Here is a 51148-nt window from a genome sequence, read left to right as displayed (position 1 = left end):
CGCGTCGTCGTAGTGGCGGCTGATCGCCTTGAATGAGGCGACCGCCAGCGGGATGAGCGCCAGCACAATCCAGGCGCCGTGCAGGAATTTGGTGGCGATGATGACGAGGGCGACCACCGCGGTGGCGGACAGGCCGATCGCGTTGAGCGCCATCTTCCACCGCCATCCGCGTGTCTTGCGGACCATCCAGTGACGCACCATCCCCGCCTGCGACAACGAGAAGGAGATAAAGACGCCGACCGCATACAACGGGATGAGGGCATGGGTGGTGCCGCCGAAGGCGACGATCAGCGCGCCGGCCAGAATCGCCAGCGTGAGGATGCCATTGGTGAAGACCAGACGGTCGCCGCGGTTGGCCAGTTGGCGCGGCAGATAGCGGTCGCGCGCGAGGAAGAATCCGAGGCGCGGGAAATCGGCGAAGGCGGTGTTGCCGGCCAAAAGCAGGATCATCGCGGTGGCGGCCTGAAGGATGTAGTAGAGCGCGCCGGTGCCGAAGACCGCGCGTCCGATCTGCGATACAACCGTCTCGTGCGGATCAATGACGATGCCGAAATCGCGCGCCAGAAACGTAATCCCCAGGAACATCACCACCAGCAGCGCCGCCATCGCCACCAGCGTGCGTCCGGCGTTGCGCGACTCCGGCGGTTTGAACGCCGGGATGCCGTCGGAGATCGCCTCGATCCCGGTGAGCGCGGTGCAGCCGGAGGCGAAGGCGCGCAGGATGAGAAAGAGCGTGAGCGCCTGCGTTCCGCCCCCGTCGAGGTGGGCCGGCGGCGGCACGGCGCCGGTCGCCGCGACCTTGAGGAAGCCGGCGACGATGAGCGTCAGGGTGATGGCGATGAACGCGTACGTGGGAATGGCGAAGATCGTGCCCGACTCGCGCACGCCGCGCAAATTCGCCCAGGCGATCAGCGCGACCGCCGCCAGGCAGAGCTCGATGCGCAGCGGGATGAGCGCCGGCACTGCCGAGGTGATCGCCTCCATGCCGGCGGTCACGCTCACCGCCACCGTCAGCGTGTAGTCGATCAGCAACGACGAGGCCGCCACCAGCCCCGGCAGCTCGCCGAGGTTTTCGTGGGCGACGATGTAGGAACCGCCGCCGCGCGGATAGGCATGGATCGTCTGGAAGTAGGACATCGCCACCAGCACCAGCACCACGGCGATTGAGATGGCGATCGGCACCGAGAGCGCCAGCGCGGCGGTTCCCGCCAGCACCAGCACGCGCAGAATCTCCTCGGTCGCGTAGGCCACCGACGAGAGCGCATCCGACGAGAACACCGCCAGCCCCTTGACCTTCGAGAGGCGCTCTTGCGACTCGCGTGCGGTGGGGATCGGATTTCCCAGCAGGACACGGCGGAGAGTGGCAAACGGCATGGGGCGGACTCGGTGTTCAGCCTCTGGATTGATGTCAGGGGTCAGGCCCGGCGATGAGGCCGCCCACGGGCGACGGAAGCCGGGTGTGTGGGCGCGGAGAATAGTCAGTTTCGGCGGGAGCGTCAAGTCGAGTTAATGGCGATTAATCCGAGACGCACGGACCGCGAAGATCAGTCAGATTCCCTATCGGCTTGAACGACAACATCATCATCTTCGCCGCCGAACGTGATGAGCAACCGGTTGGGGTGGCAGCAGACCTGGCAGTCTTCGACGTATTCCTGACGTGTTCCCGCTGTCGGATCAACAGCAAGATCATTTTCCTCGCCGCAGTAGGCACAGAAGTAGGTGGTCTCCATCGCGGAGCGCAAATACCGTAGAATCAGTCCAGAATGTCAAAACCAAAGGGGCGCTGTCAATTCGATCCCCCCGGCCATTGGGTTGACTCCCGTCAATCCGTATAGTTTCAGTGGAGTTCGTCGCCGGTGACGGCCTCCAATGCGGGAGAGACAACATGGCAGTCGATGCCAAGCCGAGAGCAACAGGTCCCAAAGGGAAAGTGGTCATCAACATCGAGCGCTGCAAGGGGTGCGGATTCTGCGCCGAATACTGCCCGACCGGCGTGCTCGAAATGGGCACTGCGTTCAACCGCAAGGGGTACCACCCACCGGTGGCCGCGCATCCGGAGAAGTGCTCCGGCTGCGACCTTTGCGGCATGTACTGTCCCGACTTCGCCATTTATGGCGTCAAGTTGGTCAAGAAGTAGGATACAAGAATGAAAGCCAATCCACGCAGCGTGCTGGAAGGCATGCATTTTCTTGACGGAGACCATGCGGCGGCCGAAGGCGCGCTGGCCGCGGGCGCCGATTTCTCCGCCGGCTATCCGATCACGCCGTCGACCGAAGTGGTCGAACGGCTGGCGCAGCGCTTCCCGCGCACCGGCGGCACATTCATCCAAATGGAGGATGAACTGGCCGCATCGATCGCGATTCAGGGCGCGGTCTGGGGCGGCGCCAAGGCGATCACCGTGACCTCCGGTCCCGGCTTTTCGCTCATGATGGAGCATCTCGGTTACGGCATTATGACCGAGACGCCGTTTGTGCTGGTCGATGTCCAGCGCGGCGGACCTTCGACCGGGCTGCCGACTTTGCCGGCGCAGTCGGACATGATGCAGGCGCGCTGGGGCAGCCACGGCGACTACGAGATCATCGCGCTGGCCCCCTCCTCACCGCAGGAATGCTTCGATCTGACCATCCGCGCCTTCAATCTCTCGGAGAAATACCGCACGCCGGTGCTGTTGATGATGGATGAGTGCGTCGGGCATATGCTCGAGCGCGTGGTCATCCCGCCGGCCGATCAGATCGAACTCGAGCCACGGCGCATGACGAGCAAGAAGCCGGGCGAGGAATTCTGGGCGTATGAGTTGGACGAGTCCAGCAACGGTTCGCTGGTGCCACCGATGACCAAAGTCGGGTTGGGGCACTTCCCGCATGTGACCGGACTCACCCACGACGAGCGCGGCTATCCGGCGATGAACGCCGCCGCGCAGACCAAACTGGTCGAGCGGCTGATCGCCAAGATCCGCGACCACCGCGATGAGATCATCGAGTTGGAAGAGGATGGCGTCGAAGACGCCGACATCATCGTCGTCTCCTATGGCATCACCGCGCGCGTCTGCCATCCGGCGATCGCTCGGGCGCGGCGCGAGGGACGCAGGGTCGGTCTTCTGCGTCTGATCACCGTCTGGCCCTTCGCCGGCAAGCGCATCGCCGAACTGGCGGCGCGGGTGAAGGGGTTTGTCGTGCCGGAAATGAACATGGGGCAGATGGTGCGTGAGGTGGAGCGGGCGGTGGCGGGCCGGGCGCCGGTCCGGCTGGTGCCCAACGCCGGCGGCGAAGTCCACGATCCCGAAGTCATCTACCGCGCGATCATCGAGGTGGCGAAATGAGCGATCTGCCGGAAATGGAATCCGTGCTGGCCGGGTTGGAGTCGCCCGTCGCTTGCGCGGTCGAAGACGATCCGCACCCGATCGGCGAATGGCTGCGTGAAGAACGCATGCCGCACATCTGGTGCCCCGGCTGCGGCATCGGCACCACGGTCAACTGCTTCACCCGCGCGGTCGATGACCTGGCGATCCCGAAGGAGGAGATCGCGATCGTTTCGGGAATCGGCTGCACCGGACGGGTGGCGGGCTATCTGCGGCTGGACACCTTCCACACCACCCACGGCCGCGCGATTCCCTTCGCCACCGGACTGAAACTGGCGCACCCGAGAACCAAAGTGGTGGTCTACTCCGGCGACGGCGACCTGTTTGCCATTGGCGGCAACCACTTCATTCACGCGGCGCGTCGGAATGTCGATCTGACGGTCCTCTGCGTCAACAATTTCAACTACGGCATGACCGGCGGCCAGATGGCGCCGACCACACCGGAAGAGGGCATCGTCTCCACCGCGCCCTATGGATCGGTCGAAAAGCCGTTCAATCTGCCCTATCTGGCGCAGTCGTGCGGCGCGGTCTTTGTGGCGCGCTGGACTGTCTACCATGTCAAGCAACTGGCCAACGCGATCAAAACGGCGCTGACCAAGCCGGGCTTCACCTTTGTTGAGATGATCGCCCCCTGTCCCACGTTGTTCGGGCGGCGCAACAAACAGGGCGATGGTCTGGCGATGCTGGAGGCCTACCGCGAACGCAGCGTGATCAAAAACGGCGCCGACACGCGCGAGGTCGATCTGCACATGGAGGGACCGATCGTGTGCGGCAACTTCGTCAACATTGAGCGGCCGTCGTATCTGACGACGCAAGTGGATCGGATGGAGAAAGTCCTGGGCGAGCGGTACGTGATGCCCGATACCTGGCGCGGGGTGGTGCGATGAACCGGGCGGAAATCAAGATTGCGGGCTTCGGCGGGCAGGGCGTGATTCTCGCCGGCATCATCCTCGGCAAGGCGGCATCGATCTACGACCGCTTCCATGCCACGCTGATCCAGTCGTTCGGGCCCGAGGCGCGCGGCTCGGCCTGCGCCGCGCAGGTGATGATCGACGTCGATGAGATCGCCTATCCCTACATCAAGCATCCCACGATCCTGGTGGCGTTCAACCAGGATGCCTACAATCTGTTTGCGCATCAATTGGCGCCAAACTCAATCCTGATCTACGAGCAGGACATTGTCCGTCTGGGCCATCTGCATCCCCCGACCGCGAAGACCTATGGCATTCCCGCCACCCGCATCGCCGAGGAGATCGGCCGCAAGCTGGTGCAGAACATCGTGATGGTTGGCGCCTTCGCCGGCATTGTTGACCTGATGTCCTTCGACGCGGTCGAGAAGGCCGTGCGCGACTCGATCCCCCGCGGCACCGAGGAACTCAATATGAAGGCGCTTCAGCGCGGCTACACTTTCGCGCGGGAGCTGGTCGACGCCGTACCCGTTCGCTGATTCCGAAGTCACTCGTTTTGTCGACAAGGGGCTTAGGCCCCTTGTTTGTGTTGGGTGAGCTGGGTCCGGTCCTGGGACCCGTCGAACGATGCGATAGTCACGACAGGGCTGCCCTCCCGTGTGATGCCGTCCCCGATCGCGGGGCCAAGAGCGCCCCGCTATCGGGGACGGCAGGTCAGACAGGAATGTCCGACCTCCTGAAATACTTCGTTCGTCCGCGTTGGCCTCCCGAGGAACGACGCCGCCACAGCAATGCTATTGCATTACAATAGGTTATGCGAAATCGTGCCACGCCCGCAGTTTTTCTGCAACAGCACTGACTTTTCGTCGTATTATGAAATCTAAGTGATATCACTTCGATACCACACAAGGCTGTGGGCAAAGGAGGCGGAATGTATCGCGAGAATCATCGCAAGGTCATGTCGGGTTGGCTGCCCCTGGTGGTCGGGCTGGCCGTCATGGCTTACTGCATCTATCTGATCATTACCGGTCCGGTGTCGCTGAAGATCACCGGGGCGGTGGTCGCCCTGTTGGACTTCATCTTCCTGACCGGTCTGTTCATGGTCAATCCCAATGAGGGCCGGGTAATGCAGTTGTTCGGCAAGTATGTCGGCACCGCCAAAGAGGAGGGGCTGCGCTGGGCGAATCCGTTCTACACCAAAAGGCGGATCAGTCTGCGCGTGCGCAACTTCGAGACCGCGCGGATGAAGGTCAACGACACCGACGGCAATCCGGTTGAGATCGCCGCGATTGTGGTCTGGAAGGTGGTCGACACCGCCGAGGCGAGTTTCCATGTCGACAACTACGAGCGCTTTGTCGAGGTGCAAAGCGAGTCGGCGGTGCGTAACATGGCGACCAATTACCCCTACGACTCGCACGAGGACGGGGTGGTCTCGCTGCGCGGCAACACCGCGCAGATCTCCGAGCATCTGAAAAAGGAGATCCAGGACCGACTGGCGCAGGCGGGGGTCGAAGTGATCGAGGCGCGCATCAGCCACCTGGCCTATGCCCCCGAGATTGCCGAAGTGATGCTGCGCCGTCAGCAGGCGGGCGCGATCGTCGCGGCGCGCCAGAAGATCGTCGAAGGCGCGGTCGGCATGGTCGAGATGGCGCTCAAGCGTCTGTCGGAGCATGCGATCGTCAATCTCGACGAGGAACGCAAGGCGCAGATGGTCTCGAACATGCTGGTGGTGCTCTGCGGCGACCGCGGCGCGCAGCCGGTGGTCAACGCCGGGTCGATTTATCAATAGCGGCAAATGGACACGGGCCTTCGGGCCCGTGTCCACTTGTGTGCGGTGTCCCATGAAACCGGACTGTCACTTGGAGCAGCACGGTCATTCCGAGCGCAGCGAGGAATCTGCTTTTGCCCGCAGCCACCGAAAAGCAGATCCCTCGCTGCGCTCGGGATGACAGATGCTCGAGGCGAATTGAGTGAGCGAACGCAAACCATTCCTTCTGCGCATCGACCCCCAGGTTCTGGAGGCGGTGCAGCGCTGGGCCAACGATGATCTGCGCAGTCTCAATGCGCAGATCGAGTTTCTGCTGCGCCGGGCGTTGAAGGAGGCGAAGCGGGCGAAGCTCAAGCCGGATGACTCAAGTCGAGAGACAACCTGATCTGCAGGTTCTTGTGGAAGGCGACGCTTCCGCCGAACATGCGTTTGGCCGGCGGCGTTTGAAAAAAGCGGGCTCGGCGCCTTCGGACCTCGCCCTCCCCCAAACGTCAAACCTTCATTCGCTTGACCAGCTCCCCGATCAACGCCGACAGCTTCGGTTCGGCGCGGCCGGCGACGCCGACGATGATCTCATGGTTCATCGGGTGCAGGTTGTCGGGCAGGCCCATGTCGGTAATGATGGAGAAGCCGGAGACACGGGTTCCCTGCTGGCGCGCCGCGATCACCTCCGGCACCGTGGACATGCCGACCACGTCGGCGCCCATGATGCGCAGCATGCGGTACTCGGCGGCGGTCTCGAGGTTTGGGCCGGCGACGCCGACGTAGACGCCCTTCTTCAGCGGGATTTTCAGGTCCAGCGCGCATTCCTCGGCCAGCGCGATCAGTTCGGGATCGTAGCATTGATACATGTCGGGGAACCGCGCGCCGAAATCATCGAGGTTGGGGCCGATGAGCGGATTGCCGCCGAGCATGTTGATGTGGTCGGTGATCGCCATGATGTCGCCGGCGGTGAACAGGGGGTTCATCCCGCCGCAGGCGTTGGAAACGATCAGCACCTTCACGCCCAGCAGCTTCATCACCCGCACCGGCAGCGTGATCTGCTGAAAGGTGTAGCCCTCGTAGTAGTGGAAGCGTCCCTGCATCGCGACCACCGACTTGCCACCCAGCTGCCCGAACAGCAGCTGGCCGGCGTGCGACTCGACGGTTGAATGCGGGAAGTGGGTGATCCTCTTGTAGTCGACCTCGGTTTCGACGTGGATGCCCTTGCCCAGCTGGCCCAACCCGGTGCCAAGGATGATGCCCACCGACGGCGTCGCCTTGGTGAACTGGCGGATGGCGGCGGTGGCTTCGTTGATCTGCGTGCGGTAGTCGGTCATGGAGTCTCCAATCCTGGGCGAATAGTGTAGCAATTGCAGGGGCGTATTGCAATACGCCCCTACGCGCGCTCCCCAAAAATCGCGCGGCCGATCCGCAGCATATTCGACCCTTCGGCCAGCGCGATTGTCCAGTCGTCGGTCATCCCCATTGAGCAGTAGCGCATTTGCCCGCCGCGCAGATCGGCCGCGCGCAGACGATCGAAGATGCCGCGCAGATCGCGGAAAGCCGCCGCGATTTCCTCTTCGTCATCGGTGAGCGGTCCGATGGTCATCACGCCCAGCAGGCGGAGACTTTCGAGCGCGGCCACATCGCCGACCAATTCATCGACATCCCACGGATCGCATCCCGATTTCTGCTCTTCGCCGGACGTGTTGACCTGGATCAGGACATCCTGCCGCTTGCCGAAGGCGGCGGCGCGGCGGTTAAGTTCATCGGCCAGATGCCAGCTATCGACCGATTGGATGAGATCGAAGAGCGCGACGGCGTCCTTGGCCTTGTTGGATTGCAGATGGCCAATCATGTGCCAGGTCGGTTTTGGCGCGAGGGCGATGGCCGGAATCTTTTCTTTGGCTTCCTGCACCTTGTTTTCGCCGAAGTTCGTGAAGCCCGCGGCGAAGGCGGCGGCAATCGCCTCGGCCGTGAATGTCTTGGAGACGGCGACGATGGTGATGTCGTTGGGGTTGAGTCCCAGACGGGCGCATTCGCTCTCGAAGTCGTCGCGAAAGCGGCGGGCGTTGTCGGCGATGGCAGACGCGGAGGTCACGGCGCCAGTATACGCGCACGGCTGGAGCAAAAAAAGATTCCAAACCCCGCCCAAGAGCGGCGGGGTTTGGAATGACGATCGCAGGATGACAGCGGCGGTGGAACGGCGATCGGACGATGTCTGCGGCGGGGCTTGGAATGACGATCCGCGGACCCGCTTCAAGATGCTATTCGACGCGGCCGCCGAGGTACTTGTTCAGGAACTTCTCGGACTTGCCGTAGAAGTCCAGCCGGTTCTCCGGACGGGCGAACCCGTGGCCCTCGTCGGGATAGACGACATACTCGACATACTGCTCGTTGGCCTTGAGCGCCGCCACGATCTGCTCCGACTCGGCCTGCTTGACCCGCGGATCATTGGCGCCCTGGCCGATCAGCAACGGGATGCGGATTTTGTCGGCGGAAAACAGCGGCGACTGCGCCGCCAGACGCGCCGAATCAACCGCCGGATCGCCCACGCGGTAGTGGAATAACTTCACCAACGGCTCCCAGTAGGGCGGGATCGAGGCGATCAAGGTCATGATGTTTGACGGTCCAACGATATCGACGCCGCAGGCATAGAGGTCGGGCGTGAAGGCCGCGCCGGCGAGGGTGGCGTAGCCGCCATACGAGCCGCCATAGATGGCCACCTTGGCCGGATCGGCATACCCCTGCTTCACCGCCCACTGCACCGCCTCGGTGAGGTCATTCTGCATTTTGCCGCCCCACTCGTTGTTGCCGGCGTTGACGAAGGCCTTGCCGAAGCCGGTCGAGCCGCGGAAGTTGACCTGCAGGACCGCCCAGCCGCGGTTGGCCATCCACTGCACTTCGGGATTGAAGCCCCACTCGTCGCGCGCCCACGGCCCGCCGTGCACATTCAGCACCAGCGGCAGGTTCTTCGGCTCGACGCCGGCCGGGAGCGTGAGATAGCAAGGAAGCGTGAGGCCGTCGGAGGTCTTGATTTCGACGAACTTCATCGGCGCAAACTGGTAGTTCTCCAATGCCGGCTGAATCGAGAACATGAACTCGGCCTTGCGGGTGTCGCGCTTGTAGGTGTAGTACTTGGTCGGCGCGATGTCGGACTCGTAGGCGATGAGCCAGGTGTTGTCGGCGCGGTCGCGGGCGACCAGCGAGAATTCGCCGTCGCCGAGCGCTTCCAGCGCCTGGATGTCGGCTTCGATCTCCTTGTCGATCACCTGCCAGCGGCTGCGGTCGTAGTTGAAGGAGACCGCCTGCACATGGTACTTGGTCGGGTGGGCGATGATGCCGCCCAGATCGACGCGCGGGTCCTCGGCGATCACCTGTTCGGCACCGGTGGCGATGTCGACGATCTTCAGCCGGGTCACGTTCGACTCACGCGAGTCGCCGACATAGAGCGCCTTGTTGTCGGGGGTGAAGCCATACGGCTGGCCATCTTCCTCGGGGCCCCAGGTGATCAGGGTGCGGAAGGGCTCGGTGTCGCTGTCGCGGACCAGCAGGTCGAAGCCGCCGTCGGGCCGCGCCGCCTGGGCCGCGCGCGCCTTGAATTCGTTGTCGGGGAGCCAGCCGACGATGTTGCCGGGGTTCTCGCCGATTAAGACCGCGTCGCCGGTGGCGATGTTGACGCGGTAGAGATCCATCAGACGCGGGTCGCGCTTGTTCATCTGCACGAGAATCTCATTGGGGAACTTCGGGTCGGTGGCGGCCGGCTGGGCCTGGACGCCCGGATAGGGCGTGAGGTCCTTGATGGCGCCGGAGGCCAGATCGACCGAGTAGATGTGCCAGTTTTCGTCGCCGCCGCTGTCCTGCAGGAACATGATGTGCTGATTGTCCTCGGCCCACATGTGCATGCGGATGCCGCGCAGGGAGTCGGCGGTCACGACCCGGTCGTCGTTTTGGCCGATTGTCTTGACCCAGACATTGAGGACGCCGTTGTGCGGCGCCAGGTACGACATACGGGTGGCATCCGGGGAGATGCGCGCCTGCGCCCGTTCGGGGTTGCCGAACAGCAGATCCTTCGGGATGAGCGGTGGAAGCGCGGCCATGGCGTTAGCGGTCACTCCCAATGTGAGGGCCACGGCCCACACGCCCGTCCAACGCCGGCCGAGGCAGAATTGTCTCATGAACTCCTCCTTGATGGTTGGCTGACTCTGACATGCGAACTCTCCATTTAACGCAGTCGGCGCCGAAAGGTTGTCACAATCTGCCCGATTCTTCCGGCTTGAGCCGCCGATGATAGACCAATCGCCGCGTGCATTCAACCCGCAAATCGAAAGCGCGCACAGGGCAAAAACGCCGAAGGCGGGTCACAGGACCCGCCTTCGGCGACAGCCCGGTGTTCGGGCGAACTAATCGATCTTCTTTTTCACCGCGATCTTGAGGGTTTGCTTGAACCCGCCTTCGCCCCCCGCCTCGACGTAGCAGAAGTAGACGCCATCGGCGACTTCATCACCGTCCTCCGATTTGCCGTCCCAGATGAGCACGGTGTTACCGGCGCTGACGGCACCGAAGTCGTGAACGAGGCGCCCGCCCAGATCATAGATGGCCGCGGTGGTCTTGCCGGTGGCCGGTTTGGCCAGGGTCAGCGTGACCGAGCCGTTGGCCGCCGGGCTGAAGGGATTCGGGTTGACGCTGACACCGCCGCTGCCGACGCTGAGGGTAACCTGGATGCGCACGAGGGGCAGCAGTGGATCGGAGGTGGTGATGGCCAGTGTGTCGCGATAGACGCCGGCGGTACGGTCGCCGACGCTGGGACGCACGGTCAACTGGACATCCTCGCCGGCGGCGATTTCGCCGACGCTGGGATCGACGATGGCAAAAGCGGGCACTTCCAAAACTCCGAAGGTCACGGACTGGTCGGTGTTGTTGGTGATCGTCACCGTCTGGGGATTGGGGTCGGGCCCGCCGACCGGCGCGCTGAATTGCAGAACGACCGGCGAGACCGAGACGGTGCCGGCGCTGTAGCCATCCTTGGCCGCCTGAGCGGAGGCCAGAAGCGCCTGCTCGCTGGTGGCGCCGATGACGGCAAAGGCCACACGCACCGCGGAATCGGCGGGAATGGTGAACGGACCGGCGGCGATCAGATGCGAGCCATCGCCCTCAGCCGGCGGCACTGTCTGGCCAAATCCACCCGACATGGCCAGCCATTTGTCGTTCTCCGAGAGGCCGTCGAAGTCGAATATCTCGGTCAGGTTGTCGAAGTAGTGGTATGAGGATGTCCCGGTCGGACTGATGACACACAGGCCGCGGAAACGGTTTTCATCGCGGTGGCGCATCCATCCCAGTCCCAGTTGCGCGTTGAAGCCGCCGCCGTCGCGGGTGGCCACCGTCTGTCCGCTGAAGGGGAAATCCCAGTCAAAATACAGGCCGGCGCGGAGGTTGTTGAGCGTCTGCCCGGACCGGTTCCAGATCGTGTACTCGCACACGATGTAGTCGTCTTCATCCGGATTGTCGGATGCCCAGGTGCGCTGCTCGACGAACACGCCGATCGGGTTTTCGGCGTAGGCATCGGAGAACCCGGCACGGGTTTCCTCCGCATATGTTTCGCCGGGCTCGCTGACCGCTACGCGTCCGCCCGGATCGACCATGAAGTCGATGTCCGGTGAGCCGGAGGAGTTGCGGACCGCGTCGGAGACTTTGGTGGGGCCGGTGGCAACGAGGAATCCGCCCTCAAACAACGACTGGGTCGCATCGCCGCCGTAGAGGAATCCAACGCCGTAGTCGGTTTCGCCCTTCCGCGGATTGAGATTGTCGGCCTGCAGACCGAAGCCGCCGAACGAGGAGATGGTCATCTGCACGTTGCCGGCGTCGTGCGTGTAGAGATCCAGCGCCCGCACCGGTCCGGTCTGGATGGCGGCCTGATAGGTCCGCGCATAACCGCCGGCGGCGGTGATGTTGACGGTGATGGGCAGACGTTCGCCCGAGACGACATCGGCCAGCGACACGGTCACATCGAACGGATCGTCGTGGTTGGCGGCGGTGTCGCCGGCATTCGGCATGTTGGCGAAGGCGGCGGCGCGATCCTGGATGGTCAGGCGCGAATCGTTGCTGGTGATCGTCACATTGACGCCGGTGGCGGCGGCGCCGGCATTCTTCAGCCGCAGGACGACCTGCGCGCTCTGTCCGGCGGCGGGACGAATGTAGTAGTCCTTCTGCACCGAGATGTTCGGTTGCGCGTTGGCCGGCAAGGCGCGCAACGCGGCGGCGATGTCCAGCAGCCCGTTGCCGTAGGAATTGTCCGGACCGGCCGGTCCGAGATCCTTGGCGCCGGCCAACAGCGCCTGCTTGATCTGCTCGGCGGTGGCATTGGGATTGTATTCACGCAACAGCGCGACCGCGCCGGCGACCAGCGGCGTGGAGAATGAAGTTCCATAAGCGGCGGTGTTGGAGAAATTGCCGCCGGGTGTGGTGCTGCGCAGCGAGACGCCCGGGGCAACCAGCTCCGGCTTGATCGTCGAGTTGTCGCAATCGGACGGCCCCTTCGAGGAGAGCGGGTCGACGGGCGGGTTGATGATGTCGGTGCGCGAGTCCACCATGCCGACGGAGAACGAGTTTGTCGATGAGGTGTTGCGGTTTCCGGGATTGCGGATGGTCGAGGCGCCGCACGATCCCTCGTTGCCGGCGGCGAAGACCATGACCGGGCCCGCCGCCTCGATGTTGTCGATGGCGTTCCAGAAGATGTTGGAGCACCCGATGCCGGTGGGCACGCAGCCATCGCCGGGGTCCTTGGTGAAGGCGCCCCAGGGATTGGCCACGGCATCGGGAACATCATCGGTGGTCAGGGGATTGCCGTCGGGGTCGGCCAGCCATTGCATCGCCTCGAAGAGGTTGCCGCAGCCGATGTTGATGTTGGTCGGGCAGGGGATGTCGATGGCCGCCGCGGAAATCCACTGACAATCGGGGCAAACGCCGATCGTGTCGTTGATCTGCGAGATGACGCCCACCAGCAACCCCATTACCAGCGTCCCATGCGTGAGGCCGGAACCGGAATAGACACGCGGCTTCGGGTCGTTGTAGACCGGATCGAACCAGCTTTCACGCACACTGTAGCCGTTGTTGCCGCGCCATTTGGACGCGAGCACAAAGTGGTCGCCGTCGACGCCGGTGTCCATCGACGCGATCAGCCGCCCCGACCCGGTGTAACCCATGGCCCAGACCGAGTCGGCCTTGATCGCCCGCAACCCATGGGTGACCGATTGATTGTCGGTGACATCGGTGGCGTCGGCCGGCACGGGAGTGACGAGCCGAACAAGCGGCATTTCCACCACTTCCTCGATGTCGGGTCGTTGCGCCAGTTCGGCGATTGCCGAAGCGGTCATGCGGGCGGTAATGACGTTGTCAATCCAGAATCCCTGCGCGTCGTAGACGCGTCCGTCGAACTCGGGCGCGTTCATCGCGCGCAGGATCGCCGGCTGGACCGCGTCGGCGGTGGCGCGCAGGGCGTTGACCGCGGCGGCGTGTTGTTCGGCCAACGTGGCATACTGCGAGGCGACCTGCTTTTTCAGCGCCGCGCCCGAAAGCGTCCCGACGGGCCGGATGACGACCTGGATTAATTCGTCGGCGCCGGCGGCGTTCATGCGCGCCTGCAGGCCCGGATCGATCTGTCCGGCGCACGCCGATGCGGCCGGCCACAGCGCGGCCAGCGCCCCCAGTGCCAGTGTCCAGCGAACGATCGTGCGATTGAACATTGTTGGTCTCCCCATGAAGGCGTGCGTCTTCGGTGTCCCCCCCGCGCCCGGGTTCACCCCAGCGGCGGAGCGATCATGATCATCTTATCGGCGGAATGCGCCGGTCTCTTGCGACGGCATTTGGTGTGATGATTCTTGTCCGGGATCCCACATCGGCGTGTGGCGGCATCCTGCTCGTTGCTTGCTGACGCGCCTGTGAGGCAGGCGCCGGCTCTCCGTGGCCGAGCCGCTAACATACCCTCCAACACGCCGCCATCCAAGCGGTTCCAGCGAATTCGCGGACGGGGGCGTCCGTTTTTGGGCTGTTGTCGACCGGGCTGGGACGCTATGATAGCGGTCCTTGCCAACCCGCGATGCCTGGTGATGGCTATCACTCCGCTAACGTCCGACCCTGGAGGGAACTGTGCCACCGAAACGCCCCCGTCGACGGTTGATCGACGATCTGGATATCACGCGGCTTCATTTTGTCCGCTCGCCCGCCCTGTCTCCCGATGAAGAGACCGTGGTCTTCGTCGTTGAGACAGTGCGCGAGGACAAAAAGAAGTATCACACCCATCTGTGGCGGTGTCGCGCCGACGGCTCCGATCTGCGCCAATTGACGTTCGGCGAGCGCAATGACACCGCGCCGGTGTTTTCGCCGGATGGCCGCTGGCTGGTCTTCACCGCCAAGCGCGGCGATCTGCCCGGACTGCACATCATGCCGACCGACGGCGGCGAGGCGCGTTCGCTGGTGGAGAAGGATGGCTCCTTCGGTTCGGTGCAGTTCACGCCGGATGGGAAGACGATTGTCTGCACATTCCGCGCCAGCGATCCGCCGCAGACACTGGACGGCAAGCCGAAGCCCGAGGCGGCCGCTGGGGACAAGACGCCGCCCAAGAAGGAAGCGCCGATCTATCGGCACATCACCCGGCTGTGGTACCGCTACGACGGCGAGGGCTTCCTGCCGGAGGACCGCTGGCATGTCTGGGCCTTCGATGTGGCCACCGGCAAGGGGACGCAACTGACCAAGGGGAAGTACGACGAACTCTGCCCGACGATCTCGCCCGACGGGAAGTGGGTGGCCTATGTGACGAACGTGCGTCCCGATCCCGACCATGACCCGATGCGTCAGGATCTGTTTGTGGTGTCCATCCGGGGCGGCAAGCCGCGCCGCGTGCCGACTCCCGAGGGGCCGGTCGATCTGCCGTCGTTTTCGCCCGACGGCACGAAGATCGCCTACTATGGCCACACCGATCCGGACGGCCCTTGGGGCGTGACTCCGTCGCATCTGTGGGTGGTGGGAGTCAACGGACGTCCGGCCGCGCGCGATGTCACCCCGAAGTATGACCGCGAGATGTACGACATGACCATCGCCGACACCGGCGAGGGATTCAACGCCATCCGTCCGCATTGGTCGGCCGACGGGCGCTCGTTTACGCACCTGATCAGCGACACCGGCGCGACCCTGATCGGTCGTGTCGCGATCCGCGACGGCCGTCCGACGCCGATCATCCGCGGCCAGTACCATGTGCAGAACGTCGCCTTCGGCCGCCAGGGCAAACGCGCCGCGGCCTTGGTCTCAACGCCGACGGCGCCGGGCGAAATCGCCATCATCGATTTGACGAAAAAGACCGCCACGCCGCGGTTCATCACGCGGATGAACGGCGACTGGCTGCGTTCGGTGCAGGTGAGCCGTCCGCAGGAGGTCTGGTTCCCATCGACGAACAAGGTCAGGGTGCAGGGGTGGATGCTCAAGCCGCCGGGGTTCAGTCCAAGACGCCGCTATCCGGCGATTGTCCAGGTCCATGGCGGGCCGCGCACGCAGTACGGCTACTCGTTCTTCCATGAATTCCAGATGCTGGCGGCCAGGGGATATGTGGTCTTCTACACCAATCCGCGCGGCTCGCAGGGGCGCGGCGCCGATTGGTCGGCCGCGATCGTCAACGGCTGGGGCACGGTCGACTACGAGGATGTCATGGCCGGCGCCGACTGGCTGGTCAAGCAATCCTACATCGACCCCAAACGGCTGGGCGTGACCGGCGGCTCCTACGGCGGTTACATGACCAACTGGATTGTCGGCCACACCAACCGCTTCCGCGCCGCGGTGACCGGACGCTCGGTCGTCGAGTTGAAATCGTTTTTCGGGACCACCGATGTCGGCTGGGACTTCAATCGCGAGTTCGGCGGGTACCCCTGGCAGAACGAGAAGGGATACGAATGGATGTCGCCCTTGACCTACGCCAAGAACATCCGCACGCCGCTTCTGATCATCCACAACGAGTTCGACATGCGCTGCAGCATCGAGCAGGCCGAGCAGTTGTTCACGCGGCTGAAGGTGCTGCGCAAGACCGTTGAGTTTGTGCGCTTCCCCGAGGAGCCGCATGGCCTGTCGCGACATGGCCGTCCCGACCGCCGGGTGGCGCGTTTGCGGCACATCGCCCGCTGGTTCGATAAGTACCTGAAGGGACGCTGAGGATGGCGTTCATTTCGCTGCGCGACGCCGACGGACTGGCCTGGCATCAGGCCAGTCTGCTGGCGCGCGCCATTGAACTCACCGGCGCCGGGGGGCTGGCCGGCATCCTTCGCTTCCATGGGATGGGGCGTCAGTGCGACGCCACCGCCGCCGAGGGAATGTGGAGCTTCCGTCGTGAGGGGTTTCTCTGGCGCCATGCCGGCATCGTGGCCATGCCGGGAGACAAGCCGGTCGGACGGGTCAGTTCGGGGATTGCGCGCTCCCGGTTGACGTTGGTCGACGGCACCGTCTACGACTTCAACCGTCTGGGATTCTGGAGCGGCGAGCGGGCCTTCGTCACCGCGTCGGAGTTTGCCATCGTGCGCTTCCAGCCCCGGCGGCTCACCTTTCGCCCTGCCGGCGAGATTGTCATTGCGCGTGAGTACTCGGCCCTGCCTGAATTGCCGCTGCTCACCCTTCTGGGCGTCTTCCTGACGGTGATGGAACAACGGCGCGCGCGCTCGTAGCCGGGCCTCACGCCTTGCGCGCGTAGAATTGCGCGCGGCGGTATTTCCCCCCCGAACGCACCATCATCTTTTCCATGATGAACTCGCGGCGCAGGGTGCAGACATCGTCGTGGAACCGTCGCAACACCTCGTTGACTTCCGCCTCGGTGTAGACCTTGACCGGATCAAATTCGGCCAGAAGCCGTTCGAGGACGTAGACACGCTTCTTGCGCTGGGCGGGGATTTCCACCAAACGGCCATCCTTGAAAAACGAGCGTTCCACCTTGGCGCGTTCGTCGAGACGGTTCTGATTGGAGCGGGACTCAAGCCAGGCAGCCAGCTGCCGATCGGAGATGCGCCAATCCTTGCCGATCTTGTAGCCGGGGATCTCGCCGGTCTGCAGTTTGCGGACCACCACCTGCTGATTGAGCTTGAGTTTATCGGCCACCTCGGCCGAGGTGAAGAAGACGGTATCGCTGACGCTGGTTGGCAACTGGGTCACGCTGGCATCCTCCCTCGGCCAATATACGTCAAAATACAGAAAAGTATAACAAAATACAGCAAGACAGCCATGAAGAAAGTAACACCTTCGAAGACAATAAGATAAGTCTCGACGCAGTTTGGCTGTGCCGTCGGATGATGTGTGGTTACCTTCGCGGCCTTATGACGCCGATAGACCTCGCACTTCTAATGGGGGGCGCTTTTGTCGCGGGTGTGATCTCGGCGGTGGCGGGGTTCGGTGGTGGAATACTCTATCTGCCGTTGGTGGTTGCGTTGGTGGGGCCGCGTGATGCGGTGCCGCTGGTGACCTTCGGGCTGGTCTTCTCCAATCTGACCCGGGTTTCGATTCACTGGAAAAGCATCGTCTGGCCGCTGGCGGCGCGCTACATCATCGGCGCCATCCCCGGTGCGGCGGCGGGGGCGGTGGTCTTTGTCAAGCTGCCGGCCGACTGGATCACCAAAGGGATCGGCGCCTTCCTGATCGCCTCGGTTGTCTTCCTGTTGGCGCAGAAGGAAGAGCGTCCGCCGCTCACCCGCTGGGGGATCTTCTATCCGTTGGGAGCGATGGTCGGGTTCTTCTCGAACATGCTGGGAGTGGTCGGGCCGATGGCGGTGCCGTTTTTCCTGGCCACTGGCATCCGCAAGGAGGCCTTTGTCGGTACCATGGCGATCGGCGCGCTTCTGATGCACATCACCGGCGTGACCACCTGGACGTTCTTCGACATCGTCACCAGAGCCACGGTGATCTATGGCCTGCTGATGGGAGCGCTGATGATCGTGGGCACCTATGCCGGCACCGCGATGCTGAAGCGAATTAATGCAAAGGTGTTCATGTATGCGGTCGAGGCGATGCTGGTGGTGATCGGGGTGTTGTTTCTGACGAAGTGAGGGCGCGCGGCTGGAACCGTCTGTCCGGAAGGAGTATACTTCTCCCATGCCCAAACTCCTGACCATCGACATCGGCAACACCACCGCCCATGTGGGCGGCTTCGACGGCGACCGGCTGGTCTTCTCCTTCCGATTCGCCTCGACCCACACCCGCACTCCCGATGAGGCGGCGCTGCTGCTCAAGCAGGTGTTGGCCGATGCCGGGATCGCGGCGGGGCAGTTGGACGGGGCGGTCATTTGTTCGGTGGTGCCGGTGCTGACGCCGGTGGTGGCCGCGGCGGTCGAGAAGATTGCCGGCAAGACGCCGCTCCTGGTGACCCACCGCTCCCGTCTGCATGTCCGTCTCGATGTCCATACTCCCGAGCAGGTCGGCGCCGACCGTATCGCCAACGCCGAGGGGTTCTGGGTCGAGCATCGTTGCGCCGGTATCGTGGTCGATTTCGGCACCGCGACCACCTTCGATGTGATCTCGGCCGATGGCGCCTATCAGGGGGGCGCGATTGCCCCCGGGATCGAGACCTCGGCGGAACGGCTCTCACTGAAAGGGGCGCAGTTGTTTAAGGTGGCCCTGGCCGAGCCGGCGTCCCCGATCGGCAAGAACACGGAAGAGGCGTTGCGATCCGGTCTATACTATGGAGCGATTGGCGCGGTCGATGAGACAGTGCGCCGGATCGCCACCGCAATGGGGGGCACACCCAAGGTGATTGCCACGGGGGGACTGGCGCCGCTGATCGCTCAGGGCTCCAAAACCATCAAGGCAATTGACGAGGTCTTGACGCTGAAGGGGCTGCTCTCGATCTTCCGGTCAAGTAACTGATTGCCACACAAAGAATTGTCGTTTTTGGCCCAATAGAGTCAATTCTTCCGGCATTCCGCACGAAAAATTTGCATCCGAAGACCGCACTTGCGTATAATCGGTCGTCGATTGTTAGCACTCACTGGCGTCGAGTGCTAATACCGTCGGCACCCATTGGCTTTACGAAGTGGAGAATCTGTCTAACGTCATCACCAACAAATAAATGGCAGGCCCATCACTAACGGTGACGGTGGGCCAAACGCAGGGAGGAAGAAGCAATGTCGATCAATGTCAAGCCGCTTGCCGACCGTGTGGTCATCAAGGCACTCGACGTCGAGAAGGAAGTCAAGAAGGGCGGGATCATTATCCCCGACACCGCCAAGGAGAAGCCACAGGAGGGCGAAGTGGTGGAAGTGGGCCCCGGCCGCAAGAACGAAGACGGGAAACTGATTCCCCTGGAGGTGAAGAAGGGCGACCGGGTCCTCTACGGGAAGTACTCCGGCACCGAGGTCACCATCGACGACCAGGAGTATCTGATCATGCGCGAGGCCGATATCCTCGCGGTGGTCGCCAACGGCAAGCACTAAGCACGACAAGGGTCCTGACTCACAGCAGAGAGCGCTGCGAATCAGAAAGACGAATCGAGCGTCGGGCGGGCTTGGCCCGCGGACAGTTGCGCGAATCGGCAACGACGAAGCAAACAGATAAACGGAGGAAATGGTCCTATGCCCAAGATGTTGGAATTCTCCGGCGCTGCCCGTGAGAAGATGCGCCGTGGGGTCGACATTCTGGCCAACACGGTGAAGGTGACCCTTGGTCCCAAGGGTCGCAATGTGGTCATCGACAAGAAGTTTGGCGCGCCGACCGTCACCAAGGACGGCGTCACGGTCGCCAAGGAAATCGAACTGGAAGACCATTTTGAGAACATGGGCGCGCAGATGGTGAAGGAAGTCGCCTCGAAGACGTCGGACGTGGCCGGCGACGGAACCACCACCGCGACTGTGCTCGCCCAGGCGATCTACCGCGAGGGTCTGAAGAACGTGACCGCCGGCGCCAACCCGATGGCGTTGCAGCGCGGCGTGCAGAAGGCCGTCGCCGCCGTGGTCGAAGAACTCAAGAAGCTCAAGATCGATGTGCCGTCGAAGAAGGAATACGCCCAGGTGGCGACCATCTCGGCCAACAACGACCACACCATCGGCGACCTGATCGCCGAGGCGATGGACAAAGTCGGCAAGGACGGCGTGATCACCGTCGAGGAAGCCAAATCCACCGAGACGACCCTCGAGCTGGTCGAGGGCATGCAGTTTGACCGCGGTTACATCTCGCCCTACTTCGTCACCGACCCCGAGGCGATGGAAGCCGTTCTCGATGATCCGGTCATCCTCATTCACGACAAGAAGATCTCGACCATGAAGGACCTGCTCCCGCTGTTGGAGAAGGTCGCCCAGTTGGGCAAGCCGCTTCTGGTCATCGCCGAGGATGTCGAAGGCGAAGCGTTGGCGACCCTGGTGGTCAACAAGCTGCGCGGCACGCTGAAAGTCTGTGCGGTCAAGGCCCCGGGCTTCGGCGATCGCCGCAAGGCGATGCTGGAAGACATCGCGGTCCTGACCGGCGGCCAGGTCATCTCCGAGGAGATGGGCTTCAAACTTGAGAACACCGTGATCTCGCATCTCGGCAAGGCCAAGCGCGTAGTGGTCGACAAGGACAACACGACGATCGTTGAGGGCGCCGGCAAGACCGATGAGATCAAGGGCCGCATCAAGCAGATCCGCAAGCAGATCGAGGAGACCACCTCGGACTACGACAAGGAGAAGCTGCAGGAGCGCCTGGCCAAGCTGGCCGGGGGTGTGGCGGTGATCAACGTCGGCGCGGCCACCGAAGTCGAAATGAAGGAGAAGAAGGCCCGTGTCGAGGATGCGTTGCATGCCACCCGCGCGGCGGCCGAGGAAGGCATCGTGCCCGGCGGCGGCGTGGCCTACCTGCGCTGCCTCAAGGCGCTCGACAAGGTCGTGACCAACGGCGCCGGCGAGGACGAGAAGATCGGCGTCAACATCATCCGCAAGGCGCTCGAGGAGCCGATCCGCATGATCGCCGAGAACGCCGGTTTCGAGGGCTCGATTGTCGTCAACAAGGTCAAGACGGAAAACGGCAGCATGGGCTTCAACGCGCAGACCGGCGTCTACGAAGACATGATGAAGGCCGGCGTGATCGACCCGACCAAGGTGACCCGCATCGCGCTGGAGAACGCGGCGTCGATCGCCTCGCTGCTTCTGACCACCGAGGCCATGATCACCGACAAGCCGGAGAAGAAGGCCCCGATGCCCGGCGGCCCCGGCGGCGGCATGGGCGGCATGGGCGGCGGCGACTACGATTTCTAAGCCGCAACTTAGGCCAAGTTGTTGACTGTCAATAAGGGGCGGGTCATGCGACCCGCCCCTTGTCTTATCAATCCGCCTCCACCTATCGCATTTCTTTGATATTCAAAGAGATGGCACACGAAATCCTCCTTGAGTTGTCCAGGCGACTTGCCACAATCCGGACTCCCTGTGGGGGAAATCCCACATTCCGCTTGCCGTAATACCGGGCCAACTTGCATATTGGCATCAGGTAAGAAAGGTCTCGATTGAGGCCTGCCCCTCACCTGACGGAGTACGCGGCGACCCTCACTCGTCGTCGCATAAGACAAATGAAGAGATAGGCTTTCGGATTACGGCATTGCCGTGTCGGCCGTGAAAGCCATGGTAGGATCGATAACCTACAAGCGGTGGTTGGTCACCTGTGCAGTGACCGTGGCGGTTCTTTGCGCCGTCGGCGAAGTCCATGCCCAGAACGGCTGGGGACTTCCCTGGGGGCACATGATCCCCACCGAGGTTGATCGCGATGCGCTCGCCTTTGATCCGAGCGCGGGGGCCTCTGTCGTCTTTGACCGCGGTCTGATCACGGTCGGCCCTGGATTTCGGTTTACGTTCGAACGGCACCGCAGGGTTCAAATTTTCCGCACCGACGCCTATCGTTTCGCCAACGTCGAAATCCCCTACCACTCCTCCGAACAGCTCGAGTTCGTCGAAGCGCACACGCTGACCAAGGACGGCCAGAAGGTGCCGGTTACGCCCTCCGCGATGCACGAGGCGCGCACCGGCGAATGGCGCAAGATGGTCTTCGCGTTTCCCGATGTGCAGCCCGGTTGCGTGGTCGAATACCGCTATAAGGTGCGGTCGCACAACTTTTACTACCTGCGGCCATGGGTATTCCAAAGCGAGATTCCCACCGAGCGCTCCGAGTTGTCGGTGAAGCTGCCGGAGAACTTCGAGTACGCCGCGGTCGTCAACAACTCCGACTTCGTGACCGGTCCCGACACGGTGGAGATCGCCTCGGTCAGCCACGAGGCGGGCAAGATTCGGCTGTTTACCTGGCGGGCGCAGAGTCTGCCGCCGCTCACACCCGAGCCATACATGGCTTCGATTCTCAACCACCGGGTCCTGCTTGACTTCCAAATCGTGCGTTACCGGGACGGCAACAACGTCCGGGAGTTCGTGGACTCGTGGGAGGACGTGGCCGATCAGGTGCGCAAGGTCTACTCGCCGCTTCTGCGCACCGATGAGTCCTGGCCGCTGTGGGGCACTATCTCCGGTGATCTGCGTCCCGCCGATCTCAAGCGGCACAAGCGCGAATTGGCGCGACGCCTCTACGGCTTCGTGCGCGATTCGATCGCGCTCTCCGGTGTGGCGGTGTCGGTCTATGATTCCGATCTGAAGCCGGCGCGTGTGGTGTTGCAGCAGCGCCGGGGCAATCCGCTCGAAAAAAACCTGCTGTTCGTTGCGCTTCTGCGTCACCATGGCATCGACGCCTGGCCGGTGCTGATATCGCGCCGCAGCCATTACCGCTTTGACCGCCGCGACCATCGTCTCGAGCAGTTCGACCACGCCATCGTCGCCGTCGATCTGGGCGACGAGGAGATCTATTGCGAGACCGGCGCGCCGAACGCCTGGATGGGCTATCTCCCGCCCGATGACCAGGTCGATGCCGGCGTCGTCATCGGCCGCGAGGATATCCGCGACGTTGTGATCGATCTGCCGGCGCCGCCGGTGGACCGTGACGTGATGTCCGATGGTTCCGCCGAGATTCTGCCCGATGGCACGGCGCGCGGCAATCTGACGCTCTGGCTGGGCGGGCAGGCGGCGTATGAGCTGCTCTGCGCTCTGGCCGATCAGGACACCGCCGGCTACCTGCACGAGAACTGGATGCCCGGGTTGCGGACCGAGCGGGTGGCGGTCGAACGTGACAGCGAGAACGACTGGGCGCCGATCAAGATGTCGGTCGACTTTGTCTGGCCGGGCGCCGCTGACGTCGACGGCGACCGCATCCTGCTGCGGCCCGCGCTCATCCACGCGTTGGAGTCCAATCCCTTCCTGACGTCGCACCGGCGTTACCCGATTTCCTTCGACACGCCCTGGAGCGAGGATTGCCGCATGGTCTGGCGCATCCCGACAGGGTTCCGTTTGGGCGACCTGCCGATGGGCCGCGAGGTGTTGGGCGACGGGTATGAATTCCGTTCGTCGGTGGTGGCGCAGGACAACGCCATCATCGCCACCCGGTTCTGGCGGGTGGCGCAGCGCGATTTCGGCGTGCCGCGCTTCGAGGAAATGCGCGAGTTGTTCAACACGGTGAAGCTCGCCCAGCATGGCCCGTTGATGCTCTACCGCGATTAGCCCGGTTCGTGGTTCCTCCTTCTGTGTGACACAAGCAAGGGGCCGTTGTTCGGCCCCTTGTTTCGTTGTGCGACCCCGCCTGGGTTGCGTTGTATCATAGGCATACGATGCGACCCTTGCCGACTGCGCTTCCCTGGATTCTGACCGCCGTCGTCGGCGCGCTCTGCGCGACCCCGGCGCGGGCGCAGGAGGGCATCGAGTCGGCCGCCGCCGTTTACGAACTGGACGAGCGCCAGGTCGACTGGTCGCCGGTCAAGGGCCTGACGGTCGAGCAGCATCGCATCATCCGGGTCCACCGCGCGGCCGGCATCGAGGCGGGGCGCATCCGTATCTGGGACACCTTCTTTCAGAAACTGAAGTCGTTTACCGGCGAAGTGCGCGACACGACCGGCCGTGTCCTGTTCACGGTCGGCCTGCCGGATGTGCGCGCGGTGGCCCCCTTCAGCGAGTTCCGCCTGTTTTCCGGTGACATCGTGCGCGCCGTTGACCTGGTGGCGGCGGCAACGCCGTTTGTGGTGGAGGCGCGCTGGACGGTGGAAATCGACAACGCGTTCTTCTGGCCCGACTGGACCTTCGAGGATTCCTGGCCGCGGCGGATGGCCAGCTACGAGGTGCATGCGCCGCCCGATCGGCAGGTGCGTTGGCGCGAAGCCGCTCCCGGTCTTTCACGCGAACAGCGCAAAGAGGCGCGTCGCGACATCACGCGCTGGAGTCTGGCCGATTGGACCCCGCCCGACACCGATCTGGCGGTGTTGGGCGCCTATCCACTGCTGCATGTGACCGCGGAGGAATTCAAAATCGGCCGTCTGAAGGGACGCACCGATTCGTGGGACGCGCTCGGCCGCTGGTATTGGGCCCTGGCCAAGGGACAGATGCGTCTGCGCGACGATCAGGAATACCAGATCGAACGCCACATCCGCGAGAAGGTCGGCGACCGGGCGCGCGCCGCCGCATTGAAGGACTGGATCTCCGATCAGTGGCGGTATGTCGCCATCGAGATCGGGCTGGGCGGCTGGCGTCCCAATCGCGCCAGCGACGTCTTCGACAATCGCTACGGTGACTGCAAGGACGCGGTCTTCCTTTGGATCGCGATGATGCGTTCCATCGGCCTGGATGCCTGGCCGGCATTGGTGCGCGCGCGCAACCCGTTGCCGATCGATCCCGATTTCCCCAAGGACTGGTTCGACCATGTGATCGCGATGACCGTGATCAACGGCGACACGTTGTGGGCGGATCTGTCGGACTCGCGCTACCCGCTGGGAACGTTGCCGCGGCCATGCGAATCGCGCTGGGCGCTGGTGGTGGGGGAGTTCGGCGGACAGCTTTTGCGCACGCCCGACCGTGGCGCGGATGACAACCGTCTGACGACACGTCTGGAGGGGACGCTCTCGCTGAATGGCGACTTGGCATTCACCGCGGGCGTGTTCGCGCGCGGGCATTTCGCGCGGCTGTTGCCGCTGCAGGGACGGCTGAATCCGCAGACGGCCGCCGCGGTGATTCTCGGCGTCTCGCCCACCGCGGGCGAGGCCTGGCTGGATTCAATTTCGGTGGTCTCCGGCGACGCCATCTATGCGCATCTGCATGGTGTGATTCGCGGTTGGGCGCTGGCCGGCACGCGGCAGATCGTCGTGCATCCGCGCGTATCCGGCTGGGCCGCCGCCGATACGATCGGCGGACGCCCCGATCCGGCGCGCGTCGATTTCGCGCAGGATGTCCAGGATACGTTGCTGGTCCGCTGGCCGGAGGGGTGGGCGATGGAATTCTGGCCCGAGCCGCCGCCGCGGCAGTTCGAGCACGGGTCTCTCACCGAAGAGCGCACATTGGACGGATCCGAGTTTATGCTGGTTCGCCATCTTCGGTGGGATTCGCCCGGACGCGACATCGCCGAGCGGCGGATGTCGCTGCGGCTGCGCGAGGCCTACCGTCAGGCGGGCGGCGCCGAATGGGTGTTGCGGCGCCTCCAACCGCGCGGGCAGTGACGCCCGGATTCACCCGTGGTGAAATTGTCAAAATCTGCGCCGACGACCCACGCGATAATCCCACAACTACAGTCTCCTTTGAAAAGCCGATTTGCGGATGCGTATGTTGACTTCGCGGTATGTCAACGACGGGTCCCCATCCGGCGATTTCCTGCTTCCACTGCGGTCTGTCGTGCGCGGAGGATGCGCCGGCCATCGATGAGAAGCGGTTCTGTTGCGAAGGTTGCCGCACGGTGTACCGGCTGCTGCAGGATGCGCGGCTGGGTTCCTACTACGCGCGCGATGCGGCGCCCGGAGCGCGACCGACGCTGACCGATCGGAGCCGATTCGCCTACCTGGATCTACCCGAGACCGTCGCCGCGCTGTTGGAATATCAGGATGAGCGGCAGGCGCGCGTCACGCTTTCGGTGCCGGGCATCCACTGCGCCTCGTGTGTCTGGCTGCTGGAGAATCTGTATCGCCTCGATGCGGGGATCGTGCGCTCGACCGCCAACCTGGCGACGCGACACCTGACGATCCTGTTCGATCACCGCCGCATCACGCTGCGGGGCGTGGTTGAGCTGTTGGCGCGCATCGGCTATGAACCCGATATCCGACTGGCGGCGCTCGGGCAGAAGGCGGGGCGGTCGCCGGCGTGGAAACTCTACGCCAGGCTGGGCGTGGCGGGATTTGGCTTCGCCAATGTGATGCTGTTCAGTCTGCCGGAGTACTTCTCTGCCGGACAGATCAGCGAGGGTGGCCTGTCGACGACCTTTCGGTTCGCCAGTCTGGTCCTGGCGATTCCGGTGCTTTTGTATGCGGCGCAGGATTATTTCCGCTCGGCATGGGCGAGTCTGCGTCAACGCATGATCAATCTCGATGTGCCGCTTGCGTTGGGGATCGGGATGCTGTTTGCGCGCAGCGCCTTTGATGTGCTTTTCGACGTCGGTCCCGGCTACTTCGACTCGCTCACCGGCTTGGTTTTCTTTCTCCTGGCCGGGCGGGTCTTTCAGCAGAAAACCTTCGCGCATCTGTCGTTTGACCGGGACTATCGGTCGTACTTTCCGATCTCCTGCCTGCGTCGCGATGGCGCCTGTGATACGACCGTGTCGATCGCGGGGCTGCGCAGTGGCGACCGGATTGTGGTGCGCCATCAGGAATTGATTCCGGCCGACTCGATTCTCGTGTTCGGCGAGGCGCACATCGATTACAGCTTCGTCACCGGCGAATCGGTTCCGCGCCAGGTCGCGGCCGGGCAACGCGTGTATGCCGGCGGACGGCAGACCGGCGGGGCGATCGAGTTGGAGGTCATCCGTCCGGTGGCGCAGAGCAATCTGGTTTCGCTGTGGAGTTCGGACCAATTCGTGCAGGCGCGCGCCGGCGCGCGGCGCTCCATCGCCGATCGGATCGGTCAATACTTCACCTTCGCCGTTCTCCTGATCGCCGCGGGCACGGCGGCGGCGTGGGCGATGATCGATCCGGACCGCCTGCCGCACGCGGTCACATCGGTGTTGGTGGTCGCCTGTCCGTGCGCGTTGGCGCTGGCGCGGCCGTTTGTCTTCGGCACGGCCGTGCGGATCTGGGGCGACCAGCGTTTGTTTGTGCGCGCGGCGGACGTGGTCGAGGCGATGGCCGAGGTCGACGAGATCATCTTCGACAAGACCGGAACACTCACCCAGGCACAGGGGCAGCGAGTTGCCTACGAGGGCGAAGCACTGACCGACAAGGAGCGCGAATTGGTGGCGGCGGTGGCGCGTCAATCGACGCATCCGCTCAGCCGTCGCGTGGCGGCGACCGCCGCGGTCGGCGCGCTCACGCCGGTCACGCATTTTGAAGAAGTGCCCGGACACGGAATCAGCGGCGAAGTCGACGGCCACACGGTGCGTCTTGGCACGCGCGACTGGGCATCTTTTGGCAATGCGATGCGCGAGGGACGTGAAGCCAATTCTGACGCAAGTGGTCAGGTTGTGCATGTCGGTTTTGACCACCGACGGCGCGGCGTGTATGTTTTCTCGGCCGCCTATCGCGAAGGACTCGATGGCGTCCTTGCGGAGTTGCGCGGGCGGTATCAATTGGCGGTGTTGACCGGCGATACGCGCGCCGAGGACGAGCGGTTGCGGGCTCTGTTCGGCGACGAGGTGGCCCTGCGCAGCCATCAATCGCCGCACGACAAGTTGGACTATGTCACCGTGCGGCAGCAGGCGGGGCATCAGGTGATGATGGTGGGGGACGGGCTCAACGACGCGGGCGCGCTGCGCGCGGCGCGTGTGGGGATCGCGGTCAGCGAGGACAGCGCTGCCTTCGCTCCGGCCAGCGACGGCGTGCTTGAGGCCGGCGCACTGATGCGCCTGCCGCGGTTCCTGCGGATGGCCCAGCGGGCGCGCGGCGTCGTCTATCTGAGCTTTGTCGTGTCGCTGGTCTACAACGTGATCGGACTGTCGTTCGCTGCCAGCGGACATCTGTCGCCGCTGGTGTCGGCGATCCTGATGCCGGTCAGCTCGGTCACGGTGGTGATGTTGGCCACGGTGGCCACACGCTGGGTGGCCCGGCGGGAAGGATTGGCTTAGTCGATGAGCGTGGTCATTCTGCTGCTTTTTGCCTCGGTGTTGGTGGCCGCCGGCTTTCTGGTGGCGTTTCTGTGGGCGGTGCGCCGGGGGCAGTACGATGATCTGACCACGCCGTCGGTTCGCATTCTCTTCGACGACACGCACACACACCAGGCCGCGCAGGAGCCGCCGCGGCCCACAGGGGAGTCGTAAGCAATGGCCGTCGACAGGATCGCCTACGACAACAGGATTGCGCGGGATTTCGGCCTGGCCACGATCGTCTGGGGCGCGGTCGGCCTGCTGGCGGGGCTGATCGCCGCGGTCCAGCTGTACTGGCCGGTGCTCAATCTCAACCTGCCGTATCTGACGTTTTCGCGGCTGCGCCCGGTGCACACCAACGCGGTCATCTTCGCGTTTGTCGGCAACGCCATCTTCATGTCGGTCTACTATTCGCTGCAGCGTCTTTGCAAGGCGCGCATGTACAGCGACCTGCTGAGCCGACTGCACTTCTGGGGCTGGCAACTGGTCATCGTGCTGGCGGCGGCCACGCTGCTTGCCGGGTTCACCACCAGCAAGGAATACGCCGAGCTGGAATGGCCGATCGATCTGCTCATCGCCGTGGTGTGGGTGATCTTCGGCGTCAACATGTTCGGGACGATCCTGCGGCGGCGCGAGGAGCATATGTACGTGGCGATCTGGTTTTACATCGCCACCTGGGTCACCGTCACGCTGCTGCATGTGGTGAACTCCTTCGAGCTGCCGGTCACGTTGTGGAAGAGCTACTCGGTTTTTGCCGGCGTGCAGGACGCGCTGGTGCAGTGGTGGTACGGGCACAACGCGGTGGCTTTCTTCCTGACGACGCCCTTCCTGGGCATGATGTATTACTTCCTGCCCAAGGCGGCGGACCGTCCGGTGTTCTCGTACCGCTTGTCGATCGTGCATTTCTGGTCGCTGATCTTTCTCTACATCTGGGCGGGTCCGCATCATCTGCTCTATTCGGCTCTGCCCGACTGGGCGCAGTCGCTCGGCACGGTCTTTTCGATCATGTTGTTGGCGCCGTCGTGGGGTGGCATGCTCAACGGCCTGTTGACGCTGCGCGGGGCGTGGGACAAGGTGCGCGAGAGCGCGGTGCTGAAGTTCATGGTGGTGGCGGTGACCGCCTATGGCATGGCCACGTTCGAGGGACCGCTGTTGTCAATCAAGAACGTCAATGCGCTTTCGCACTTCACCGACTGGACCGTGGCGCATGTCCACGTCGGCGCGCTGGGGTGGAACGGATTTCTCACCTTTGGCATTCTCTACTGGATCATCCCGCGACTGTTCCGTACCACCCTCTACTCGGAGAAACTGGCCAACCTGCACTTCTGGATCGGTTTTCTGGGGATTGTGATCTACGCGCTGCCGCTGTACTTCGCCGGCGTCACGCAGGGGTTGATGTGGAAGGAGTTCACGCCCGAGGGCGTGCTGCGCTACCCGAACTTCCTGGAGACGGTGCTGCAGATTGTCCCGATGTACATCATCCGCTCGATCGGCGGCGCGCTCTTCTTGACCGGATTTGTCCTCATGATCTACAACCTGGCGCGCACGATGCGCGCCGGGTCCTGCGCGGCCGACGAGCATGTCGAGGTGCCGGCGCGCGCCGCCGGGCACGCGGTCCCCGGACGGCTCTCGCACCGCTGGCTGGAGGGCAAACCGGTGCCGTTTCTGCTTCTGGCGACGGTGGCGGTGGCCATTGGCGGTATCGTGGAAATTGTGCCGTCGCTGGTGATCAAGTCGAACGTGCCCACGATCGCGGCGGTGCGTCCCTACACGCCGCTGGAACTGCAGGGCCGCGACCTCTACATCCGCGAGGGGTGCAACAACTGCCATTCACAATTGATACGGCCGTTCCGTTCGGAGACCGAGCGCTACGGCGAATACTCGAAGGCCGGCGAGTATGTCTACGAGCATCCCTTCCTGTGGGGCTCGAAACGTACCGGTCCGGACCTGATGCGCGAGGGCGGGAAGTACCCCGACGCCTGGCACTATCATCATATGATGGATCCGCGCGCGATGTCGCCGGGTTCGATCATGCCGCGGTATTCGTGGCTGGCCGAAGATGCGCTCGACACCTCAACCACCGCCGCCAAGATCGCGGCAATGCGATCGCTGGGCGTGCCGTATGCGCCCGGCTATGAAGATTCGGCCAATGTCGTGCTGACGGCGCAGGCCGCAAGAGTCTCCGTCGGACTCAAGGAAGCCGGAGTGGACTGCGCGCCCGACCGTGAGATGATCGCGCTCATCGCCTATCTGCAGCGACTGGGGACCGACATCAAGGTGACACCGGCGGGCGGCGCGTCGGCACAAAGGTAGGGACCATGCTCAAGGGACTCATGGATCAGGTGGGGGGGGGCGACGGGTTCGGACTGGTCGCGCTGTTGGTCCTGTTGGCCGCCTTTGTCGCCATCATCATCTGGACCTACCGCATCGACCGGCGCCATGTCGAGCGCATGAGCCGCATGCCGCTGGAGCCCGATTCCTGCGGCAACACCGTGGACGGGAGCGACCGATGACCGAGACCACCGAGCGCATGCTCGACCACGATGCCGATGGCATCCGCGAACTGGACAACGATCTCCCGCGCTGGTGGGTGTGGCTGTTCATTATCACCATCGCCTGGGCGGTGCTGTACTTCCTCTATTACCATGTCTTCGGCATCGGCTACCTGAGCCGTGATGAGTACCTGCGCGAGCTGGACCCGGCGTATGTGCGGGTCCAGACCCGTGATGACCGGTTCCTCGGTGTCCTGCCGCGCTACCACTCCGTCTACTTCGCGCCGGAGCGTGATGTGTTGGCCGGCGCGCTGGCCCGTCCGAAGGCCGCGGCGTTTGTGGAGATGTCGCGAGAGAAAGACACGGCCCGGTATGTGGCGCTGACCGACCCGGCGGCGATCGCGTCGGGGCAGAAACTGTATCAGGCCAAGTGCGCCTCCTGCCATGGACGTTTCGGCGAGGGCGGCATCGGGCCCAATCTCACCGATGATTACTGGCTGCATGGCGCCGGCATCTCCAATGTTTACAAGACGATCAAGTACGGCGTCCCTGCCAAGGGGATGCTGGCGTGGTGGATGGACTTGCAGCCGGACCAGTTGCAGCAGGTCGCCAGTTACGTTTTAACCCTCCATGGCAGCAACCCGCCGAACGCCAAGGCGCCGCAGGGGGATTTGGTCACGCCGTGACGCCGTGAGTATTGAACACACCGACGGCTCCTTCCGCGATTCGCTTGCCACCATCGACAAACGCGGCAACCGCCTCTGGGTCTACCCGACCAAACCCTCCGGGCGGTTGCATCGCCAGCGGGTGGCGGTGGCGCTGGCGTTGCTGGCATTTCTGTTCGCCGCGCCGTGGATCCGGGTGAATGGCAATCCACTCCTGCTTTTCGACATCGTCCACCGGCAGTTTTTCATCTTCGGCCTCATCTTCTGGCCGCAGGACATCTACCTGTTTGTGCTGGCCACGATCGCGCTGGCGGTCTTCGTCATCCTGTTTACCGCGGCGTTCGGACGGCTGTTCTGCGGGTGGATCTGTCCCCAGACGGTGTTCATGGAGATGGTGTTCCGTAAGCTCGAATATTGGATCGACGGCGACGGGCCGCGGCAGCGTCGGTTGGCCAATGCGCCGTGGACGGCGGCCAAGATTGCGCGGCGCGCGCTCAAGCTCGGCATCTTCTTTGCGATCTCGTTTCTGATCGGCAACACTTTCCTTGCGTACTTCATCGGCGCCGACGCCCTTCTGGACATCGTCACCTCGCCACCGACCGAGCATCTGACCGGGTTTGCGTTCATGCTGCTCTTCTCGCTGGTTTTCTTCGGGGTGTTCGCGTGGTTTCGCGAGCAGGCCTGCACGCTGGTCTGCCCGTATGGGCGGTTGCAGTCGGTGCTGCTCGACGCTAATTCGATCGTGGTGGCCTATGACTTCCGCCGCGGCGAACCGCGGGCGCCGTTTTCCAGCAAGGACAGCCGCGACGGCAAGGGGGACTGTATCGTCTGCGGCGCGTGCGTGCGCGTCTGCCCGACCGGGATCGATATTCGCAACGGCACGCAACTGGAGTGTGTCAATTGCGCCGCCTGCATCGACGCCTGCGACGACATCATGGCCGGCGTCAATCTGCCGCCCGGGTTGATTCGCTATGCCTCCCATGAGGGCATCGCCACGGGGAACCGTTTGCGATTCACCCCGCGCATGAAGCTGTATTCGGCCATCCTGACCATCCTGGTCGCCACCCTCGTCACGCTGCTGGCGACCCGTTCCAGCGTCGAGGCCACCGTCTTGCGCACGGCAGGATCGTTGATCGAGGAACTCCCGGATGGCACCATCCGCAACCTGTACACGATCAAGGTCACCAATAAGACCGCGCGCGATCTGCCGATCGAGCTGCGGCTGCAAAGCCCCGCGGGAGAACTGGCGCTCTTGGGCCCGCCGCTGGAAGCGCCGCCACAGGGGCAGGATGAATCGGTGTTCGCGATTCAGATTCCCGGGAGCCGGGTGCCGGCGGGCAATGCGCTGGTGACGATCGGGGTGTTTTCGAACAACGAGGAGATCGCGACGGTGCGGACCTCGTTTGCCGGGCCGTCGCCGCGGGGGAGACAATGAGCGCGCCGTCCGGAAAAAGCCGCTGGGGCGCGGGCATGTGGGCGCTGTTCGGCGGGTTTGCGCTCTTTGTCCTGGCCCTGGTGGTGGTGGCCGCCATGCACGAGGTCGATCTGGTCGAATCGGATTACTATGAGCGCGGGCTGGCCTATCAGGAGCGCATCGACGCAATCGCGCGCGCGGCCGACCCCGCGCGTCAGCCGACATTCCGCTATGTCGCCGAGGGGAACACGGTGACCCTCTGTTTTCCTGACGGCACGCCGCGTCCGTTGGCCGGATCGATGCTCTTCTTCCGGCCGTCGAGTTCGTTGCGCGACTTCCGCGTGCCGTTCGCGCTGGATTCCAACGCCTGCCTGGATATTGTTGATTCGCGTCTGGAACGGGGATACTGGAAACTCAAATGTGAATGGCAGGATGCCGGCGGCGCGCATTACGCCGAACATGCGCTGTACATTCCATAGGTGAACGATGAGCATTGAGTGGATGAGCGCCGCCTTCCTGGTCGGTGTCCTCGGCAGTCTGCACTGCATCGGCATGTGCGGGCCAATTGCGCTCGCGTTGCCCGCGGGGGGCGGCTCACGCGGGCGGGTGCTGATTGGCCGGCTGGTCTACAACGCCGGGCGGGTCACCACCTACATGCTTCTGGGCGCGGCGGTGGGGACGATCGGCCGGGCGATGGCGCTGGCCGGTTGGCAGCAGGCGGTATCGATTGTGGCCGGTGCGGGGATTCTCGTGGCCGTGTTGGTGCCGCGCCGGTGGGTGCGCGCGATTCTGCCGGAGACGGCGACCGGCGGGTTCGTGACGCGGCTCGGCGGCCTGTGGCGGCGGCTCTTTGCCCATGGCTCGCTGACTGCGATGCTGTCGATCGGCCTGCTCAACGGTTTCTTGCCGTGCGGATTCCTCTACATGGCGCTGGGCGCATCGGCGGTCAGCGGCTCGCCCTGGCAGGCGGCGGCCTACATGGGGGCTTTCGGTCTGGGCACGGTGCCGTCGATTCTGGCGACGTCGCTGTTCGGGCCGTTTTTGGCTCCGAACTTGCGCCGGCGGCTGGTGCGCATTCTGCCGGTGGGGGCCGCGGCGCTCGGACTTCTGCTTCTGCTCCGCGGCCTGTCGCTGGGGATTCCCTACATCAGTCCGAAGGTGCACGCGGCGACGCAGGCGGTCGACAGCTGCTGTCATCCAAAGTGATCAGATTATCCGCGGGCCACGGCGCGCGGAGGGATCACATCGGCGACAATGAGTGCCGGCGCCTCGCCCCCCGACTGTCCATCAGGTCTGTCGCGTCTGTGCCGCGTCCCGTGGGATCACACACCCTTGACCGGTATGCCGCGCTTCATCAACTCCGGAATGAAGACATCCGGATCGACCGCGATCTCCTGCGGCAGGACGCCGCGTTTGGCGATGCGCCCATCACAGGCCATCTGCAGGATGATGGCGGCGGGGAAGGCGGTGGTGCGCATCATCGAAGTAAGATTGTTGGTTGCGTCATAGCGGTCGATGATGTCCACCTGATGAAGTCGCCGCTGGCCGTTTTCGACTCCCTCGAACTGCACGCGCACCACGGTCAGGTCGTTCATGCCCAGCGGCACCTTTGCCAGGATGCGATTGGCGGTCAGCCGGCGTGGGATGACCGGATGGCCGTCGATTACGACCGGTTCCGAAGAGAACAAGCCCAGATGCAAAAGCCACTGCATCGCCTTGGCGTGGCCGGGATAGCGCAAGGTCTTGTAGTCGAGGTTCTTCACGCGCTTGGCGTAAGTGGTCGGCAGGGTGGAGGTGCCGCCGGAGGTGTTGAAGGCCTCCAATTGTCCCAGCGGACGGTCGAAGATGACGTCCTCGACGTCACCCAACGGTTCGCCGACCACGATCCGTCCATCGCGTAGCGCGACCGGCGGCTCGACATACTCGTTGATGAGTCCTTCGACCGAGAAGAGGCGCTCGTATTCAAAGGGATACTTCGGCTCGGCGGGCAGCCCGCCGACACGGATTTTCACCGTGTCGGCCCAGGGAAACTTGTTCAGCCCCCAGGCGGTGAAGATCGAGACCATTCCCGGCGCCAATCCGCAATCGGGGATGATGGTAATCCCGGCGGCCTCCGCCTCCCTGGTCATGGCCAGTTCCGCGGCCACGATATCGTTGTTGCCGCCCAGATCAACCATGTGGGTCTTGGTGGCGATGGCGGCCCTGGCGAATTCGATGTTGAAGCCGTAATGGACAGCACAGAAGACTCCGTCGGCGTCCTGCAACAATCTGCGCACCGCGGCGCTGTCCTGAGCGTCAAACCGGGTGGTCGCAACACGCGGATCGGGAAACCGGGCGCGGAAGGCGCGCAGGGCATCGTCGGAGGAATCGGCGACCGTCAACGCCGTCACTTGATCGTTTTTCAGGAAATCGAAGGCGGCGCCGCGGGCCATCAGGCCGGCACCCAGAATCACGAGTTTCATCGGTGTGCTCCTGTCGTCATGGGGGAAGACCGAAGGTAAGCCCGATGGGACGGGGATTCCAGCCGTTGTGGCGTGATGCGCGGGGGTCACACAGCTCTTTGACGCCCGCGCGGCGGGCCGATGATCGCAGAAAACGGTCGATTTTTTTCGGGTGCCATTTCGATAGAAAGAGTGTTGGGACGTATACAGCGTCATGGAATGGATCAGCCACACCACCACCGGGTTCTTCCTCGGTCAACTTCTGGTCAAGGAGAAGGATCGTCCACGGCGCGCCGGCTGGTGGTGGGCGGCGGCCTCAGTCAGCCCCGACTGGCTGGAATGGGGGACGCGCTGGTTCGGTGACATCCATCGCGGAGTCACGCACTCGCTCTATGTCTGGCCGGTTTTAGCGCTGGGTTGGGCGTGGGCGGCGCGCCGCTGGGGGCGAAACGCCACTGGTGAGGTCGCCGGGCCGATGAAGATGTGGGCGGTGTTCTTCGTGGTGGTGGGTTCACATCTGTTGCTGGATGTTTTCATGGCTTATCGCTGGTATCTACTCTGGCCGTTTTCCGAGGAGAACTGGGCGTGGGGGATCATGCCCTTGTTCGATGTTTACATCTTCGCCGGGTGGCTCGCCCTCTGGCTGCTTTATCGCAAGATGCGGTTGAGTTCGGCAACCACTGCCAAACTGGGGCTGGCGATCTTTTTGGCGATGTTCGTGGCGCGTGGCGCCGGCAAGGTGCGCGCGACCAGGCTGGCGATGGAAAACCCAGCTACGGCCGTGATCGCTGACATCCGCACACGCCCAACTTATTACACCCCATGGCTTTGGCTTGTCCGGGATGGGCGTGGTGACGCCGACTGGACGGTGGTCAATGTCGTAACTGGTGATGTATTAGAAGGTTACACGCGCGGCCATGGATTTCCACCGATCCCCGGGCGTGAGTTGGTCAAGTTGCCGGCTCGCTGAGCGTCGATTTCCGCGTTCTCTGCGCCGGAACTTTTAACGCATTGATAAGTAATATGTTAGCGAAGGAACAACTGCGGTCGCAACGGGTATAGTTATAGGAATCGTCAATCCGTCGACCTCGGGAGATGGGGGCGGTCCTGAATGCTCTTGACAGACGGGGGCTTGCATATGATGATGATAGTGGGACGGGGCGTTTCATCTCAGATTTCCACGGATCAACGTAACCGGGCGGTATGGGTCTATAGCATGAAGCGTTTGGCACTGGCCATATTGTTCTGCACACTGGCATTCACCACAGTTCAGGCGCAAGCGCCGGTGACGCCGTCGGCCGAGGCGCCTTCGTCGACATCGTTTAGCGGCGCGCCGCGCGCCGCCGATCTGGTCAATCCGCCGGCGGGGATGGGCTGGGGGCTTTTGGATCCATCGCGGTTCCGGATGCGGCAGTCGTATTCGATCAGCTACATGTCCGGGTCGGCCGGTTCCGGTTCGGTCGGGCTGTATACGAATAACATCGAGTATCAGTTGTTCAAGCCATTGACCCTGCGGGTGGGGCTGGGGTATCTGCATCAGCCGTTTGGGTCGCGGGGGGCAAACGCGGGTGGGCTGGCTGTCGACGATGGGTTTTTCATTCCCAGCGCCGGCTTGGAGTACCGTCCATCCGACAACTTTCTGTTCATGGTGGATTTCCGTCAGTACCCGTCGGGCACGGTTCCGTACAGCCGCTGGGGGTATGGTGGATGGACACCGTACCGCAACAGTCTGTTCGATCCGTGGTGATCGCCCGTCCTGACATCCCCGCCATTGACAGTCCGTAGCATTTGACACCCTTATGAGAACATCGTTACGCTCGCGCCGCGGGTCACACGCGGCCTCTCCTCCGCGCTGGAAGGCGCGGCTGGTCGACGTAGCCATTCTGGCGGCGGCGGCAATCGTCTGCCTGTTTGTGTTTTCCTTCTCCACACGCCTGTCGTACTCGCGTCCCGAAGTGCGCGAGGCGCCGGAGATAGTCCGCATCCAGATCCTCAACGGCTCCGGCCAGGCCGGGATGGCGCGCAAGGTGGCCGACCACATGGCCGCCTTGGCGGTGGGGAAGATGCGCTTTGACGCCGTCGATGTCGGCAACTTTGACCGCGCCGACATCAAACGGACCTTCGTGATCAACCGGCGCCTGGACCCGGAGGCGGTCGCGCGCATCCTCGAGCACTGGGGACTGGGCGAGGCCGATGTGTCGGACGGCACGGCAAGGACCAACGACTTGGGAGTCGATCTGACGATCGTGCTCGGCGCCAATGTGGCCGATGCGGCCCTGTTGTCGGCGGCGGGCGCGCCAGCCAAACCCTGACCGGGTATCCATGATTCGTCCCACCCTCACGACCCAAAGGAGGACCACACCATAACACCAGCGCGGCTGGCCTTGCGCGCGGGCGAACTGGCCCGCGAGAAGAAGGCATACTCCGTGCGCATCCTGGACTTGCGCAAGCGTTCTTCGGTCGCGGACTTCTTCGTCATCTGTTCGGTCGATGCCGAAGTCCAGGCACGAGCCGTGGCCGACCACATCTCTGACAAGCTGAAAGAAAAGGAGATCGAGCCGTGGCACACGGAGGGGTACCGTGGCACGGGCTGGGTCCTCGTCGATTACGTCGATGTGGTCGTGCACATCTTCCTGCCGAAAACCCGCGAGTTCTACGGACTGGAGAAGCTCTGGGGGGATGCCCCCTCCCGCGACCTGCCCGATTGAGCGCACGGCACGGCGCCGCGTTCCGGCCACCGAAATCCTCTCATCCGGCCCGCAACGGGCTCTCCGTCCACTGACAACAATTCATTGTGAACTGACCCGGCGCACATCCGGGTCGCAAGACCATGGAGGTGGTCTTCCTTGGATATTCTGGAACTGAAAGCGAAAACGATCGCCGAGCTGCTCGAGATCGCCGAAAAACTCGACATCCCCGGCGTGTCCGGCCTGCGCAAGCAGGAACTGATCTTCAAGATCCTCGAAGCCAACACCGAGAAGGACGGGCTCATCTTTGCGGAGGGCGTCCTCGAGATCCTCGAGGAGGGGTATGGATTCCTCCGGTCGCCTGACTACAACTATCTGCCCGGTCCCGATGACATCTATGTCTCGCCGTCGCAGATCAAGCGCTTCGATTTGCGCACCGGCGACACGATCTCCGGCCAGGTGCGCCCCCCGAAGGAGACCGAGCGCTACTTTGCGCTGTTGAAGATCGAGGCGGTCAACTTCGAGAATCCCGATGTCGCCAAGCACAAGATTCTCTTCGACAACCTCACGCCGCTCTACCCGCAGACCAAGTTCAATCTGGAGACCGATCCGAAGGACATGTCGACGCGGATCATCGACCTGTTGACGCCGATCGGACGCGGGCAGCGCGGCCTCATCACCTCGCCGCCGAAGGCGGGCAAGACGATCATCCTGCAGAAGATCGCCAACTCGATCACCGCCAATCATCCCGACGTCAAGTTGATGGTGCTCCTGATCGACGAGCGCCCCGAGGAAGTCACCGACATGAAGCGCTCGGTCAAGGGCGAGGTCATCTCCTCGACCTTCGATGAGCCGCAGGAGCGCCATGTACAGGTGGCCGACATGGTGATCGAAAAGGCCAAGCGGCTGGTGGAGCACAAGCACGATGTCGTGATCCTGCTTGATTCGATCACGCGTCTGGCGCGCGCCCACAACGCGGTCGTGCCGCATTCGGGCAAGATTCTCTCGGGCGGTGTCGACGCCAACGCGCTGCAGCGGCCGAAGCGGTTCTTCGGCGCCGCGCGCAACGTGGAAGAGGGGGGCTCGCTGACGATCGTGGCGACCGCGTTGATCGAGACCGGCTCGCGCATGGACGAGGTCATCTTCGAGGAGTTCAAAGGCACCGGCAACATGGAATTGGTGCTCGACCGCCGGCTGGCCAACCGCCGCATCTTTCCGGCCATCGATCTGAATCGTTCCTCGACCCGGAAAGAAGAGCTGCTGTTGGATGAGGACACGCTCAACAAGGTCTGGATCCTGCGCAAGTTCCTCTCGGATATGAATCCGGTGGAAGCGATGGAATTCCTGATTGACCGCATGTCGAAGACGAAGAACAACGAGCGGTTCCTCGACTCGATGAAGCGGTAGTCGTGATCTTGATCCGTCCGTCCCGGGAGCGGGGGAACCCAGGCGCGGCAGGTCTGGGTCCCCGCTGGGAGCCGCGGGGATGACGAGGGTAAAGGCTCCCTCACCGGCCGCATCCGGCGACCTGCCTCTGCCTGAGGGAGAGGCGAATGTTATCGCGTATGCGTGATATCGAGAATCTATTGGCCAGAGTTTCCAATAGTAGTTCACCTCTGCCTCAGGGAGAGGTCGTCCAGTCGAAGACTGGACGGGTGAGGGGACGCTGAGGTGACTTCATTCTGGCACCAATCTGCGGCGGAGCGGACCTTACGGCAGGCGGTGTCTGCCGGACGGTTGTCGCGGTCGCTGTTGTTTGCCGGTCCGGAAGGCGTCGGCAAATGGGCGGCGGCGCTGTGGGTGGCGCGCGCGCTCCTCTGCCGTGCATCCAACGACGGGGAGCCGTGCGGGAGTTGCCGCGACTGCGCGCGGGTGACTGGACTCGCTCACCCCGATCTCCACATTCTGCTCCCGGTGCCGGGCAAGCCACGGGAGAAGGACAGCGAAAGTGACGAATCCGACCGTGTAAAGTCGAGCGCCGCGGCTGAATTCATCGAAAAGTTTATGGAGGCGAAGCGCGCAGATCCGTTCGGTGTGGTCAAGTCTGAGAGGAAGCCGACGCTCAAGCTGGCAGACATTCGCGAACTGATCGGGGAATTGAACAAGACCGCGGTGGAAGGCGGCGCCAAGGTCGTCATTATTCACTCGGCGGAGCAGACCGCCAACGATGACTGCCAGTCGGTCCTGCTTAAGACCATCGAAGAACCTCCGCCCGGGGCGCATTTCATTTTGACCAGCGCCGCTCCCGAGCGGCTTTTGCCGACGATCCATTCCCGGTGCCAGACGGTGCGTTTTGTTCCCGTGGCTCCCGAAGTCATTGCCGAGCGTCTGACGGCGGAGCATGGCGTTGAGCCCGCTGACGCGGAGATCATCAGCCGTCTCTCCGGCGGCGGCTGGGGGAATGCGCTGCGTCTGGCCGACGAGGACAACCAGAAGTGGCGGCGGCTGATGATCGAGTTCTGGGATGGCGCCTTCCGGTTCCCTCCGCACCAACTGCTGGCGCAGATCGATCCGACATTCCGTCAGAGCAAGAAAGGCGCGGGTTTCGATCTCATGATGCAGGCGTACGATGTCTGGGCGTGGTGTCTCTGGCGCGATTGCCGCGCGGTGGCCGCGGGAGGCCAACCCTCCGGCGCGCCGCTCGCCGATCTGGAATCCGCCTGGGCGTGCTGGCGGATCCTGCAGACCGGACGCGCTTCACTATACGTGAACGTGATCGATCGACTGGCGGTCGCGGGAACGTTTCTGGCGATGCGCAGACGACTCAGACTTTCGAGACCGATCCACCCCTTGACTTGACCAGTTTCGGGCAGGTTATTCACATGCAGGTTGTAGCTACAAGCGAGCGCGGCCGGATTGGAGCCATTGGTGGAAGACGAAGAATTACATAAAGATACACCGATTGAGCCCGATCCGGAATCGTCCGACTCGGAATCGCCGGAGCCCTCTGTCGAACCGACGGCACCGGTTCCATCCGGGCCGGCGCCGGTTTACCTCGTTGAGTTCAAGGGGGCGCGCAAGGAGTATTACCGCGATCCGTATAATCTGCCGATTGCCATCGGCGACGCGGTGATCGTCCAGGTCGAACGCGGCGAGGATTTCGGCAAGGCGATCCTCAAGTTCTCGCCCGAGCGTGCCAAGGACCTTAAGGTCAAGCCGCTGCCCATCATCCGCGCGGCCACGGCCGCCGATATCGCCCACAACGCCGACAATCGCGCCAGCGAATGGGAGGCGCGCCAGACCTGCCGTCGTATGGTCGAGGAGCGCCGGCTGGAGATGAAGGTGGTCGACGCCGAGTGGCAGTTTGACCGCAACAAGATGACCTTCTATTTCACCGCCGACAAGCGGGTCGACTTTCGCGCGCTGGTCAAGGACCTGGCCGGAGTGTTCAAGACCCGCATCGAACTGCGTCAGATCGGCGCGCGCGACGAGGCACGTCGCACCGGCGGGGTCGGCATCTGCGGCTACGAGCAATGCTGCACGCTCTTCCTCAAGGAATTCGAGCCGATCACGACGCAGATGGCCCGCGACCAGAGTCTGTCGCTCAATCCGGCCAAGATCTCCGGCAACTGCGGACGCCTGCTCTGCTGTCTGCGTTACGAAAGCGGCTACTACAAGGAAGCCACCCGTCTGTTCCCCAACATCGGGATGCCATGGGAGACCGAGGACGGGCAGGGGACGATCGAGTCGATCCACATCCTGCGCGAGCAGGTCACGGTGCGACTGCCGGACGGCCGTACGACCAAAGTTCCGCTCGAAGAGATCCAGCGCAAGGAACGCAAGAAGACTTCGTGGTATGAATAGGGGCGAATTGCCCCGATCGCAGACGGCTCGGCGGGATCCTCGCCCTCCCACAAGGGTGATTTCGGGAGGCGACGGCGACTGCCTTCCCTGAGCGAAGAGAACGAGTCGGGCCGTGTTGCTGGCGCCGGAAAAGTGGTATCTTAAAGCGCATGGAAAGTGAACTTCGTCCCATCTACATCACGACCCCGATCTACTACGTGAACGACCGGCCGCATGTCGGGCATGCGTACACGACGATTGTCGCCGACTATCTGGCGCGCGCGTACCGCTTGCTGGGACGCGAGGCATACTTCCTCACCGGCACCGACGAACATGGCGCCAAGGTTGCCGAGGCGGCGCGCGCGGCGGGCATGACACCGCGGGAGTGGTGCGACAAGCACGCCGCGTTGTTTCGGGAAGCGTGGAGACGGCTCGACATCCGCTACGACAGCTTTATTCGCACCACCGACGCCCGCCACGAGCGGGGTGTGGGCAAGATGCTCGAGAAGCTCCGCACCGTCTCAAAGGATGGCCGGCCGGTTGTCTATGAGGGCGAGTACGCCGGGCTCTACTGCCTCGGGTGCGAGAAGTTCATCACCGAAAAGGAACTGGTCGATGGGCTCTGCCCGATCCACCTCACCAAGCCGCAGGAATTGAAGGAGAGAAACTACTTCTTTCGGTTGACCGCCTATCTGGATGACGTGCGGCGCCTGATCGAGTCCGACCAGGTGCGCATCCTCCCCGCCGAGCGCAAAAATGAGGTCCTGGGCCTGCTCAAACAGGATGTGCTTGAGGATTTTTCGATCTCGCGCGAAAAGGTCGATTGGGGCATCCCGATCCCGTGGGACCCGGCGCAGAACGCCTATGTCTGGGTCGACGCGCTGCCCAATTACATCACCGCCATCGGGTATGGCGACAACGAGAAGGAATTCGCCCACTGGTGGAAGGGTGCTCATGTCCTGCATCTGATGGCCAAGGACATCCTCAAGTTCCACGCCGTCTACTGGCCGGCGATGCTTCTGGCGATCGGCGAGAAGCCGCCGGAGACGCTGTTTATCCACGGCTACTTTACCGTCAACGGCCAGAAGATGAGCAAGACCCTGCGCAACACGCTCGATCCGCACGCGATGGTGGATCAGTTCGGCCCCGACGGGGCGCGGTACCTGTTGCTCACGCAATTCCAGTTCGGACAGGATGGGGATCTCAAGGCGGACTTGTTCACCCAGCAGTTCAACGCCGACCTGGCGAATGACTTGGGAAACTTGGTGTCGCGAACGGTCGCAATGATCGAGAAGCACTTCGGGGGAAAGGCGCCGGGGATTGGCCGTGAGGATCAGGCCGATGCGTTCCTGGAGACCCAGATCGATGCGGCGATCACCGAGTTTCTTGATTGTCTGCTCGACGATCCCGCCGATGGATCGATTGAAGTCGATCCGAACCGAGGCATTGCTGCCGCCAAGCGGATCGTTCATGAGGCGAATCGATACTTCGATGTAACCAAGCCGTGGGCATTGGCCAAAGCCGGCGATACCGAGCGACTGAAAACGGTGCTGACTCGCTCGGCGGAGGCGATACGCCGCGCCGCGATCATGCTGAATCCAATCATTCCGGGCAAATCGTTGCAGATCCTCCGTGCGTTGGGATTCACTGATCCGGACCGTGAGCTGACGATGTCCGGCCTCAGATCAGAGAAATTCAACACTCCGGCTCGGACGTTGTGCCCGGGCCCGTTCCATCTCGATGCCCCGATATTCCCGCGTCTTGAGAAGGTGGACGCCAAAACGGAGAAGAAACCCGTGACCGATAATGCCACTGTTGCTGAGAATGTCATCACCATCGACCAGTTCCGGCAGACGCAATTGCGCACTGCCGAGATCATCGCCGCAGAGAAGGTGGAAGGGGCGGACAAACTGCTCAAGTTGCAGCTGGCGCTCGGCGACCAGCGGCGGCAGATCGTGGCGGGCATCGCGTTGCACTACAAACCGGAGGACCTGGTGGGCCGGACAATTATCATTGTCGCCAATCTCCAGCCGACCAAGATCCGTGGCATCGAATCGCAGGGGATGCTCCTGGCGGCCTCCGACGGCGGCACACTCCGTCTCCTGACCACCGACGGTCCGATCGCGTCGGGCAGTTCGATTGGATAGTTGCCTCCGCATCATGACGAACGGGAGGGCGAGGCTGTGCCGAGCCTGCTCCTTGCTCGTGTATAATGGGTGAGGAGGCGGGTCTCAGAACCCGCCCCCGGAATTGAGCTCCACGGACGTGAGGCAGGTCCGCGGCGCGCTCCAGACCACCAATCGACCCTCCATGATTGACACCCACGCCCATCTGGATTTCAAGGCCTTCGATGCCGATCGCGATGAGGTTGTGCGCCGTGCGCACGAGGCCGGCGTGCACACGATCATCAATATCGCCACGGACTTTGACTCCTGTGAGCGGGTGCTGAGGCTGGCGGACACCTATCCGCGCATGTACGCGGTGCTGGGCGTCCATCCGCATGATGCGCGCACCTGGCAGGGCGACCGCTCGGCGGCGCGTCTGCAGGAACTGGCGCGTCACCCGAAGGTGGTCGCCATCGGCGAAATTGGCCTCGATTACTTTCGCAATCATTCGCCGCGCGAGGACCAGATGCGCGCGTTTGTCGAGCAGATCGCGGTGGCCAAGTCGCTGAAACTGCCAATTGTCATCCACAACCGCGACGCCTTCGGCGATATTTTCGATCTGATCGTGCGCGAGGACGCCTATCTGGTGGGCGGAGTCTTCCACTGCTTTTCCGGCACGGTCGCCGAGGCGCAGCGGACGATCGAGATGGGTTTTCACATCTCGGTCAATGGGATCCTGACCTACAAGAATGCGACCATGGCCGAGGTCGGGCGGGCGGCGCGTCTGGACCGCATCCTGCTGGAGACCGATTGCCCCTTCCTGACGCCGCACCCGCATCGCGGCAAGCGCAACGATCCTTCGCACATTCCGCTGGTGGCCGCGAAACTGTCGGAGTTGCGCGGCATGTCGCGCGAGCAGATGTCCCGCATCACCGACGAAAACGCGCAACGACTCTTCCAGCTTCCGCCGGCGCCGAGGATCACCCATGGCCAAGTATGAGTCGAAGAATCCGCGTCGTCCGCGCGCCGGGTCGGGCAAGCCGAAATTGCGCGCGCACAAGTCGCTTTCGCAGAATTTCCTTATCGACCCGGCGATCGCCGAGCGCATCGCGGTGGCGCTGCCGATCCAGCGCCACGATCTCATTTACGAAATCGGGCCGGGCAAGGGCTTCATCACGGAGCGGCTGGTCGATCTGGTCGACGGCCGCGAGCGGGTCTGGGTGGTGGAGAAAGACAGCCGCATGGTGGGGATGTTGAAGAAGAAATACCCGTCGGGCGGCAAGGTGCGCGTGATCTTTGCCGATGTGCTCGATCTGCCGCCGGATGCCGAACCGCCGACACGCTGTTGGCTGATCGGCAATCTGCCCTTTGGCATCGGCCACGCGATTCTGGCCTGGGCGATCGCGCGCGGCGAGCGGTTCCCCGGCGCGGTGCTGACGCTCCAACGGGAAGTGGTCCGCCGCCTGTTGGCCAAACCGGGGGATTCGGACCGTTCGGCGGCATCGGTCTGGTTTCAGTCGCACGCCCGCGGGCAGGCGCTCTTCGACATTCCGCCTCGGGCTTTTCATCCGCCGCCGCGGGTGACGTCGACCGTCATGTGGGTGGAGTTTGTGCCGACCACGCCGGGCCTGCGCGAGATCCCGGGCGTCGAGTACATCGTGCAAAAAGCGTTCGCGCAAAAACGCAAGACGCTGGCCAACAACCTGCGGCAGATTCCGGAGATTTCACAGGCGAAGTGGGACCTGCTGAAGTCGGAGTGCGCAGAGTTGCTTTCGATGCGCGCGGAGCAGTTAAGCGCGGATGACTTCGCCCGCCTGGCCAGACTCCTCGATCTGGGCGCAATGCCCAGGCCCTGATGGGGGCCGTTGCGCAGTGTTTGCACAGCGCCGTCTGCCCCATCCCATACTATCGGACTTTTCTTCCTCCGGCTTGAACCCTTTCGCCGCGTCATCCGGGCCGTCGCGGCGCCCGTGGCGGGAATTTCACTCCACTTCTCCGCCGGTGCCATACGACGTCTTCAGAATCCGTCAATCTCTCCGACATAGTCCATAACGGGCCCGTGGCAGCCGCAGGCGGCAAGTGATGCCGTCGCAGTGAACGGTCGCGCCGAAAGTCGGGACGTGCCTCCCGGGAGCGGAGTGGGAGATTGCGATCCGCGCCGGGCGCATGCAGGGGTTCCACGGTACATTCAACGCTCAACAAGGAGAAGCGCCATGGTTTTCGGCCTTCTACATGGCTTGCGACCTTACTTCGCCGGTTTGCTGGCGGTGGTCGCCTGTGTCCTGACCCTTGGACCGCTCGCGCTCGGCGGCACGACCGGCAAGATCTCCGGCGTGGTGACCGACGACGCAACCGGTCAACCGATCGCCGGCGCCGTGGTGCGCGTGGCGGGCACACCGCTCTCGGCGGTGACCGACGCGGAGGGACGATACACGATCCTGAATGTGCCGGTGGGCAGGCACACCCTCGTGGCCTCGATGTTGGGCGAGGAAGGGAGCCCGGCCGAGACGGAGCTTTTGCTCTTCCAGGCAATCGAAGTGCAGGATTTGAAAGTGTCGGTGGATCTGGACACCCAGAGCGACATCACGCTTTCGTCGAAGCCGGTGGAGATGGGCACGGTCGTGGTGATCGCGGAGCGTCCGGTGGTCATTCGCGACCGCACCGCGTCGCTGCGCATCGTCGAGTCGGAGCAGATCCAATCGCTGCCGACCCGCGGCTATCGCGACATCGTGGCGCTGCAGCCGGGTGTGGTGGTGCGCACGGGCAATCTGCTCAACGTCCGCGGCGGCCGCACGTCGGAGGTGGCGTACTTCGTCGACGGGTTCTCGCAACAGGATCCGTTGACCGGCGTCTCCACGACGCAGATCAACAACAACGATCTTGAAGAGGTCTCGGTGGTGACCGGCGGTTTCAACGCCGAATACGGCTGGATTGCCTCGGGAGCGGTCAATGTGACGACCAAGGGCGGGACCGATCGACTCAGCGGGACTTTCGAAGCGGTGACCGACAACTTCCACGGCGCCAATTACGACTATAATGTATACAACGGCAGTCTCGCCGGGCCGCTGTCGGGCATCAGCGACGACATCAAGTTCATCGTGTCCGCGGAGCGGCGCTACCGCGGCGATCGCACCCCGTCGACGGTCGGTGGCGATGTCCCCGACGATCACGAAGCGGGCTGGACGTTCCGCGGAAAGACCAACTGGCGGCTGTCATCGACCAGCGAGCTGCGCCTGGGTGGATTGACCTCGATCGACCGTTGGGATGTCTTCCTCAATGCCTGGCGGTTCAACCCTGAGCATGCCCCGCGTCTGGAAGACAAGAATCTGTCCTTTTACGCCACATTCGAGCGCGTCCTCTCGCCCAAGACCTTCTACACGCTCTCGGGCAACTACTTCATGACCGAGCGCGAGCGCGGTGATGGCGTCTACTTCGACAACATCTGGGCCTACGGCCGTCCCGGTGTGTCCTCGTCGTACGACGAGACCGATCTGTTTTATTCCTGGGATGACATCAACGGCGCGACTCCGACCGAGGACACGGTCATCAATGGCCGGACCTACACCGTCCGTGGCGATGAGGCGGCGGTCTGGAACAACTATCTACATCGTCGCTCGTCGTACGTCGGCGCCAAATTCGACGTCACGAGTCAGGTGACGCAATATCACGAACTGAAGTCTGGCGTGGAATTCGAGCGCCACACGCTGCGTCGCTACCAGCACCTGTGGCCGACGCGTGTGTGGATGGAGGACAACGGCGGCTTCGTCGATGTCGACCGTTACGGCTACGACGAAACCGGGCAGGCTGAGGAAAACGGCGGACTGCAGGGCGCCAAGCATCCGATCACGATGGCGGCCTATCTGCAGGACAAGTTCGAGTTGAAAGGCTTGGTGATCAATGCCGGGTTGCGCCTTGACTACTTCGACGTCAACACCAAGCGCCTGCGCAGCGAAGAGAACCCGCTGGACCCGGACGGCTACGGCGACAATCCCGCCGCGACCCCCGAGCAGAAGCAGCTTGCGCAGGAACTCGACGACAACGATTTGGAGGACAGCCGCCCCGAGACCGCGCTCTCGCCGCGGCTGGGCCTGGCGTTCCCGGTGACCGACGGGTCGGTGTTCCATGCCGCCTATGGCCGCTTCATGCAACGCCCCGATTTACAGAATCTGTACGTGTCCTACGACTTCCTCGAGTACAAGATCAAAAACGGCGGCTACTTTTTCCCGTTCGGCAACCCGAACCTGCGCCCCGAGCGCACCATCGCCTACGAAGTTGGCTGGACCCGCCAGTTGGGGCCCAGCACGTCGTTTGACGTGACCGCCTATTACAAGGATGTGAAGGACCTCACGCAAGTGGTCAACCAGCCGGCGACGCCGTTTTCGTTCTCGACCTACCGCAACGCCGACTACGGCACCATCAAGGGCGTGGAGCTGCGGTTTGACATGCACCGCAAGCGCAATGTCGGGCTGCAGGCTTCCTATGCGCTCTCGTCGGCAACCGGGACCGGTTCGGACGCCAACTCGCAGAGCAACATTGCCTGGATGGCGGGCGAAGCGCCACTGACACCCAGCCCGCTGGATCACGACCAACGCCACAAATTCGTCGGCATCTTAGATCTGCAGTTCGGGGCGGATGAGGGGCCGGCGATGGGCGACTGGCATCCCTTTGCCAACTCCGGATTAAATGTGACCTTCCAGGCCAGCTCGGGGTTCCCGTACACGCCGACCGCAGTCTGGAATGAAGTCACGCTGGCCAGCACTCGCGGCCCGCTGGAGGGGGCGGTCAACTCCCGTTATTCGGATTGGCGGATGCAGACCGATCTGAAGGCGACCAAGTCGTTCTGGGTGGCCGGCACGCGGATGGAATTCTCGCTGTGGATCATCAACCTGTTCAACACCGAAAACATCATCGGCGTGTTCCAATCCACCGGCCGGGCCAATTCGACCGGCTGGCTGGAGACCGCCGAGGGGCAGGCCTTCCGCGACGCCTACGATGAAGCGCACGACAGTTCCGGCCTGACCGGGGAGCAGAAATACCGGCTCCGTGAGAACGACCCCAATAACTACGATGTCCCGCGCCAAGTCCGCGCCGGACTGAAGGTGTCATTCTGATGTCTCGACCCCAACGGGGGGTGTGCATGATGAGGAAGAAACTGATCATTCTGGCCCTGGCCGCGGGGCTGCTGAGCGTCACCGCGACCGCGTGGGCCGGCCAATGGACCAAAGGCGCGACCGTGCGTCCGGAGATGGCCGCCACCGATGTGCGTTCGTACATCGGGGTGAACAACCTGCAGATGGTGGTCTCCAACATCGGCTCGTTCGCCTTCGATCCATCGGGGCTCTTTGGCAAGAACGACGGACTCTACTTCCCCCGCGGGACAGACCGCTCGGTGGTCTTTGCCTCCGGGCTGTGGTTGGGCGCGCGCGTCAACGGCGCGCCGCGCACGGCGATCGCGGAATACTCTTCGGAGTACAGCCCTGGCACGATGAGCAACGGTACCTACACTCCCGATGAGTCGCGCTTCCGCGTGTACAAGGTCAACCGGGGCGACAACGCGGCGACCAATCCGGACTATGCCAATTGGCCGTATGAAGACGGCGCGCCGGTGTTGAAGGCGTCCAACGGCGAGGACTCGCTCGATGCCGATGGCTACCGGATCCCCGTGATCTTCGGCGATCAGGCGCTCTTTTCCGTCTACAACGATGCCAATCCCGCCGCCCACACCAACAACGCCGGTTCAACATTGCCGTTGGGTGTGGAGGTGCGCCAGTATGTGTTTGCCTATGGACGCGGCGGCGCGCTGGGCAACACAATCTATCTGACGTTTGAAGTCATCAATAAAGGCGAGAACCAATTGGATGACGCCTATGTGTCGATCTGGTGCGATCCCGACGTCGGCGAAGCCAGCGATGACTTCGTCGGCTGCGACACGGCTCTCTCGTTGGGCTTTGCCTACAATGAAGGCCCCGACCCGGTGTACGGTGATGCCGCGCCGGCGGTCGGGTTCGACTTCCTGAACGGGCCGGTGGTTCCCTCGCCGGGCGATTCGGCGCTCTTCGGATTCGAGTGGCGGCATGGCTATCGCAACTTGCCGATGACCTCGTTTAATATGTACTCGAACAACGTTGGCGATCCGCAGAATGCCTTTGAGACTTACAACTACATGATGGGGCTGGAGGCGTCGGGCGACCCGGTGATCAACCCGGTTACCGGCGAGCCGACCCTCTACAGCGTTTCGGGCGACCCGGTCGCGGGGGAGGGGTGGCTCGATGTGAACGCGGGCGACCGGCGCTTCATGATGTCCTCGGGGCCGTTTGCCATGGCACCGGGCGATACGCAGCGGGTGGTTGTCGCGGTGTTGGTCGGCCAGGGCGCCGATCCGCTCTCGTCGATCACGACGCTGAAGTCCGTCGACCAGCAGGTGCAGTCGGTGTTCGAGCTCGGCTTTAACATTCCCTACCCGCCGCCGCAGCCGCAGGTCTGGGCGCAGCCGCATGCCAACAAGGTGGACCTCATCTGGGACGCTCGCGCCGAAGGGGATGTGCAGGAGTCGGATGTGCTCGGGCAGCGGTTTGTGATGGAGGGCTACAACGTCTATCAAGGCGAATCGGCCGTCGGACCCTGGAAGAAGATCGCCACCTACGATGTGAACAACGGCATCACCCGCATCTACAACGACCTGTTTAACACCGAAATCGGCGCGGTCGAGCGCGTGTTGGTGCAAAACGGCACCGACGGCGGACTGACCAACCGGCTCTCGCTGTCGACCGACAAACTGACCGGCCAGGGACTGATCAATCACCGGCCTTACTACTATGCCGTCACCGCCTACTCCTGCGATGAACTGAATCTGCAGGAGTATGTTGTCGGCTCCTCTGTCATCGGTCATCTGGCCGAAGTGCTCGAAAGCCGCATCGAGCCGGTCACGGTGGTGCCCAATTCGGTAGCGCTGTCCTTGACCGACACGGCGCTGCATGTGCTTGGCAACAGCGACGGCGCAGTCACTGTCCGGGTGCTGGAGCCGGGAATGGTCACCGGCCACCAATACGAAGTGACGTTCAACGAGGATCAGACATGGAACCTCGATGACCTCACGTCCGCCACGCGCGTGTTGAGCGGCCAAACTCTGAGCGACGGCATTCGTCCCGATCCGATGGTGGACGGCATCATGGTGCAGGTGGAAGGCCAGCCGCCGGGCGTCAAGACGGTGGAATGGTCGGGCGGACCGGCGTGGATTACCGGCGTCAATTGGGGCGGCTACTACTTCGGAGGCGGACTGGACGAGGGGTGCTACTTCTTTGGTTCCTCCATCTGCGACCCGATGCAACTGGTGAATGTCGAACTGCGGTTTTCGCCGACGGCAACGCAGAAGGCCTATCGCTATGTGCGCGGCGCCAATCCGAATTATGCCTACGGCGGCTACGGCACC

At 63.2% G+C, this 51148-nt stretch carries 42 protein-coding genes; 34 read left to right on the top strand and 8 right to left on the bottom strand.

Annotated features, from left to right (window positions below):
• Both VNN55_09640 and VNN55_09635 read right to left on the bottom strand, forming a co-directional pair.
• The coding region (locus tag VNN55_09640) for an APC family permease (protein ID HWO57816.1) at positions 1-1374 on the bottom strand (1374 nt) is incomplete at its 3' end.
• Between the two features lie 170 nt (positions 1375-1544).
• Positions 1545-1730, bottom strand: a complete 186-nt coding sequence (locus VNN55_09635) for a CPXCG motif-containing cysteine-rich protein (GenBank protein ID HWO57815.1) — start codon at positions 1728-1730, stop codon at positions 1545-1547.
• Between the two features lie 155 nt (positions 1731-1885).
• On the opposite strand from VNN55_09635, the gene VNN55_09630 reads away from it, so the two are divergent.
• The 6 genes from VNN55_09630 to VNN55_09605 all read left to right on the top strand — a co-directional run bounded on the left by VNN55_09630 (position 1886) and on the right by VNN55_09605 (position 6419).
• Positions 1886-2137, top strand: coding sequence for a 4Fe-4S binding protein (locus VNN55_09630; protein HWO57814.1), 252 nt, complete (start codon positions 1886-1888; stop codon positions 2135-2137).
• 9 nt (positions 2138-2146) lie between these two features.
• The gene (locus VNN55_09625; protein ID HWO57813.1) at positions 2147-3319 is read left to right on the top strand and encodes a 2-oxoacid:acceptor oxidoreductase subunit alpha; all 1173 of its coding nucleotides are present in this window, start codon (positions 2147-2149) and stop codon (positions 3317-3319) included.
• Between the two features lie 14 nt (positions 3320-3333).
• Complete coding sequence (locus tag VNN55_09620; GenBank protein HWO57812.1) at positions 3334-4245, top strand: 2-oxoacid:ferredoxin oxidoreductase subunit beta; 912 nt, start codon at positions 3334-3336, stop codon at positions 4243-4245.
• Positions 4242-4805 carry a 2-oxoacid:acceptor oxidoreductase family protein gene (locus tag VNN55_09615; GenBank protein ID HWO57811.1) on the top strand — a complete coding sequence of 188 codons (564 nt, stop codon included), beginning with the start codon at positions 4242-4244 and terminating at the stop codon, positions 4803-4805. Before VNN55_09620 ends, VNN55_09615 begins: the two co-directional genes overlap by 4 nt.
• Before the next feature lie 392 nt (positions 4806-5197).
• A complete protein-coding gene (locus VNN55_09610; GenBank protein HWO57810.1) occupies positions 5198-6055 on the top strand; it encodes an SPFH domain-containing protein in 858 nt (285 codons plus the stop codon).
• A gap of 181 nt (positions 6056-6236) precedes the next feature.
• Positions 6237-6419 carry a hypothetical protein gene (locus VNN55_09605; protein ID HWO57809.1) on the top strand — a complete coding sequence of 61 codons (183 nt, stop codon included), beginning with the start codon at positions 6237-6239 and terminating at the stop codon, positions 6417-6419.
• A gap of 106 nt (positions 6420-6525) precedes the next feature.
• Here VNN55_09605 and VNN55_09600 read toward each other — a convergent pair whose 3' ends face one another.
• The 4 genes from VNN55_09600 to VNN55_09585 form a co-directional block, all read right to left on the bottom strand.
• Positions 6526-7353 (bottom strand): purine-nucleoside phosphorylase, encoded by an 828-nt coding sequence (locus tag VNN55_09600; protein HWO57808.1) that lies wholly within the window; start codon positions 7351-7353, stop codon positions 6526-6528.
• Between the two features lie 59 nt (positions 7354-7412).
• Positions 7413-8117, bottom strand: coding sequence for a YggS family pyridoxal phosphate-dependent enzyme (locus VNN55_09595; GenBank protein HWO57807.1), 705 nt, complete (start codon positions 8115-8117; stop codon positions 7413-7415).
• Positions 8118-8283: 166 nt separating this feature from the next.
• The gene (locus tag VNN55_09590; GenBank protein ID HWO57806.1) at positions 8284-10194 is read right to left on the bottom strand and encodes a S9 family peptidase; all 1911 of its coding nucleotides are present in this window, start codon (positions 10192-10194) and stop codon (positions 8284-8286) included.
• 225 nt (positions 10195-10419) lie between these two features.
• Positions 10420-13758, bottom strand: a complete 3339-nt coding sequence (locus tag VNN55_09585) for a S8 family serine peptidase (GenBank protein ID HWO57805.1) — start codon at positions 13756-13758, stop codon at positions 10420-10422.
• A gap of 403 nt (positions 13759-14161) precedes the next feature.
• Here VNN55_09585 and VNN55_09580 point away from each other — a divergent pair, with 403 nt between their 5' ends.
• Positions 14162-16210: a S9 family peptidase gene (locus VNN55_09580; GenBank protein HWO57804.1), complete on the top strand. Its 2049-nt coding sequence runs from the start codon at positions 14162-14164 to the stop codon at positions 16208-16210.
• Between the two features lie 2 nt (positions 16211-16212).
• On the top strand, positions 16213-16716 hold the full coding sequence (locus tag VNN55_09575) for a hypothetical protein (protein HWO57803.1): 504 nt from the start codon (positions 16213-16215) through the stop codon (positions 16714-16716).
• A gap of 7 nt (positions 16717-16723) precedes the next feature.
• On the opposite strand, the gene VNN55_09570 is transcribed toward VNN55_09575, so the two are convergent.
• Positions 16724-17197 (bottom strand): DUF2087 domain-containing protein, encoded by a 474-nt coding sequence (locus VNN55_09570; protein HWO57802.1) that lies wholly within the window; start codon positions 17195-17197, stop codon positions 16724-16726.
• Between the two features lie 188 nt (positions 17198-17385).
• Between VNN55_09570 and VNN55_09565 the strand changes: the two genes are divergently transcribed.
• The 14 genes from VNN55_09565 (at position 17386) to VNN55_09500 (ending at position 33909) form a co-directional block, all read left to right on the top strand.
• A complete protein-coding gene (locus VNN55_09565) occupies positions 17386-18084 on the top strand; it encodes a sulfite exporter TauE/SafE family protein (GenBank protein ID HWO57801.1) in 699 nt (232 codons plus the stop codon).
• Between the two features lie 46 nt (positions 18085-18130).
• Positions 18131-18901 carry a type III pantothenate kinase gene (locus VNN55_09560; protein ID HWO57800.1) on the top strand — a complete coding sequence of 257 codons (771 nt, stop codon included), beginning with the start codon at positions 18131-18133 and terminating at the stop codon, positions 18899-18901.
• Positions 18902-19164: 263 nt separating this feature from the next.
• Positions 19165-19467: a co-chaperone GroES gene (groES, locus tag VNN55_09555; protein HWO57799.1), complete on the top strand. Its 303-nt coding sequence runs from the start codon at positions 19165-19167 to the stop codon at positions 19465-19467.
• Between the two features lie 138 nt (positions 19468-19605).
• On the top strand, positions 19606-21258 hold the full coding sequence (groL, locus tag VNN55_09550; GenBank protein ID HWO57798.1) for a chaperonin GroEL: 1653 nt from the start codon (positions 19606-19608) through the stop codon (positions 21256-21258).
• Between the two features lie 360 nt (positions 21259-21618).
• The gene (locus tag VNN55_09545; protein ID HWO57797.1) at positions 21619-23589 is read left to right on the top strand and encodes a DUF3857 domain-containing protein; all 1971 of its coding nucleotides are present in this window, start codon (positions 21619-21621) and stop codon (positions 23587-23589) included.
• A gap of 116 nt (positions 23590-23705) precedes the next feature.
• The gene (locus VNN55_09540; protein HWO57796.1) at positions 23706-25568 is read left to right on the top strand and encodes a DUF3857 and transglutaminase domain-containing protein; all 1863 of its coding nucleotides are present in this window, start codon (positions 23706-23708) and stop codon (positions 25566-25568) included.
• Between the two features lie 119 nt (positions 25569-25687).
• The gene (locus VNN55_09535; protein HWO57795.1) at positions 25688-28114 is read left to right on the top strand and encodes a heavy metal translocating P-type ATPase metal-binding domain-containing protein; all 2427 of its coding nucleotides are present in this window, start codon (positions 25688-25690) and stop codon (positions 28112-28114) included.
• A gap of 3 nt (positions 28115-28117) precedes the next feature.
• The gene (gene ccoS, locus VNN55_09530; protein HWO57794.1) at positions 28118-28306 is read left to right on the top strand and encodes a cbb3-type cytochrome oxidase assembly protein CcoS; all 189 of its coding nucleotides are present in this window, start codon (positions 28118-28120) and stop codon (positions 28304-28306) included.
• Between the two features lie 3 nt (positions 28307-28309).
• Positions 28310-30445, top strand: coding sequence for a cytochrome-c oxidase, cbb3-type subunit I (ccoN, locus tag VNN55_09525; protein HWO57793.1), 2136 nt, complete (start codon positions 28310-28312; stop codon positions 30443-30445).
• Positions 30446-30450: 5 nt separating this feature from the next.
• A complete protein-coding gene (locus VNN55_09520) occupies positions 30451-30645 on the top strand; it encodes a hypothetical protein (GenBank protein ID HWO57792.1) in 195 nt (64 codons plus the stop codon).
• Entirely contained in the window at positions 30642-31310 is a 669-nt protein-coding gene (locus VNN55_09515; protein HWO57791.1) for a cbb3-type cytochrome c oxidase N-terminal domain-containing protein, read from the top strand. Before VNN55_09520 ends, VNN55_09515 begins: the two co-directional genes overlap by 4 nt.
• A 4-nt stretch (positions 31311-31314) precedes the next feature.
• The gene (gene ccoG, locus VNN55_09510) at positions 31315-32724 is read left to right on the top strand and encodes a cytochrome c oxidase accessory protein CcoG (protein HWO57790.1); all 1410 of its coding nucleotides are present in this window, start codon (positions 31315-31317) and stop codon (positions 32722-32724) included.
• Positions 32721-33182: a FixH family protein gene (locus VNN55_09505; protein ID HWO57789.1), complete on the top strand. Its 462-nt coding sequence runs from the start codon at positions 32721-32723 to the stop codon at positions 33180-33182. The genes ccoG and VNN55_09505 overlap by 4 nt, the downstream gene beginning before the upstream one ends.
• A gap of 7 nt (positions 33183-33189) precedes the next feature.
• Positions 33190-33909, top strand: coding sequence for a sulfite exporter TauE/SafE family protein (locus VNN55_09500; GenBank protein HWO57788.1), 720 nt, complete (start codon positions 33190-33192; stop codon positions 33907-33909).
• 116 nt (positions 33910-34025) lie between these two features.
• Here the strand turns inward: VNN55_09500 and VNN55_09495 are convergent, their stop codons facing one another.
• A complete protein-coding gene (locus VNN55_09495; GenBank protein HWO57787.1) occupies positions 34026-35165 on the bottom strand; it encodes a saccharopine dehydrogenase C-terminal domain-containing protein in 1140 nt (379 codons plus the stop codon).
• Positions 35166-35358: 193 nt separating this feature from the next.
• Between VNN55_09495 and VNN55_09490 the strand changes: the two genes are divergently transcribed.
• From VNN55_09490 to VNN55_09435, 12 genes are all read left to right on the top strand, one after another.
• A complete protein-coding gene (locus VNN55_09490) occupies positions 35359-36114 on the top strand; it encodes a metal-dependent hydrolase (protein HWO57786.1) in 756 nt (251 codons plus the stop codon).
• Positions 36115-36360: 246 nt separating this feature from the next.
• Positions 36361-36891 (top strand): hypothetical protein, encoded by a 531-nt coding sequence (locus tag VNN55_09485; GenBank protein ID HWO57785.1) that lies wholly within the window; start codon positions 36361-36363, stop codon positions 36889-36891.
• Positions 36892-36943: 52 nt separating this feature from the next.
• Positions 36944-37456 carry a LytR C-terminal domain-containing protein gene (locus VNN55_09480; GenBank protein ID HWO57784.1) on the top strand — a complete coding sequence of 171 codons (513 nt, stop codon included), beginning with the start codon at positions 36944-36946 and terminating at the stop codon, positions 37454-37456.
• Between the two features lie 72 nt (positions 37457-37528).
• The gene (rsfS, locus tag VNN55_09475) at positions 37529-37852 is read left to right on the top strand and encodes a ribosome silencing factor (GenBank protein HWO57783.1); all 324 of its coding nucleotides are present in this window, start codon (positions 37529-37531) and stop codon (positions 37850-37852) included.
• A 138-nt stretch (positions 37853-37990) separates the two neighbouring features.
• The gene (rho, locus tag VNN55_09470; GenBank protein ID HWO57782.1) at positions 37991-39238 is read left to right on the top strand and encodes a transcription termination factor Rho; all 1248 of its coding nucleotides are present in this window, start codon (positions 37991-37993) and stop codon (positions 39236-39238) included.
• A gap of 264 nt (positions 39239-39502) precedes the next feature.
• Positions 39503-40630: a DNA polymerase III subunit delta' gene (locus VNN55_09465; protein ID HWO57781.1), complete on the top strand. Its 1128-nt coding sequence runs from the start codon at positions 39503-39505 to the stop codon at positions 40628-40630.
• 69 nt (positions 40631-40699) lie between these two features.
• Positions 40700-41635, top strand: coding sequence for a stage 0 sporulation family protein (locus tag VNN55_09460; GenBank protein ID HWO57780.1), 936 nt, complete (start codon positions 40700-40702; stop codon positions 41633-41635).
• 149 nt (positions 41636-41784) lie between these two features.
• Positions 41785-43761 (top strand): methionine--tRNA ligase, encoded by a 1977-nt coding sequence (gene metG, locus VNN55_09455; protein ID HWO57779.1) that lies wholly within the window; start codon positions 41785-41787, stop codon positions 43759-43761.
• 163 nt (positions 43762-43924) lie between these two features.
• Complete coding sequence (locus VNN55_09450) at positions 43925-44719, top strand: TatD family hydrolase (protein HWO57778.1); 795 nt, start codon at positions 43925-43927, stop codon at positions 44717-44719.
• A complete protein-coding gene (gene rsmA / locus VNN55_09445; GenBank protein HWO57777.1) occupies positions 44706-45575 on the top strand; it encodes a 16S rRNA (adenine(1518)-N(6)/adenine(1519)-N(6))-dimethyltransferase RsmA in 870 nt (289 codons plus the stop codon). Before VNN55_09450 ends, rsmA begins: the two co-directional genes overlap by 14 nt.
• 357 nt (positions 45576-45932) lie before the next feature.
• On the top strand, positions 45933-48830 hold the full coding sequence (locus VNN55_09440) for a TonB-dependent receptor (GenBank protein ID HWO57776.1): 2898 nt from the start codon (positions 45933-45935) through the stop codon (positions 48828-48830).
• A gap of 29 nt (positions 48831-48859) precedes the next feature.
• Positions 48860-51148: hypothetical protein (locus VNN55_09435; GenBank protein ID HWO57775.1), on the top strand; the 2289-nt coding region annotated here is incomplete at its 3' end.

It is taken from the genome of bacterium, assembly GCA_035559435.1.
In the GTDB taxonomy this organism is placed as follows: domain Bacteria; phylum Zixibacteria; class MSB-5A5; order WJJR01; family WJJR01; genus JACQFV01.
The sequence above is the reverse complement of the archived record's forward strand: the minus strand, read 5'-3'. Positions and strand labels throughout refer to the sequence as shown.

What these genes read in the sequence shown, in the direction of transcription:
- VNN55_09635 (HWO57815.1), bottom strand. Translation starts at nt 1,730, where the DNA reads ATGGAGACCACCTACTTCTGTGCCTACTGCGGCGAGGAAAATGATCTT.
- VNN55_09630 (HWO57814.1), top strand. Translation starts at nt 1,886, where the DNA reads ATGGCAGTCGATGCCAAGCCGAGAGCAACAGGTCCCAAAGGGAAAGTG.
- VNN55_09625 (HWO57813.1), top strand. Translation starts at nt 2,147, where the DNA reads ATGAAAGCCAATCCACGCAGCGTGCTGGAAGGCATGCATTTTCTTGAC.
- VNN55_09620 (HWO57812.1), top strand. Translation starts at nt 3,334, where the DNA reads ATGGAATCCGTGCTGGCCGGGTTGGAGTCGCCCGTCGCTTGCGCGGTC.
- VNN55_09615 (HWO57811.1), top strand. Translation starts at nt 4,242, where the DNA reads ATGAACCGGGCGGAAATCAAGATTGCGGGCTTCGGCGGGCAGGGCGTG.
- VNN55_09610 (HWO57810.1), top strand. Translation starts at nt 5,198, where the DNA reads ATGTATCGCGAGAATCATCGCAAGGTCATGTCGGGTTGGCTGCCCCTG.
- VNN55_09600 (HWO57808.1), bottom strand. Translation starts at nt 7,353, where the DNA reads ATGACCGACTACCGCACGCAGATCAACGAAGCCACCGCCGCCATCCGC.
- VNN55_09590 (HWO57806.1), bottom strand. Translation starts at nt 10,194, where the DNA reads ATGAGACAATTCTGCCTCGGCCGGCGTTGGACGGGCGTGTGGGCCGTG.
- VNN55_09585 (HWO57805.1), bottom strand. Translation starts at nt 13,758, where the DNA reads ATGTTCAATCGCACGATCGTTCGCTGGACACTGGCACTGGGGGCGCTG.
- VNN55_09575 (HWO57803.1), top strand. Translation starts at nt 16,213, where the DNA reads ATGGCGTTCATTTCGCTGCGCGACGCCGACGGACTGGCCTGGCATCAG.
- VNN55_09565 (HWO57801.1), top strand. Translation starts at nt 17,386, where the DNA reads ATGGGGGGCGCTTTTGTCGCGGGTGTGATCTCGGCGGTGGCGGGGTTC.
- VNN55_09560 (HWO57800.1), top strand. Translation starts at nt 18,131, where the DNA reads ATGCCCAAACTCCTGACCATCGACATCGGCAACACCACCGCCCATGTG.
- groL (HWO57798.1), top strand. Translation starts at nt 19,606, where the DNA reads ATGCCCAAGATGTTGGAATTCTCCGGCGCTGCCCGTGAGAAGATGCGC.
- VNN55_09545 (HWO57797.1), top strand. Translation starts at nt 21,619, where the DNA reads ATGGTAGGATCGATAACCTACAAGCGGTGGTTGGTCACCTGTGCAGTG.
- VNN55_09535 (HWO57795.1), top strand. Translation starts at nt 25,688, where the DNA reads ATGTCAACGACGGGTCCCCATCCGGCGATTTCCTGCTTCCACTGCGGT.
- ccoS (HWO57794.1), top strand. Translation starts at nt 28,118, where the DNA reads ATGAGCGTGGTCATTCTGCTGCTTTTTGCCTCGGTGTTGGTGGCCGCC.
- ccoN (HWO57793.1), top strand. Translation starts at nt 28,310, where the DNA reads ATGGCCGTCGACAGGATCGCCTACGACAACAGGATTGCGCGGGATTTC.
- VNN55_09520 (HWO57792.1), top strand. Translation starts at nt 30,451, where the DNA reads ATGCTCAAGGGACTCATGGATCAGGTGGGGGGGGGCGACGGGTTCGGA.
- VNN55_09515 (HWO57791.1), top strand. Translation starts at nt 30,642, where the DNA reads ATGACCGAGACCACCGAGCGCATGCTCGACCACGATGCCGATGGCATC.
- VNN55_09505 (HWO57789.1), top strand. Translation starts at nt 32,721, where the DNA reads ATGAGCGCGCCGTCCGGAAAAAGCCGCTGGGGCGCGGGCATGTGGGCG.
- VNN55_09500 (HWO57788.1), top strand. Translation starts at nt 33,190, where the DNA reads ATGAGCATTGAGTGGATGAGCGCCGCCTTCCTGGTCGGTGTCCTCGGC.
- VNN55_09495 (HWO57787.1), bottom strand. Translation starts at nt 35,165, where the DNA reads ATGAAACTCGTGATTCTGGGTGCCGGCCTGATGGCCCGCGGCGCCGCC.
- VNN55_09490 (HWO57786.1), top strand. Translation starts at nt 35,359, where the DNA reads ATGGAATGGATCAGCCACACCACCACCGGGTTCTTCCTCGGTCAACTT.
- VNN55_09485 (HWO57785.1), top strand. Translation starts at nt 36,361, where the DNA reads ATGAAGCGTTTGGCACTGGCCATATTGTTCTGCACACTGGCATTCACC.
- VNN55_09480 (HWO57784.1), top strand. Translation starts at nt 36,944, where the DNA reads ATGAGAACATCGTTACGCTCGCGCCGCGGGTCACACGCGGCCTCTCCT.
- metG (HWO57779.1), top strand. Translation starts at nt 41,785, where the DNA reads ATGGAAAGTGAACTTCGTCCCATCTACATCACGACCCCGATCTACTAC.
- VNN55_09450 (HWO57778.1), top strand. Translation starts at nt 43,925, where the DNA reads ATGATTGACACCCACGCCCATCTGGATTTCAAGGCCTTCGATGCCGAT.
- rsmA (HWO57777.1), top strand. Translation starts at nt 44,706, where the DNA reads ATGGCCAAGTATGAGTCGAAGAATCCGCGTCGTCCGCGCGCCGGGTCG.
- VNN55_09440 (HWO57776.1), top strand. Translation starts at nt 45,933, where the DNA reads ATGGTTTTCGGCCTTCTACATGGCTTGCGACCTTACTTCGCCGGTTTG.